Genomic DNA, 56,514 nt, shown 5'->3' on the forward strand with positions numbered 1-56,514 from the left:
CGTCCAACCCGCCCCCCCGGGTGGTCTCGCCCCCCCCCCGCGGCCCCCGCGCCCCCCCGCGGGGGGGGCGCGCGCGCGGGGGCGCCCCCCCCCGCCGGCACGGCCCCGCCGCTCTCACCTGCTCGTACCGCGCTCGGCCCGGATCAGGTCGGCACGCACCGTGTCGCCGAGCAGCCGGCCGAGCCCGTCGAGGTCGTCCCGGGTGTGGAAGTGGCCTCCCGGCCGCTCGTGCGCGGCGAACGCCCCGTCGGTGAGGTCCCGCCAGCCTGCCGTCCACTCCGCTCCCTCCGACTCCCCCGCACCGGCCAGGGCGGTGACGGGGCACCGCAGCCGGGGGCCGGGCACGTGCTCGTAGGTCTCCAGCACCTGGAGGTCCGCGCGGTAGCAGGCCAGCGCGGCGGCCAGCAGGTCCCGGTCGGCCCCGGTGCCGGCCGGCAGCGGGCCCCAGCGCCGTTCGATCTCGGCGTGCAGCCCGGGATCGTCCAGCAGGTGCAGCGGCGGGTCCGACACGGACAGCGGCGGCGGCGGACAGGAGGAGACGAACAGCCGGGCCGGCCCGGTGCCCAGCGCCCTGGCCACCTCGAACGCGACGAGCGCGCCGAGGCTGTGGCCGAACAGGGCGAACGGCGGGGTGAACCGCACCTTGGCGAGGACCTCCCGGACCAGCTCCGGCATCGCGGTGAACGCCCGTGCGCCGAGGTTGTGCGCCCGGCCCGGCGGCTGGACGGCCACCAGGCGCAGGCCGGGCGTGTACGCCGCCCAGCGCGCGTACTCCCCCGCCGCGCCGCCCGCGTGCGGGAAGCAGTACAGGGTGGCGACGGCGGTGGCCGGCGCGGGGCGTTCGATCACCCGGATCTCAGTCACCGCGCACCGCCGCGCCGCGCAGCTGCTCCTCGACCAGGGCGGTGAACTCCCGCACCGACGGCGCGTCGTACATCGCCCGCACCTCCAGCCGCACCGGCAGCAGCAGTTCGAGCCTTCCCACCAGCTCGTTCGCCACCAGCGAGTCCCCGCCGAGGTCGAAGAAACTGTCCTCCGGGTCGACCTCCGGCAGGCCGAGCATCTCGGTGAACAGCATCGACACCGTCCGCTCGGTGTTCGGCCCGGCCTCGGGAACGGACGGGGACGACTGACCGGTGGGCTCCGCCTCCAGCAGGTAGGGCTGCCGCTGGAACGGGTAGCCGGGCAGGGGCACCCGCCGCACCGGCCCCGTGCGGGCCGCGGCCCAGTCGACGGGCAGCCCGGCGAGCCACAGCTCACCGAGCGCCGCCAGCGGGTCGGTGACCGTCACGACGAGGTGGTCCGGCGTCCACCGCGGGTGCTCCCGCAGCCGTGCGGCCGCGCCCGGGACGCCGAGGTCCAGGAACACCCGGCCCGGGGTGTCCAGCGCGGACCCGATCGCGGCATCGTCCGTGTCCGGCCCCAGCGTGAGGTCCGGGTGGAGACCGAGGGCCTGCCAGTGCCGCACCGCCTCGGCGTCGGCCTGCCGCGGCACCAGCAGCGCCACGGCCCGCCCGTCCCTGGCGTGTTCACCGCCGACCAGGCGTTCCGGGGCGCCCCCGAGGAGCACCCGCAGGGCGTCCTGCCGGTCGCGCACCACGGCGAACCGGCGGTACCCGTGCAGCCGTCTGCCGACCTGCAAGGTCCAGGCCACGTCCCGCAGCTCGAGGTCCGGGCGGTCGGCCAGCCGGCCGGCGACCCGGGCCGTCAGCTCGTCCAGGGCGGCCGGGGTGTGCGCGGACAGCACCAGCACCTGGTGGTCCCCGGTCTTCGCGCGCGGCGGTGGTGCGGGCGGCTGCTCCAGCACGATGTGCGCGTTGTTGCCGCCGAGACCGCGGGCCGTGAGACCGGCCCGCCGCGGCTGCCCGGCGGGCGCCCACGGGGTGGGCTCGGTGGCCACGACGAACGGGCCCGCCGCGAAGTCGATGTCCGGATTGGGCACGGAGTAGTGCAGGCTGGGCGGGACCGTCCCGCGTTCCACGGCGAGCACCGTCTTGACGAACCCGGCGATACCGGCGGCGGCGTCGAGGTGCCCGATGTTGCCCTTCACCGAGCCGAGCAGGCACGGCTCCTCGCGGGGCTGCCCGTCGTCGAACGCCTGGTTCAGCCCGGCGACCTCGATCGGGTCCCCGACCCGGGTGCCGGTGCCGTGCGCCTCGACGTAGGTGACGGACGAGGGGGTGACGCCCGCGGCCCGCTGGGCCGCCCGGACCACCTCGACCTGACCCCGGACTCCCGGCGCGGTGAACCCCGCACGGTCCCTGCCGTCGTTGTTCACCGCGGAACCACGCAGCACGGCATGGATGTGGTCGCCGTCGGCGACGGCCTCGGCCAGCCGCTTCAGCACGGTGATGCCGCACCCCTGACCGCCGACCACCCCGTCCGCGGCGGTGTCGAACGGGCTGCAGACGCCGGACGGCGAGGTGATCCCGCCGACCCGGTAGTTGTCCAGCTCGGCCGGCAGCCGCACCGAACTGCCGCCCGCCAGCGCGAGATCGCACTCCCCGGCGAGCAGGGCGCGCGCGGCGAAGTGCACCGCGTACAGCGAAGTGGCGCATGCCGCCTGAACGTTGGCGGTCGGCCCGCGCAGCCCCAGCTTGTAGGCGATGCGACTGGCCAGGTAGTCGCCGGTGGTGCCCATCAGAATGTCCCAGGTGGTGATCGACCGGTCCTCCCGCTGTGCGGCCCGCAGGGTCTCCGTGTAGGAGGAGAGGCTGCACCCGGCGTAGACGCCGATCAGGCCCGGGAACCGGTCCGGGTCGTAGCCGGCGCCCTCGATCGCCTCGACCGCGCACTCCAGCAGGACCCGGTGCTGGGGATCGGTGAGCAGGGCCTCGCGCGGGGTGTAGCCGAAGTAGCCGGCGTCGAACCATTCCGGCTCCCGCAGCAGGCCACGTGCGGGCACGTACTCGCGCTTGCCTCCGCCGGGGCCGGGGATGCTCTTCGGGGGGAAGCGGCTGATGCTGTCCACGCCGGACACGAGGTTGTCCCAGAACCGGTCGACGTCGACCGCGTCCGGGAAGCGGCAGGCGAGCCCGATGACGGCGATGTCCGTGTCGCGGACCGCCTCCCGGGCCGTGTCGCGGTCCGAACTGCCATCGGTTGACGGGCCGTTGTCCCACCGATCGGTCGTACCGGCGGTGGCCGCACCGCCCTTCCCCGCACCGCCCTTCGCCGAGCTGCCCGCGGCCGATCCGCCCGCAGCCGATCCGTCGAGGAAGGCGGCGCACGACCGGATCGTGGAGTGGATGAACAGTTCGGGCAAGGTCGGCCGGACACCCGTGCGTTCCGCGATCTGCGCCCGCACCAGTTGCATGAGCATCGAGTACCCGCCGACCTCGAAGAAGTTGTCGAGCACACCGACCTCGTCGAGTTCGAGCACCTCGCACCAGATCTCGGCGAGTATCCGCTCGGTCCGGGTGACCGGCGGTTCGTGGATGCTCATCGCCCCACTCCCCGCCCGCGCCCGTTTTCATGATCAGTGAATATCGCCCAGCGCGAAGAAGTCATCACACCACCCGGTCCGATAAATCCCGTAAACCCTGGAAGCTTTCCCGACGCACTCCGTGGTGATCCACCATATCCGCAAGTCTAAGCACGCCGGCTCCGGCCGGAACAAGCTCCGTCACCGTTTGTCCGCCGTCCCATCACGCATTTGACAATGTCTCATGTGGCATCTCCGGAGCATGAACTCGACGGCGGACCGGAGCAACGGCGGGGCCCATTCGACCGGCCGCTCCGCATTCCCCGCCGGGCGGTGGGCGGCGGAGGACCGGGCACCACGTGAGACACGGTCCTCCGGACGCGTACCTCCCGAACGGAAGGAGCGGGCCGCGCGAAGGCCGGGTCGCACAGCACGGGGGGCGGTTCGTCGGCACTCCACCGAGCGGCGGTCCGGGCCAACGCATCGACGAGAGCCGAGGTTTGCGGGGGGCCGGGTGTTGGGTAGCCCGAGTGCCGGTGGCGCCGGACCGGCAGTCCGTTCGGCGAACCCCCGACCGGTGCCACGGACCGACAGCCGCCGTCGAGCATCGGCCACCCGCACCGACGGATCGTGGTCGGTGGAGCCGTCCGTGGGTTACGCTGCCGAGCGGCACCGGGACTTGGTTATCGGGAAACTTCGTGCATGACGAAGAAGGATGAGGGCCCATGAGTGCACAATCGACGGTTCTCGCCTGCCTGCCTTTCGCGGGCAGTGGCGCCGGTTTCTTCCGGGAATGGGAAAAGCTCGAAATACCGGGTGTCAGGCTGCTTCCGGTCCAGCTGCCGGGGCGCGAGGAACGATTCCTGGACGACCCGTTCGCCAAGGTCGCCGACGCCGTCGCCGAGCTGACACCGAGGATCCTGGCCGACGCCGGCGAGGGGGCGGAGCTCGCGCTGTTCGGCCACAGCCTCGGCGCGGTGCTCGCCTACGAGATCGCCGGGGAACTCGAGCGGATCGGTCACCCCGGGCTGCGCCACCTGTTCGTCAGTGGATCGCCGGGGCCGCAGGACGGGCGGGCCGAGCGGGCCACCGGCCTGGCCGACGAGGAGTTCATCGCCGGGGTGCAGCGCTTCGCCGGCTACCGGCACGCGGCCTTCGACGACCCCGAACTCGTCGAGGTCCTGCTCCCGATCCTCCGCGCCGACGTCGAGCTGCACGAGAACTACCGGCCCACCCGCACCGATCCGCTCTCCGTGCCGGTCACCGCCCTGCGCGGCGAGCAGGACGGACTCGTCTCCCGGGCGCAGGCGGAACAGTGGGCCGGGACCACGACCGGCCCGTTCTCCTACCGTGAACTCCCGGGCGGTCACATGTACTTGGTGGACGATCCGGAACGGCTGCTGCGCCTGACGGCCGCGAGCACGAGGTGAGGCTGACCGGCAGGACGGTGATCGTCACCGGCGCGGCCCGCGGCCTCGGCCGCGCCTGCGCGGTCAGGTTCGCCGAGGAGGGGGCCGACCTGTTGCTGCTGGACATCACCCGGGACCTCCCCGACGTGCCCTATCCGCTGGGATCGTCCGGCCAGTTGGAGCACACGGCCGCCCTGTGCGAGCGCGCGGGCGCCGCGACCGTGACGGCCGCCGTCGACGTACGGGACGCCCGGCAGTGCGCACTGGCGGTCGACCGGGCACTCGACCGGTTCGGCACCGTGGACGTACTGGTCAACAACGCCGGAATCGCCTCGCCGTCCGGGAAGATCGCCCACGACATCACCGAGCACGAGTGGTCGCTCATGCTCGACGTCGACCTCTCCGGCGCCTGGCGGATGATGAAGGCGGTCGCACCGGTGATGGTCGACCGCCGGGCCGGCAGCATCATCAACATCTCCTCGACCGCCGGCACGGTCGGGTACCGGCACTTCGCGAGCTACGTCGCGGCCAAGCACGGGCTGATCGGGCTGACCAGGGCCGCGGCCCTCGACTACGCCCCGATGCGGGTCCGGGTGAACGCGCTCTGCCCCGGGTCGGTCCGGGACGACCCGGTGCTGGAGGGCCGGATGCTCGCCGAGATCGCCCGTTCCCTGGAGGTCCCGGTCGCCGAGCACGAGCAGATCTTCGTCCGGGACCAGCCGATGAACGCGCTGATCGAGCCGTCCGACATCGCGGGCGCGGCCCTGTGGCTCGCCGCGGACGATTCCCGCCAGGTCACCGGCAGCGTGCTGACCGTCGACGGCGGCTTCACGTCCCGATGACCGCTGCCTTCCCCACGACCGCTGCCTTCCCGACGACCGCTGCTTCCCCGACGACCCCCGACTGCTCCCGACGACCCCCGACGACTCCCGGTGACCAGGAGGCCCCCGTGACGACATCGACGATCGACGAACCCGCCGCCGGGTGTCACAGCCTGGTGCTGCGGCTCCCCACCGACGCGGACCCGCAGCACCTGCTGTCCGGAGCGGTGCCCGGTCCGGTCCGGATCTGGCAGACCCCGGTACCCAGCGGCGCGGACGAGCCGACGGCGGAGCACCGCAGACGCGCCGAGTCCTCGCGGCCGATCCACCGGGAGGGCCCTCCACTGCGGGCGGTGGCCCTGCGGTACACCGACGGGACGGCCGACCTGGTCCTGGTGGCCGTCCGCGCGGTGGTCCCACCGGCCGCGCTCCGGCGGATCGCCCGGCGGGTGCTGGGCGGGGCCGCCGAGGAGGGCGGCGTCCTTCCCGGTGTGCCGCCCGCCGCCCCGCCCCGGCCCGGCGGCGCGGAACGGCCGGACCCCGCACAACGCCGCGGGCCCGAATGGGGCTCGGGCGAACCGGAGTTGCGAGGATTCGTCGGCAGCGCGCGGATCGATCTCGGCGGCCTCGGCGAACCGGCCGAACGGCTCCTCCTGCCCGCGATCGCCCTGGCCCTGAGCCGGTACGCCGGTGGGGACCGCACCGAGTTCGGCGTGCTGGACCTCGATGGCGGGCCCGGCAGCGGTGAAGTCGTCCGTGTGCACGCGCTGGAGGAGCACCCGGACTGCTCCGCCGCGGAGTTCCTCCGCCGGTTCGAGCAGGACCCGGCCGTCACGCCGACCGCACCGCAGGACCCGCCCGCGGTCGGGGTCGTTCTGGGCCCCGCCTTCGAAGAGGGCGACTACACCGCCGCCCTCGTCCCGCCCTTCCCCCTCACCGTCCAACTGGACCGGGGCGCCTCCCACGCGACCTGCCGGTTCGACCGGGGCAGCGTGGACGCCTCCGTCGCGCAGCAGTTCTGCGCACATGCGGCGCATCTGGCCCGCCAGTTGGCGCACGCGCCCGCAACGCTGCCGATCGCCGAACTGGAGCTGGTGCCGCCCACCGAACGCGACGCGATCCTGCGGGCGGGCGGAGCGGCCGACACGGTTCCCGTCCCGGGGCGGATCGACCGCGCCTTCGAGCAGGTGGCCACCGCCCGGCCGGACGCCGTGGCCCTGGTGGCCGACGGCGACCGGCTGACCTACCGGCAGCTGAACGACCGGGCGGACGCGGTGGCGGCCGGCCTGTCCGCACTGGACGTCGCGCCGGGCAGCCCGATCGGCGTCTGCCTGGAACGGGACGCCGATCTGGTCGTCACCCTGCTCGGCGTGCTCAAGGCGGGCTGTGCGTACGTGCCGATGGATCCGCGCTACCCGGCGCAGCGACTGCGCTTCACCACGCAGAACGCGGAGGTGCCCGTCGTGGTCACCGCCGCCGCGGACTTCCCGTCGGTTCCCGGGGTGCGGCTGCTGTCCCCGGCGGCGCTGACGGAGCTCGGGGCGGACCGGGCGACCACCGGCGGAAACCCTGCCGACCCGAGCGGCGATCGGGGTGACGGTCCCGCCTACGTGATCTACACCTCCGGCTCCACCGGCACGCCCAAGGGTGTGGTGGTGCCGCACCGCAACGTGCTGGCGCTGCTGCGTGCGACCGCCGAGGACTTCGCGCTCGGCCCGGACGACACCTGGACGCTGTTCCACTCCGGTGCCTTCGACTTCTCCGTCTGGGAGATCTGGGGTTGCCTGCTCACCGGCGGACGCCTCGTCGTGGTGCCCTACTGGACCACCCGCGACACCGAGGAGTTCTACGAGCTGCTGGCCGAGCAGGGCGTCACGGTGCTGAACCAGACACCGTCGGCGTTCGCGCAGCTCGTCCGCACCGATCAACGCCTCCGGCGGGAACTGGCCCTGCGGCTGGTCGTCTTCGGCGGCGAACCGCTCGACGTGCGCATGCTGGCGCCCTGGTTCGCCCGGCACCCGGCGTCCGACTGCCGGGTGGTCAACATGTTCGGCATCACCGAGACCACCGTGCACGTGACCGCCCAGACGGTGACCCCGCGGGAGGTCGCGGCGGGATCGCGGTCGGTCGGCCGTCCACTGCCGGGCTGGTCGGTGTCCGTCCGGGACGAGCGGGGACGGGTGCTGCCGCCCGGCGCCCCGGGTGAGATCTACGTCGGCGGCGCGGGTGTGGCCGACCGGTACCTCGGCCTGCCGGAGCTGACCGGGCAGCGGTTCGTCCTCGACGGGGCGACCGGTGAACGCGTCTACCGCAGCGGCGACAAGGGACGGCTGCGCCCGGACGGCCGCCTCGACCACCTCGGCCGGCTGGACAACCAGGTCAAGCTGCGCGGGCACCGCATCGAACTGGACGAGATCCGGACCGTGCTGCTGGGCGCTCCCCGGGTGACGGCGGCGGCCGTCGTGGTGGACCGGGACGATCCGGACGATCCGGCGAGCAGCCGGATCGACGCCTACGTGGTCCTGGACGCGGCGCCGGACCGGACCACTGCCCCGGGCCGGACCGCTGGTCCCGACCGGCCCGCTGACCCGGCGGAGGTCCTCGCGCACGCCAGGGCGAAACTTCCCGACTACATGATGCCCACCACGATCACGGTGGTCGCTGCGATCCCGCTCACGATCAACGGGAAGCCGGACGTCACCGGCCTGCCCGATCCGCGCCAGGGCTCCGCCGACACCCCGGCCGGCGCCCGAAGGCGCCCCGACACCCAGGGAGGACCGCCCGCCTCCGACCGGATCACCGACGACGTCCTGAGCATCTGGAGCAAGTTCCTGAACACCCCGGTGGGCCCGCAGGACAACTTCTTCACCCTGGGCGGGAACTCACTGCTGGTCGTCCGGGTCCTCGCCGAGATGCGGGAACGGGACCTGCCGAGGGTGTCACCGAAGCAGCTCTACGAGCACTCGACCGCGGCGGGCTTCGTCGCGTACGTCCGACAACTCGTCGAGGCCGGGCGGTGACCCCACCGGCCGCCCCGACCTGACCCGCAGCGCGGCGACCCGCACCGACATCGACCGACATGGACCGACCCCGCCGGTACCGCCCCGGAACCGGCGGGGTCAGTCGATCCGCGCCACCCGGGCCGCCGCCACGGCCACCAGCATGCCCAGGCCGACACAGGCCGCGCAGACGAGGAACATCGTCCGGTACCCGGCTGCCCCGGCGACCAGTCCGAGGGAGCCGCTGCCGGCCGCGAGGCCCACCGTGAAGCAGGCGCCGAAGGTCGACAGTGCCGTGGCGCGCCGGCGTTCGCTGACCGAGCGCACCACGAACAGGCCCAGCATCGGGTAGATCTGCCACATGCCCACCCCGATGAGCACGCCGCCGACCACGCCCAGGCCGAGGCCGTCCGCCGTCCCGAGGAGCGCGACCCCCAGGGCCTCGACGAGGAACAGGCCCGCGAGCTCCACCGGCCGGGTGGCCTCCCAGCGGATCCAGCTGCCCGCCACCCGCAGCAGTACCACGGTCAGGGAGTAGGCGGTGACCACGACCGCGCCCCCGGCGATGCCGAGGGCGTCGAACTTCGCGACCGCGAAGCTGGAGACCGCCGCGAAGCCGAACGCGGTGAAGACCAGCGCGACGCTGGGCAGCACGACGCCGAGCAGCGCGGCCCGGCCCTGCTCGGCACCGGCCCGTTCGGAGGTCGAGGAGAGTCTCACCTCGGGCACGTACAGCGCGATGGGGACGACGAGCAGGGCGACCAGTCCCGCGATCACGAAGGTGGTCGCCGTGCCCACCAGGTGCTCGATCAGGGATCCCAGCGGCGCGCCCAGCCCGATGGCCACGTAGTTCACCGTGCCGCCCAGACCCAGCGCCCAGCCCTGCCGGTCCTCGGCGACGAGCTGCACCGGCCATACCCCGACCGCGGCCAGCATCACACCCATGCCGACGCCCAGCAGCATGCGCAGGCCGATGAGTTCGGTGATCGAGCCGGCGAGCGGGTAGCAGACCGTGGCGAGCGCGGTCAGCACCGTTCCGCCGATCGTCAGGGCCCGGGTGCCGAGGCGGTTCATCAGCACGCCCGACACCGGGCGGGCGAGCAGCGCGGTCAGCGCGTAGCCGCTGATGACCGCGCCGACCTCGGCCGGGCCGCCGTGCAGCCGGCCGGTGACGTGGCCGGGCAGGATCGGGATGGTCAGGGCGAAGGGCAGATAGCCGATCCCGTTCGCCAGCGCTATCAGCAGCGCGTACCGGACGGCTCGCCTGTCGGTGGTCCCGGTCTCGGGTGCTAACTCGGTTCGCACGGATTCACTCCCTCGTGTCCGGGAATGAGCCTAGGCGGAAAAACGTGCACGGAGCTTGTGATCGCTCCAAGTGGTCCTCGGTCTCCACAACTTGGCCGGTCGTGGTCGAAGGACGGTCCCGGGCGGGGTGCGGGGCCGATGGCGCGGCGGCCCGGGCGGCGCTTCCGCGGGGCCGGGCCGAAGGGCCGAACTCCGCTGCGGCACCCGGGTGGTGGTGTCCGGCCACGGACCGGGACGGTCGTAGGCTGGACCGCAGTCGACCCCGAGGAGGACATCGGTGTTTCCGGAACAGCGGCCGCGACGGCTTCGGCGAACCCCCGCCCTGCGACGACTGGTCGCCGAGACCACTCTGGAGCCGCGCCACCTGGTGCTGCCCCTGTTCGTCAAGGAGGGCGCCACCGAACCGGTTCCGATCGGCTCGATGCCCGGTGTCGTCCAGCACACGCGCGATTCCCTGCGCAAGGCGGTGGTCGAGGCCGTGGAGGCCGGAGTCGGCGGAGTGATCCTCTTCGGGATCCCGCTCGAGTACGACGCGGACGGCTCGCGCGGCCTCGATCCGGACGGCGTGCTCAACGCGGCGCTGCGCGACGTCCGGTCCGAGGTGGGCGACGGGACGGTGATCATCGGCGACGTCTGCATCGACGAGTTCACCGAGCACGGCCACTGCGGGGTGCTCGACGAGCACGGCGCGGTGGACAACGACCGCACGCTGCGGATCTACGCCGAGATGGCCGTGGCGCAGGTCGAGGCCGGGGCGCACGTCGTCGCGCCGAGCGGCATGATGGACGGCCAGGTGGCCGCGATCCGGGCCGCGCTGGACCGGGCGGGCCGCGCCGAGGCGGCGGTGCTCGCCTACGCGGTGAAGTACGCGTCCGCCTTCTACGGGCCGTTCCGGGAGGCGGTCGACTCGCAGCTCGTCGGCGACCGCAGGACCTACCAGCAGGATCCGGCCAATGCGCGGGAGGGCCTGCGGGAGGCCCGGCTGGACCTGGCCGAGGGCGCCGACATGATCATGGTGAAGCCGGCCACGGCGTACCTGGACGTCCTCCGGGCAGTGAAGGACCTCTCCGACGTGCCGGTGGCCGCCTACCAGGTGTCCGGCGAGTACGCGATGCTCGAGGCGGCGGCGGCGAACGGCTGGATCGACCGGGAGCGCGCGGTACTGGAGTCGCTCACCGGGATCCGCCGCGCGGGCGCCGACATCGTGCTCACCTACTGGGCGACGGAGGCGGCCGGCTGGCTGGACCGGCGCTGAGCCGGCCCAGGAGCGGCACCGGCCCGGGAGCGGCACCGGACCTGGGCCCGACCGGCACCGAACGGGGACGCCGACACGGCCAATATCCGTAACGTTCATGACAATAATGACGTGGGATCGGGGTGCTCCGCGGGCATCATGACTCCGTGGGCGCTGATCTGTCGCTGCGACTGGTCCCCGACGGCCTGTGGGACCAGGTCGCGCCGTTGTTGCCGTCGTTCGCGACGCGTCGCCAGGGCGGTGGCACCGCGCCGCTGGACGAGCGGGCCGTGTTCGCCGCCGTGGTCTACGTCCTGACCAGCGGATGCCCGTGGCGGCAGCTGCCACCGACCTTCGGGGTCTCACCAGCCACCGCGCACCGGCGCTTCTCCGCCTGGACCAGGGCCGGGCTGTGGTGCCGCCTGCACCGGGCCGCTCCGGACAGGCCGGGTGCCTGTGGTGAACCGGACTGGACGTCGGCGATCGTCGACGCCGCCTCGGTACGGGTGCGCCGGGCCGGCACCGACCGGCCCGGACCGGGCCCGGCATGCGGTCGACCGTAGCGCACTGCCGTGCGCGCACGGATCCACGCCGGGACCCACGGACCGCTCCGCGTGCCCCGGCGTGGCCGATGCCGTCTCAGGACGACAGCGTGGTGCTCGCCAGTACCCTTCCCTCGGCGTCGTACGCGGCCAGCCGGACACCTCCGAGCGGGTAGCCGCCCGGACCGCTGGAGTCCTTGAGCGCGGGCCCCCAGTAGATGCCGCTGGCGAAACCCGGGTCGCCGGGGAGCGAGGCGACGGTCGCCCAGTGCCCCTGACCCTCCAGCTCGACCGCCATCGAGGCCACCCGCCCGGGCCCCCGGTACACGAGGTTGTACAGGCCCTCCCGGTAGTCCGGGCCCGTCCCGAGGTACTGCATGGTGATCTCGGTCGCGCTCCCCGCCCAGGAGAACCCGCCGCACTCCTGGCTGTTCTTGTAGGCGACGGGGTCGTGGATGCAGATCTCCTTGTCCTTCAGCTGCATCCACCAGTCCTCACGGCCCAGCGGCACCTGCTGGCCCGGCTCCACGACCACGGCCTCGGGCGCCGGCCCGGCCGGTGCCGGCAGGGGCTGCGCCGCCGGCGCCACGGCCCGGGCCCCGTCCCCCGCCGACAGGACCGCACCTGTACCGCCCACCACCAGCGCGGCCGCCACGGCGGACACACCCAGCGCCAAACGGCGGCCCCGCCGCTGCCGGCGCACGTGGACCTGCACGGCCGCGGCCGACCAGGCCCCCACGGTGAGCCCGTCGGCCTCCCCCCGGAGCGCGCCCCGCACCATGTCCTCGGTGTCCATCACCTGTTGCCTCCGCTCGTGCCCTCGCTCGTCGAACCGGTCCCCACCGCGTACGGGGCCAGCGCCGGATGCCCGCGCAGCTTCGCCAGGCCCCGGCTGGCCTGGCTCTTCACATTGCCCGCCGAGCAGCCGAGCACCTCGGCGACCTGCTGCTCGCTCATGTCCTCCCAGTAGCGCAGGACGACGACGGCCCGCTGGCGCGGCGGCAGTCCCGCCAGCGCCTGGAGCAGCACCGAGCGCTCCTCGACGTCACGGTGCCCGGCGCCCGCGCTGTGCGCCCGCTCGGGCAGGACGGGCACGAGCAGCTGCCTGACCCGGCGCCGCCGGTGGCGGGTCAGGTTGTTGTTCACCAGGGCCCGGTGCACATAGGCGTCCGGCTCGTCCAGCCGGCTGATCCGGGACCAGCTCCGGAACACCTTCGCCAGCGTCGCCTGCACCACGTCCTCGGCCTCGTGGTGGTCCCCCGTCAGCAGGTAGGCGGTACGCACCAGCCGCCGCCAACGCGTGGCGGCGAACCCCTCGAAGCCGAGCTCCCGCACACCGGAGCCCTCCCCGGCAGCCGCCCGGGAAGGCGGTCCGGCGATCGGTCCGGCGACCGACCGGGACCGGTCCTCCACCGGTACGGGTACTGCACTCGCGGTCATACCGCTCCTCTCCGCGATCCGCGCGACGGCCCCACCGGACCGCCGCTCCGCCCTACTCACCCCCGCACGGCCGCAAAGGTTGCACGTCGGCGCCGATCCGACCGCGATGCCGCCGGACGCCCGGTCGACGGCGGGCACGGCGGCACAGCGAGCAGCGAGCGGGCAGGGACCGGGCAGGGAGCGGCAGCCGCCCCGGCTCCGGTCGGAGCGCGTCGGAGCCGGGCGGGCGCGTCGGCGTCACGGTGCGGGGACGGCGAGGGCCAGCTTTCCCGTGACCCGGCCGTCGAGGAGGCGGCGGACGGCGGCGGCGGTCTCGGCCAGGGGGTGGACGCCGGCGAGGACGGGGGTGACGGCACCCGTCCCGATCAGGGCGGTCAGGTCGCGCAGGCCGTCCGCGTGTTCCGAGGCGATGAAGGTGCCCAGGTGCTGGCCGACGAACGGGGACAGCAGCTGCGCGCGCAGCTGACGGTCGGTACCGCCGAGCCAGCGGCCGTTCGTCTCGCCGCCGGTGATGACGAGCCTGCCCCGGGGCGTGAGGGCCCGGCGCAGATCGCGCAGGGTCCGGTTGCCCGCGATGTCCACGACGGCGTCGTAGCGCCGCGGGCCGGCCAGGAAGTCGTCACGGGTGTAGTCGAGCACGTGCTCGGCGCCCAGGGCCCGTACCGCGTCGAGCTTGGCGGTGCTCGCGACAGCCGTGACCCGGGCGCCGAGGGAGCGGGCGATCTGGACGGCGAAGGTCCCGACGCCGCCGGCCGCCCCGGTGATCAGGACCTCCTGGCCCGGCCGGACCTCCGCCCGGTCACGGACCGCCTGGAGCGCGGTGAGGGCGCTGACGGGGACCGTCGCCGCCTGCTCGAAGCCCAGTCCGCCCGGCTTGGGCGCGATCCGGTCGGGGCGGGTGACGGCGTACTCGGCGAAGGCCGCGACGGCCGTGCCGTAGACCTCGTCGCCGGGCGCGAACCCGGCCGCCTCACGGCCGACCTCCTCGACCACACCGGCGAGGGCGCGGCCGGGGTTGGGCAGCTTCGGCCCGCGCAGCCCGCTCACGGGCCGGACGGCGTACGGCAGCCCGGCCATCATGTGCCAGGTCCCCCGGTCCACGCTGGAGGCCAGCACCCGCACCAGCACCTCACCCGGTCCGACGACCGGCCGGGCGATCCGCGCCGTGCGGAACACGGCCTCGGGATCGGTGCCGTAGCCCTCCTGCACGACGGCCGTCATCGTCCCGGTCCCGTCGGTCGTCCTCATGGTCACCGCTCCCGCCTCCTCGCTTCGCCCACTTACGCTGTAAGCAGGCGACTTACGCCGTAAGTACAGCACTTACGGCGTAAGCTCGTCAACGCCGTCGACGGCACCAGGCGCATCACCAGAAAGTGACCACGGACAGTGACCCCGCACCCTCCCCCGTCCTCGCCGCAGCCACCGCGCCGGACGCTCACCCGTCATCGGGTGCTGCTGGCCGCCGTCGAACTCGCCGACACCCGCGGCCTGGAGACGCTCAGCATGCGCAGGCTCGGCGAGGCCCTCGGGGTCGAGGCGATGTCCCTGTACAACCACGTCGCCAACAAGGAGGCCCTGCTCGACGGCATGGTCGACCTGGTCTTCGCCGAGGTGGACCTGCCCGCCCCGGGTGACGACTGGCACCGGGCGATGCGGCAGCGGGCCCTCTCCATGCGCCTCGCGCTGTCCCGCCACCGCTGGGCGATCGGACTGATGGAGTCCCGCTCCACCCCGGGACCGGCCACGCTGCGCCACCACGACGCCGTCCTCGGCTGCCTGCGCCGGAGCGGTTTCTCCCTCCCGCTGACCGCCCACGCCGTCTCGGTCCTGGACAGCTACGTCTACGGATTCGCGCTGCAGGAGAAGACGCTGCCCTTCGACTCCCCCGAGGAGACCGCCGAACTCGCGCACAGCATCCTCGACGGCCTCGGCGACGACGAGTACCCGTACCTCACGGAGATAGCGACCGCCCATGTCATGCGGCCCGGTTACAGCTACGGCGACGAGTTCGAGTTCGGCCTCGACCTCGTCCTCGACGGCCTCCGCCGGGCGGCCGGCTGAGCCGGCGGGAACGGGGCCCCGCCACCACCGCGGCGCTTACCCGCGAGGGGACGCGGTGCACCGGAATAGGGGCAGCGGCCCCGTCGTTCCCAACAGTCGATCAGAGGCACGGCGGCCGCCCGCTGTCGGACCCGTGCCGCACACTGAGGCCGAACACCCGGCAGACCGAAGGACGATTCCCATGACCGACCGGCCCCTGACGCTGATGGCCGTGCACGCCCACCCCGACGACGAAGCCACCGGTACCGGCGGCGTGCTCGCCCGCTACGCGGCCGAGGGCATCCGGACGGTACTCGTCACCTGTACCGACGGCGCCTGCGGAGACGGCCCGGGAGGTGTCAAGCCCGGGGAGGCGGGCCACGACCCGGCCGCCGTCGCCGCGATGCGCCGTCAGGAGCTCGAGGCGAGCTGCGAGGTCCTCAAGGTCGACCACCTCGAAATGCTCGACTACGCGGACTCCGGGATGATGGGCTGGGCCGCCAACGACGCGCCCGGCTCGTTCTGGACGACGCCGGTGGACGAGGCCGCCGCCCGCCTCGCCGAGCTGATCCGGACGTACCGGCCCGACGTGGTCGTGACCTACGACGAGAACGGCTTCTACGGGCACCCCGACCACATCCAGGCCAACCGCATCACGTCGCGGGCGCTGGAGCTGGCCGGCGCGACGCCGAAGCTCTACTGGACGACGGCCCCGCGCTCGATGATGGCGCGCTTCGGCGAGGTCATGCGCGAGCTCGGCGGCGACTGGGAGGAGCCCGGCGCCGAGGAGCCGGAAATGCCCGAGATCGGCCTCCCCGACGAGGAGATCACCACCTGGGTGGACACCACCGGGTTCGGCGGCCAGAAGTTCGACGCGCTCGCCGCGCACGCCAGCCAGGGCGAGAACATCTTCTTCCTGAAGATGGGCAAGGAGAAGTTCACCGAGCTGATGGGCGTGGAGACCTTCGTCCGGGTCCAGGACACCACCGGCGCCGCCCTTCCCGAGGACGACCTCTTCGCCGGCCTGCGCTGAGCGGTCGGCCTCCCCGCCACTCAGGCGGTACGAGCGCGGCCGAGAGGCAGCGCCATGACCGGCTGGGTGGTGGGGCGGTCGGATCCTCCGGCCGGCTCCTCGGTGACACCGACGGCGCGGGCCCCGTCGAGGGGTGCGGTGAGGAGGAGCGCGCCGTCGCCGTCCGCCAGCAGGCCGGCCGGTGCGAAGGTCCCCTGACGGTCGAGCCAGAGTTCGTAGACGCGGCCCGGCGCCGGGGCGGGAAGCCCGGCGGCGAGGAAACCGGCCTGGTTGCGGCCGGCCGACCACACGACGGTGCCGGTCCCGTGGCCGCCGGGCCCGGCGGTGGTGCTCACCCGGGCGTCGGGCGCGGTCAGCAGTTCACCGAAGGCCGCCTGCCGGACGCGCAGTTGCTCCGCGGTGGCGCGCTCCCGCTGCACCTGGTCGTGCTGCTCCACGGCGAGGGCGCCGAGCGTGGTGGCCGCGGTGAGGGACGCGGCCAGGGCGAGGCGGGGCCACCGGCGCGAGGGGGTCCGACGGCTGGCCGGCCCCGGCGGGGCAGCGGCCCGCGGCGACGGCGGCACGGGAGGAGCGGGCGGCTCCTGGCGCTCGTACGGAAGGCGGGCCAGGACCCGGGCGCGCAGTTCGGGCGGGGGCGGGACGCTGCGGTCGGCACCGAGGAGGGCGAGCGCCTCACCGAAGCCCGCCGTCTCCTCCTCGCAGGCGGCACAGCCGGTCAGATGGGCCTCGAAGGCCGCTCGTTCGTCCGCGTCGTCGACGGCTCCCAGTGCGTAGGCGCCGGTGAGGAGGTGGAGGTTGTCGTCGGCGGGGCTGGTCATGATCCGACTCCCAGACAGTCGCGCAGCCGGATCAGGGCGTCCCGCATGCGGGTCTTCACGGTGCCCAACGGGGTGTGCAGCCGTTCCGCGACCTCCCGGTAGCTGAGGCCCCGGTAGTAGGCCAACAGGACGGACTCGCGCTGCAGGTCGGTCAGACCGCGCAGGCAGCGCCGCACCTGCTGGTGGTCGAGGTGGGTCTCGGCGCGCTCGGCCACGTCGTCGAAGGGTGTCTCCTGTGCGCCGGCGACCGCGGCACGGTCACGCTCGGCGGCCGCGCGGCAGTACCGGACCCGGTCCACGGCACGGCGGTGGGCGATGGTCATCACCCACGGCATCACGTCCCCCCGGGCGGGGTCGTAGTGGGCCGCGCCGCGCCACACCTGGAGCATCACGTCCTGCATCACTTCCTCCGACTGGGCCTCGTCGCGCAGGACCCGTCGCACCAGGCCGAAGACCGGCCCGGCGACCGCGTCGTACAGATCCGCGAACGCCTGGTGGTCGCCCTTCGAGACCCGCGCCATCACCGACCTGAGGTCGGGCGGCGGCTCCGGCCTGCCGTGCAGGAACACCACGGAACTCACTGCCGCCGCCTCCGGTGCCCGCAGCACCTGCGGACGGGCGGACGGACGTGCCGCGGGCACGCGCCGGCCGGACGGGCGGATGCGGCCCGCATGTCGGCCTCCCGGGTACTCGTGGGAACCGTGTCGGTTCCGGACTTCACCGGTGTCCCTCTTCCGGTGTCCTTCTTCGCTCGCACGTTATTCGCGTCCGGCGGCCCGGCGGATTGCCCTCAGCGGGATCCGGGCGACTCTGCCACTCGATCGGGTGAACCCGGACGGCTCACCCATCCGACCCGGCCGGTCCGCCGAATGCAGCACGTGACCAACGATGCGACCACTCCCCGTCACCGGCCCCGGAGGCCGGACGCAGCGCTGCCCGTCAGGATGGCGTGCGGGATCGCCGCCGTCTGCGCGGGCCTCGCCGCGGGCGAGGTCGCCGCGGCGTTCGTCCGCCCGCAGGCGGCCCCGGTGGTCGCGATCGGCTCGGCCGCGATCGACCTGGCGCCCACCGCGGTCAAGGAATGGGCGGTGCGCTCCTTCGGCACCTGGGACAAGACGGTCCTGATCGCCGGGATCCACACCACCATGGGCGTGACCGCCGCCGTCCTGGGACCGGCGGCCGCCGCGCGCCGTGCCACCGGGGTCCTGTTCTGCGCCGCGTTCGGCGGCCTCGGAGTGTGGGCGGCGCTGGCCCGTCCGGACGCCGGGCCCTGGGACGCCCTGCCCCCGTTCGCGGCGGCCCTGGTCTGTGCCGCCGTGCTGCCCCTCCTCACGGCACGGCGAACGGCCCCGTCGGGCGCGCGGCCCGCAGGGCCCGGCCCCCGACAGCACGCACCCGCCGCCGGCACCGCGGCGGCCACCGACGACCCGGCCGCGGCCGCCGACGGCCCGCCTCCCGTCCCCGCCGCTCGGCCCGGGCGTCGCGAGGCGCTGACCGCGGGCGCCGTCGTCGTCCTGTCCGCCGGCCTCGGCGCCGCCGGGCGCCGGCTGGCCGACCGGCGCAACGACGTCTCCGCCGTCCGCGCCTCGCTCACGCTCCCGCCGCCGGCCCGGCCGCTTCCGCCGCCACCACCCCGGGAAGGCCCGGCGATCCCCGGTCTCCCCCCGTTCCGGACCCCCGTCGACGACTTCTACCGGGTCGACACCGCGCTCACCCTGCCCCGCATCGACCCGCGCGACTGGACGCTGCGCGTCCACGGCATGGTCGACCACCCCGTGGAGCTGTCCTTCGCCGACCTGCTCGCCCAACCGCTGGAGGAACTGGACCACACCCTGTCCTGCGTCTCCGGCGAGGTCGGCGGGCCCTACGCGGGCACCACCCGCTGGCTGGGCGCACCACTGCCCGCGCTGCTGCGCCGCGCCGGGATCCGCGCGGGCGCCGACCAGTTGCTCGGCCGCTCCGAGGACGGGATGACGATCGGCACACCGCTGGAGTGCGTCCTCGACGGTCGTGCCGCGCTGCTCGCGGTGGCCATGGACGGTGCGCCGCTGCCCGTCGCACACGGCTTCCCCTGCCGCAGCGTGGTCCCCGGCCTCTACGGCTACACCTCCGCCACCAAATGGCTGGTCGACCTGGAGGTGACCACCTTCGCCGCGCGCGACCCCTACTGGGTGCGGCGCGGCTGGGACCGGACCGGCGAGGTGCGCACCGCCTCCCGGATCGACGTACCGGCCGCCTTCGCCCGCGTCCGGGCCGGGGAGGTCACCGTCGCGGGCACGGCCTGGGCCACCCACCGCGGCATCGCCGCCGTCGAGGTCCGCGTCGACGGCGGGCCCTGGCAGGAAGCCCGGCTCACGGCCGACACGGGCCCCGACGTGTGGCGCCAGTGGCACCACACCTGGACGGCGGCCGCTCCCGGCACCCACCGCCTGGAGGTCCGCGCCACCGACGGCACCGGGGCCGTGCAGGAGGAGACCCGCAGACCGCCCTTCCCCTCCGGGGCGACCGGCTGGCACAGCACCGTCGTCACGGTCCACTGAACCACTCCGACAACCCGTTCCGAAGCGCGGCGGACCCTCCGCCGCGTGCGACCAGACACCACCGTCCGAGAAGAGAAGAATCCCATGACCGCCATCCAGCACCGCACGCCTCTCGCCGCCCTGCTCGTCGCGGGCGTGCTCACCGCCTCCCTCACCGCCTGCGGCGGGGACGACGCGGGCAAGGCGTCGGACACCGCCGGCGGTGCGTCCGCCAAGGCCGCGGCCACCGCCCCGGCGAGCCCCGCGGCGGACCCCATGGCGGACCCCGCGGCCGACAAGGCGTCGGCCGGGCAGCCGTTCGGTGCCGCCTGCGCCGCCGTGCCCAAGGACGGCGCCGGTTCCTTCGCCGGCATGGCCGCCGACCCGGTCGCCACCGCGGCCTCCCACAACCCGCTGCTGTCCACCCTCGTCAGCGCCGTCATCAAGGCCGGACTCGTGGACACCCTCAACTCGGCGAAGGACATCACCGTCTTCGCCCCCACCGACGACGCCTTCGCCAAGCTGCCGAAGAAGGACCTCGACGCGGTCCTCGCCGACAAGGACAAGCTCACCCGGATCCTCACCTACCACGTCGTGCCCCAGCGCCTCTCCCCCAGCACGCTGACCGGCGCTCACAAGACCCTGGAGACGCACGAGGTCACCGCCACCGGCAGCGCTCCCGACTTCACGGTCAACGGCGCCGCCAAGGTCCTGTGCGGGAACGTGCAGACCGCCAACGCCACCGTCTACATCGTCGACACGGTGCTGATGCCCGCCTCCTGATCTCCCCCGTACCGCTGTCCCCGGTCCTCCCCGTGGCCGGGGACAGCACCATGTCCGCCCTCTCCCGCGCCTGCCCAGCGCCCCGACGGCTTTCCCGCGGCCGGGCCCGAGGCCCGCGCCCCGTCCGACGACCGGCACCGGGGCCGGCGCAGGCGCGCAGGCACAGGAAACGGAACCGGGCAATCCGCCCCGGCCGCCGCGGCGAATCAGGGGCAGGAAGGTTTCCCGGCCCCGGAAGTCCCCGCAGGCCGGCCCCCGCACCTCGAACCACGTCTCAGGAAGGAGGTGTACAACCATGCCCGCAACGCGAATCCGGCGCCCGCTGGCCGTCGCCATGGCCGGCGCCCTGCTGGCCGGCGGTGCCGCCCTGACCACCGCCACCTCGGCCTCCGCGGCCCCGGCGGTCGCCACGTCGACCGTCCAGACGCATCAGCACGGCCATGGCACGTGCACCTGGCACCCCGGCTGGTGGGAGAACAAGCTCGTCCCCGGGCACTGGTCGAAGGCCTGGCACTCCGGCTGGTGGCAGAACCAGTGGCAGCCCGGTTGGTGGGACGGCCACCACCAGTGGCACCACGGCTACTGGCACCAGGTCTGGCACGAGGCCGGCTGGAAGAACCTCTGGCAGCCCGCCCACTGGGAGAAGGTCTGGCACGACGGCTACTGGAACTGCCGGCACTGACACCCCGTCGCTGGCCGGGTCGGCAGTCCCGCCCCGGCCGGCCCGGCCCCACCGGCCCCCGATCGCGACGCCGCCTTCGGGGGCCGCGACCCGCACGACACCACCGCCGCCCGCCCCGACCGACGGACGGGACACGAAGGACCCGCCGACCATGAACACCGCGACCGAGACCCCGACGATCCGCCCGGACCGGACCCGCCGCCGCGCCCCGGACAGCGTCTGCCTGTCCTTCCCCAACGACGCCCGGTGCGCGGCACTGCTCCGCTCGACCACCCGCGCCTTCCTGCACCGCACCCACCCGGGCGACCGCGCCCTGCTCGCCGACGCGCTGCTCGTCGTCACCGAGCTCGCCGCGAACGTCGTCCAGCACACCGACGGCCCCGGGCGCCTCACCCTGACCTGCCACCGGCACGGCATCGGCATCGACGTCAGCGACACCAGCCGGACCGCGCCGACGGTCCTTCCGCTGTCCTCGGAGAACGTGCACGGCCGAGGACTCCTCCTGGTCGCCGCCCTCACCGACAGCCTCACCCTGACGCTCGACGCCGGCAGCGGCAAAACCGTCCACGCCCTCCTTCCCGACCGGTCCGCGGCGGCCGGACGGACAGCGGCCCCGCGCCCCTCGGCGCGGCCGTGCCGCACCTGGTGACGGCCCGCCCCGGCCGGGCCACCGGGAGGTCGCGGTACGAACGGACCTTCAGGACCGGGGGCGGTGGCGGGCGCCGTCGGAGCGCTCGTCATAATTGCTCCGCCCGCGATCCACGCCGGCCGTTCCGTCCCGACCGGGCCCGTGCCCGACGGGTCGGGCTCCCGCTTCCCACTCGGAGGACCGCACCGTGCGCCCCACTCGTGCCAAGGGCCTGCTCGCCGCAGGCATCGTCACCGTGCTCGGCGGCCTGCCCGCCGCCACCGCTTCCGCCGCCACCGCCGGTCCGGCCGGCGAGGCGCCCGGCGTACTGCGGGTCGACGGCTGGGACCCGGCGTGCTCGGACGCCGCGACGGGCACGGCCGCGAAGCCGTTCTGCTCCGTCACCGCGGCGGCCGCCGCGGCGCTTCCGGGGCAGACCGTCGAGGTCGCCCGGTCCTCGTTCGACTCCGGGACGGTGGTCACGAAGTCCGGCGAGCCCGGCCGGCCCATCACCATCAAGGGCGCGGCGGGCGGCACCGCCGCGACGGGCGGCGATGTGCGGCTGTCCGGCGTGCACGACGTCGTCGTCGAGTCGATGCACGCGCGGGAGATCCAGGTCACCGGTTCCGACCGGGTCACCGTGGTCCGCACCGATGCCTTTGGGATCAAGGTCACCGACTCCCCCGGGACGACCCTGACCAACAACACGGTCGCCGACGGCTGCACGGCCGGCATCGAGCTGGCCGGCGGCTCCTCCGGCTCCAACCTGTTCAACAACCTGGTGCGCAACCACTTCTCGCCCACCGCGCCGTACAACTGCCCGAACCCGGCGGGCGCGGAGATCGTGGTCTCCGCACTGTCGGCGAAGGACACCCGGGCCGGCTCCAACACCGTCGCGCCGTACTGGACGAGCTTCAGCAACGGCACTCCGTACCTCTGGGCCGGCACCGCGCACGCCACGCCCGAGTCCCTTGCCGCCGCGACGGACGGCCGGGCCGGTACCCGCGACCACGTACTGCCGCGCTGGCAGGACGGCAACGCCGCGAACAGCGAGGTCGTCGACTCCGCCGACGAGAACGCGCCGGGCTTCGTACCGGCCGCGCACCCGGCCGACGACCCGGACCGGCCGAACCTCGGCACCGGCCTGGGCTACCACGACCGCGGCGCGAGCGAGCGCCAGGAGCCGATCACCACCGCCCAGCTGACGGCCGACCACCAGCGGGCGCCCTACGGCACCGAGATCACGCTGACCGCGACCACCGGCATGGAGGCCTACCACTGGCCGACCTCGGTGATGAGCTACCGCTACGACTTCGGCGACGGCACCCCCGCGGTCACCTCCGGCTCCCGTTCCGTCAAGCACACCTACACCAGGGCGGGCACCTTCGAGGCCAACGTCACCGTGGACACCGGCGGCGGGCAGCCGTTCACCGGCCGGTACGGGGTGCAGGTGCAGAGCACCGTCCCCGGGCCGCTGACCGCCCGCGCCACCGTCCAGCAGGTCGTGCCGGACCAGTTCGACACCTCCGACGCCCCGCCGCTGGGCGTGCGCGTCGACCCCTCGTCGACCTCCTCGCCGTGGCAGGTCGCCAAGGTCGTACTGGACTACGGCGACGGCACCCCCGCCGTCACCCGGAACACCCTGGACCCGGTCGTCCACGGCTACGCCTCCCCGGGCGACTACACCGTCACCGTGACGGTCACCGACACCGCCGGCCGCACCAGCACCACCGCCCACCCCTTCCGGGCCGCGTACGCCCCGACCGGGTTCCTGCGCACCCAGCCGTACCGCCTCGCCGACACCCGGGAGGACGCGAACCTCGACCTCACGGGCGGCCGCGAGGTGCCCTTCACGCTGCCGACCGGTAGCGCGCCCGGGGCGAACGGCGTGCCGGGCAACGTCTCCACGGTCGTCCTGAACGTGACCGTCACCGAGGCCACCGAGGACACCCACCTCACCGTCTGGCCGACCGGCCAGACGCGCCCGACCACGTCGAACGTGAACGTCGCCGCCGGCCGCACCTCGTCCAACCTCGTCACCGTGCCGATCGGCGACGCCAAGCGGATCAGCACCGTGCTCAACGCCGGTCGCGCCGAGGTGATCGTCGACGTCGTCGGCTTCTACCGCCCCAACGGCGGCGACCTGTTCACCCCGCTGTCGCCGAACCGGCTGGTGGACACCCGCGACAGCGCCGCACTCGGCCCGGCCGAGACCCGCGCGGTGAAGGTCGCGGGCGTCGGCGGTGTCCCGGCCGACGCCACCTCCGTGGTGCTCAACCTCACCAGCACCGGGACCACCGTCGACACCCACCTCAAGGTGTACCCGGGCGGCGGGACCAAGCCCGTCAGCTCCAACCTGAACCCGGAGCCCGGCAAGGACAAGTCCAACCAGGTCGTCGTCCCGGTCGGTCCGGACGGCACCGTCGACGTGTACAACAACGCCGGTTCGACCCACGTCGTCCTCGACGTCTTCGGGTACTACGCCCCGAACGGCCGGGCCAGGTTCACGCCGACCGTGCCCGTGCGTCTGACCGACACCCGCGACACGCCGTTCGCCAAGCCCGGCCCGGACAGCACCACCGTCGTCGGCGGCATCCCGGCCGGCGCCCGGGCGGCCGTCCTGAACGTGACGTCCACCAACACCACCGAGGACAGCTACCTCACCGTGCACGCGCACGGCGCGCCGCGCCCCGGCACCAGCAACCTCAACCTGCTGGCCGGCCGGACCGTGCCCAACCACGTCACCACCCCGGTCGGCGCGGACGGCAAGGTCGACGTCTACAACCACGTCGGCAGCACGGACATCGTCGCCGACCTGTTCGGCTGGTTCACGGACGCCCGGCCCCAGGGCTGACGGCACACCTCCCGTTCGCGGCGGGGGCGGCCCTCCACCGGCCGCCCCCGCCCGCGCGGCCGGAGGCACGCACGGCTCAGGCTCCGCCCTCGCGACCGCTCGGCGGGGACTTCTCCCGGTCCGACGCGGCGACCTCGGCCTGCACACCCCGGCGGAGGCCGACGATCGCCACCAGCGCGGCCACCGCCATGATGGCCGACATCCAGTGGAAGACCGTCTGGGTGGCGTGGGCGAAGTCGTCCCGGAAGAACTGCGGGATGTCCGCCGCTCCACCGCTGCCACCGCTCTGCGTCTGGACCTGGGAGAGGTGGGCGGCCGTGGCTTCCGCCTGCTCCCGCGGCAACCCCTGGGCCACCAGGGAATCGGTCAGCCGGGTCCGCAGGTCGGTGACCAGGACGGTGCCCAGTACCGCCAGCCCCAGGGCGGCGGCGTAGTTGCGGACCGTCTGGGTGATCCCGGTCGCCTCGCCGTAGGACAGCCGCGAAGCCCGGTTGACCGCGTCCGTGCTGGCGGGCGAGAGCATGAAGCCCATGCCCGCGCCCGCCAGCACGACGTCCCACTGCTGCTCGCCGAAGCTCAGCGAGGTCACGTCGCCCGCCCACAGGTGGAAGCCGATCGCGGCCAGGACGCACCCGATCACCACCGGGCGTTTGGCGCCGCCCCGGTCGAGCATCCGGCCGCCGATCTGCGAGGCGATCACGAAGCCGATGAAGAACCAGAGCAGGAAGACGCCGGCCTCCGAGGCGGAGTCGCCCAGCGCGATCTGCGCGTACTCGCTGGAGAAGAAGAACACCGGGACGAAGACCAGCATCGAGATGCCGAGCACCAGGTTCTGCACCGAGAACGCGCGGATGCGGAAGATGTCCACCTGGATCAGCGGCGACGCGGTGCGCTTCTCGACGAGCACGAAGACGACCAGCAGCGCGACCCCGGCCGCGATGCAGATCCCGATCGCGGGGTCGGACCAGCCCCAGACCTGGGACTGCTGGAACCCGAAGACGCTGAGCGCGACACCGCCGGCGATCAGCGCCAGGCCCCGGTAGTCCATCGGCGCCGGACGGCTCTCCGTCACCGGCTTGGAGATCGCGACCAGCACCAGGGCGACGGCCGCCACCGGCAGGTTCACCCAGAAGATGGCACGCCAGGTCCACTCGGTCAGATAGCCGCCGAGGACCGGTCCGATCGCGGTCAGACCGCCCGCGATCCCGAAGAACAGGGCCAGCGCGCGCCCCCGCTCGCGCAGTTCGAAGTTCTGCACCACGATCGCCAGCGCCGCCGGGAACATGATCGCCCCGCCGAAGCCCTGGACGGCCCGGAAGGCGATCAGCCAGGCCTCGGCCAGGCTCCCGGTGGGCGTGAGGCCGCAGCAGGCCGAGGCACCCGCGAAGACCAGCACACCGAGCACCACCATCCTGCGGTGGCCGACGGTGTCCGCGAGCCGGCCGCCGAAGGCGAAGAACGCCGCCAGGGTGAGCAGATAGGCGTTGACCGCCCACTGCACGCCCGTACTGGTCAGCTTCAGCTCGTACTGGATGTTCGGCACGGCGATCGACACGATGGTCTGGTCGATGAAGGTCATCGCGACGGCGAAGATCATCGCCGCCAGCACCAGGTAGCGCGAGGATCCGCCGGCGGGAGCAGCGGCCATCACTGTGCCTCCGGGGTGCGTCCGCCCGTCGGGTGCCGACGGACCACCTGTGGGGCGGGCCGTTCGCAGTCGGACGGGCCCGGATTCCTGCCGTTGGTTCGGCGAGTCCCATGCTAACCACCGGCCCGGGGCGACGCCTGCCGGGCACCGGCACCCGCTCTCGCGCTCGGGGTTCCGCCCCGGCGGCCCCGGTACGGTCAGCGCTCCGGAAGCGCGCCCGTGACGCTCAGCCGGCGGTGGTCGCGCGGCGTCAGCCCGTACGCCTCGCGGAACGCCCGGCCGAACGCGGACGCGTTCGCGAAGCCCCACCGGGCGGCGAGGTCCCGCACCGACTGGTGGGCCAGCTCCGGCCGGGCGAGGTCGGCCCGGCAGCGTTCGAGGCGGCGACGGCGGATCAGTCTGCTGACGCTCTCCTCCTCGTCCTGGAAGAGCAGGTGCAGCGAACGCAGGGACATGTGGTGGCGTTCGGCGATCGTGCCGGGCGCGAGAGCGGGGTCGTCGAGGTTGTGCTCGATGAACGCCTTGACCCGCTCGAGCAGGGCCCGCGCCCGTGCCCCGGCGTCGACCTCCCGGGAGGCGTCGGCGTGCTCGGCCAGACACACGGCCGCGAGGTCCCGGGCGATCGCGCCCAGCCGCCCCAGTTCCTCCGGCCCGCACTCGGCGGCGTGCTCGCCCAGGGAGGTGAGGAAGCGGACCAGGATCGCCCCCGTCCCGCGCTGGGCGGGGATCCGCCGGGCGAGCAGACGGTCGGCCTTGTCGGGGTTGATCGGGAACTCCTTCCGGGGGATGTGCAGGACGAGGCAGCGGCTGGTCCCGTGCTCGTCGCGCGTCCCGGCCTCGAACGGCCGCGAGGTGTCCCAGAGCACCAGGTCGCCACCGGCCGGCCCGGAGTCGGTGCCGCGCTGGGAGATCCACATCGGGTTCTCCCCGGAGACCAGGGCCAGCTGGTACTGCTCGGGATCGCTGCGCCGGGTCAGGGCCGCCGGCCGGCTCGAACGCAGCGCCGGGTGGGTGTGGATCGACACGTCGACCGGGCCGAGGCCCAGGAAGGCCGCCTCCGCCTCGAAGTCGCCGGCCTGCGGGCTGCTGACCGTCACCGGGACCACGCCGCGGGAGACCGTGTCGGTGAACCACTCGAACCGCTCCGCCGCCGGCATCCCCGCGTTGGACATCGTCGACCACACCGGCTGACCCCCCGTCACTCCCGGCCCCACGGCGGCCGCGCCCTCGGCCAGTGTAGTTTCCGCACGTCACCGGCCTGTTCGCGACCCGTCGTCCGGCTGCGGCGCCCGGGAGCGCCGGGTGCCGACGCCCCGTTGGGGATCGTCGCGCCCACCGCCGCGGCGATGCGCTCCTCGGCCGTCACCCGTGCCGGGACGGCAGGTTCTGCCGCGCTCACGACCCCTCCCCCGTCGAACCGTCGAACCGTCGAACCGTCGAACCGATGCACTGATGCACTGATGCACTGATCAAATTGATGTGCGAATGTCACGCTACCTTCCGCACAATGGTCCGGTGAAAGACATTTCCGCCGCGCCCGGACCCGTCGTCCTCGGTGTGGACGACCTGCGGCCACTCCCCCAAGCGACCCGGATCGCCCGCACCAGCCGGGAGGGCGTCCGGCTCCTGGAGGAGCATCGCGACCGCTACGTGGACGAGCTCTGGCTCGACCACGATCTCGGCGGCGACGACACCGTCATGCCGGTGGTGACCCTGCTGGAGCAGGCCGCCTTCGACGGGCGACCGTTCCGGATCGGCGAGGTGCTCGTCCACAGCGCCAACCCCGTCGGCGCCGCGGCCGTGGTCCGGTCGCTCACGCGCTGGGGCTACCGCGTCCGCCGGGCGTCGGCCGAGGGCCGGTCCGGCGGGGCCTGACGGTCCGTACGCCGCGGTGTCAGCAGCTCGCGGCGGGCTCCCGGTCCTCCACGACCACGGGCCGCACCTTGGCCAGCATCAGCTCGAGGAAGCGGTCGGGGCGACGGAAGGAGGCGAAGTGCGCGGCGTCCTCGATCAGGGCGAACTCCTTGTGCGGAGCCCGCACGTCGTCGAAGAAGCGCTTGGCACGGTCGGCGGGGGTGAGCACGTCCCGGTCCCCCTGGAAGACGAAGAACGGGAGGTCGAAGGCGGTGCCGTCGGCCCAGTCGTCGAAGCCCGCGGTGGCGGGCAGGATCCGCGCGGAGAGCTTCATGCCCCTGCCCAGGTCGCCGAGGTCGCCGAGTGAGTGCAGCGGGGAGAACCAGAGCGACTTCATGACCACGGACTTCATGGTGGCGAGGGTCAGCGGGTCGCTGCTCGCGGCGATCTTCGCGTAGGCCCCGTACTGTTCGGCCGTCCACGTCCGGGTGTCGGTGCCGAGCGCCTCGATCACGGCGAGTTCCTTGTGCTTGCCGGCACCGCGCAGCCGGGCGAGCAGTGCGCGGTGGGTGGTGTCGTCGCGCCCGGCGTCGTGGATGTTCTGGTCGGTGCCGACGTAGGCGGAGTAGAGCTCGGGGTGCCGACGGGCCAGGCGCAGCCCGAAGACACTGCCGAAGGAGTTGCCGAGCAGGACGACGCGGTCGACCCCGAGCTCGGCCCGGAGGTGACGGGTGACCTCGACGGCGTCCTGGAACATCCGGTCGAAGCCGATCTCGCCCTGGCCCGCGGCGCCGGAGCGGCCGAGGGTCTTGCCGGTGCCGCGCATGTCCCAGCGGACGACGGTGAAGTGCTTCTCCCAGGCGCGGGTGCGCGGGCCGTGGATCGCGTTGGAGGCGCCCGGGCCGCCGTGGATCTCCAGCACGACCGGGTTGCCCCGGTCCTCGCCGCGGACCGAGATCCACTGCTCGATCCCGCCGATCCGGACGAAGCCCTGCTCGTCGATGCCGCGGGGGCTGTCGATCCGCATCAGGCGGGCGCCGGCGGCCTGCTTGAGCCGACGGTGACCGAGGGCGCCCGCGACGGGCGTGGCGAGGGCGGCGGCGGAGGCGAGGAGAACGGTGGCGAGCATGAGCGACCCCTTGAACTGTGTATCGAGTAAGCAATTGAGTTTATGTTATACACAGTTCTGAAAGAGCGTCAACGCCGACGTCGACGCAACGTCGAAGGCACCGGATCCGGCGAGGAGCAAGCACACATGGCGGCGAGCAGGGAGAAGAAGCGCGACCCCCGGGCGAGCCTGGCGCTGCTCTGGGGGGAACAGGGTCAGCCCCGGCGCGGCCCGAAGCCCTCACTGACCGCGGAGCGCATCGTCGTCGACGCGATCCGGATCGCCGACACCGAGGGCCTGGACACCGTCTCGATGCAGCGCGTCGCGGCCGAGCTGGGCGTCACCACCATGGCCCTGTACCGGTACTTCCCCGGCAAGGCCGAACTGGTCGACCTGATGGTCGACTCCGCCCTGGGCACGCCTCCCGCGAGCGTCCGCGACCCGGCCGGCTGGCGCGAGCAGCTGACCGAGTGGGCCCGCCAGTGCTGGGCGCTGTACCGCCGGCATCCGTGGATCCTCACCGCCACCGCCGTGCGGCGCCAGCTGATGGGCCCCAACCAGCTCGCCTGGCTCGACGCCGCCCTGGCCGCCCTCGCCCCGACCGGACTGACCCCGGCCCAGCAGCACGACACCTTCCTCCTGGTGATCGGCCACATCCGCAGTCTCGCCCAGCAGCTCGTGCACGCGGACGAGGAGGGCGAGGCGGAGTGGAACCGGCTCGCCGCCGAGGTGCTGGAGCGCCACGGACACCGGTTCCCGGCCCTCGCCGCGGCCATCGACGCCGGTGCGTTCCACCCCCAGGGCGACGACCCGCTCGACTTCGGACTGGAACGCATCCTGGACGGCGTCGCGCGCCTGATCGAACGGTCCTGAGTGTCCGCCGGGCCTGAGTGTCCGCCGGTTCCGAGCGTCCGCCGGGCCGCCGGACCCGCCGGGCTTCACCCCGCGCCCCGATCGGCCGATGCAGTACCCGGGGCACACCGCCGAACGGGTGCGGTGCGGTCCCGGGGACGAGGAGGAACGCGTGGCGGAGCAGAGGTTCGTGGTCGGGACGGCCCCCGGAGCGGTGCCGGGAGCCGGGCACGCCTGGCAGATGATGCGCAGCCCGGTCCGGTTCATGACCTCGCTGGCCGCCCACGGCGACCTGGTGCGGATCAGGATCGGCCCGTCCACGGCGTACGTGCCGTGCCATCCGGAACTGCTGCGCCGGGTGCTGACCGGCGACCAGGTCTACGACAAGGGCGGGGTCTTCTACGACCGGGCCCGCGACGTCGCCGGCAACGGCCTGGTCACCTGCCCGTACCGGGACCACCGCCGGCAGCGGCGGCTGATGCAGAGCGCCTTCACCCGCCCGCAGCTGCGGCACTACGCCGGGGCGATGCACGCCGAGATCGAGGCCACCACGGCACGCTGGCAGGACGGCCAGGTGATCGAGGCGTTCCCCGAGCTGTACGGGCTGGCGCTGCGGGTGGTGGCCCGCACGCTCTGGTCGACCGCGCTCGACGAGGAACTGACCCGGGGCGTGGAGCGGGCCTTCGACACGGTGCTGAACGGGCTGTTCCGGCAGATGTTCCTGCCCAGGTCGCTGCGCCGTCTGCCGACGCCGGCCAACCGGCGCTACCGGGCGGCGCTGCGGCAGCTGCACGAGGTCACCCAGCGGCTGATCGCCGGGTACGAGGGAGCCCCCGGGTCGACGGCCGGGGCGACCCCGGACCTGCTCGGCGCGTTGCTCGCGGCCCGGGACGAGGACGGCGGCCGGCTGAGCGACGCCGAGGTGCACGACCAGGTGATCACCGTGATGGCGGCGGGCACCGAGACGGTGGCCGCGACGCTGGTGTGGGCCTTCCACCGGCTGTCCCGGCACCCCGAGGTCGCCGAGGAGCTGTACCGGGAGATCGACACCGTCCTCGGCGGACGCCCGGTGGGCTGGGAGGACCTCCCCGCCCTCCCCCTGACCGGCCGGGTGGTCACCGAGACCCTCCGGCTCCACCCGCCCGGCTGGCTCTTCACGCGTCTGACCACCACCGGCACCGAGCTGGCCGGCGTCCCGCTGCCGGTCGGCTCCACCCTCGTCTTCAGTCCCGCCGCCGTCGCCCGCGATCCGGAGGCGTTCCCGCGGCCGGACGAGTTCCGCCCCGACCGCTGGCTGCCCGAGGAGGAGTCGCCGCTCGCCCGCCAGGCGTTCACCGCGTTCGGCGCCGGGGCCCGCAAGTGCCTGGGCGACCTGTACGCGCGGACCGAGGCGGCCCTCGTCCTCGCCACCGTGCTCTCCCGCTGGCGGCTGGACCCGGAGCCGGACGCCGATGTCCGCGCCGTCCCGCTCGCCACCGTCTACCGGCCGCGGCGGCTGCGCCTGCGGCTGTCGGAGCGGGAGCCGGTGCCGAGCCCGCGCGCGGACCGCACGGGTGTGCCGACCTGACGGGCAGGGGTGCGACGGCGCCCCCGGTCCGCGGCGCCCGGGCGGGCGGTCAGGCGGCGGACGGGTGGTTCGCCCGGTGGCGGCGGACGGCGTCGCGGTTGGCACAGCGCTGCGAGCAGTAGCGGCGCCGGCCGGTGCGGGTGGTGTCGGCGAAGATCGTGTCGCACTCCGCGACGGCGCACCGGCCGAGCCGGTGCATGCCCCGGCCCACCAGGTGCAGCGCGGTGCCGACGCCGATCAGTGAGAACAGCAGGGCACCGAGCGGCAGGTCGTCGTCCCGGTAGTGCAGGTGCCAGCCGTCGCCGGTGTGGTCGGTGAGCCGGGGGTGGGCCGTTCCGGCGGCGAGCATCAGGTTCAGTCCGGCGGCCCGCTCGCGCTCGTCGGTGGCGTCGACGACGGCCTCCCAGGCGTCCAGCACCGCGTGCACGTGTGTCAGGTCGTCGGCCGCGAACGGTCCCTCGACCACCAGTCCGGCCGCACGGCAGCGGTCCACCAGTTCGTCGACGGTCCTCGGCCGCTCGTTCGCCAACTCGGCGGCCAGGTTGACGGCGTCCTCGCCGTAAGGGTTGAGGTGCATAAGACCATTACAGCAGTCTGATCGGCATGAGTCATCACACCGACGTCCGGGGCGGGCCGTCCCCGCTGCCGTACCGCTGGACGGTCCTCGGGGTCGCCACCTTCACCCAGGCCGCCTGCTGCTTCTTCGTCCAGGGAATCGGGGCGATGGCGGTACCCCTGCAGAATGCGCTCGACCTCAGTACGACGCGGCTGGGGCTACTGCTCTCGGCCTCCCAACTGGTACCACTGATCGGCCTGTTGGTGGCGGGCGAGCTGCTGGACCGGTACGGCGAACGGTGGGTGGTCGGCATCGGTGCCGGGGTCGTCGCCGTCGGCCTGCTGGCGGGGAGCCTGGCCCAGGGGTACGCGTCACTGCTCGTGGTGCTGCTGGTCGTCGGAGCGGGGTACAGCACGATCCAGCCCGGCGGCAGCAAGTCGGTGGCGGCCTGGTTCGAGCCCTCGCGGCTCGGGTTCGCGATGGGTGTGCGGCAGGCCGGGCTGCCGCTGGGCGGGGCGGTCGCGGTGGCCGTGCTGCCGCTGGTCGCCGCCGCGGCCGGGTGGCGGGTCGCCGTGCTGGTGGGCGGGCTGGTCGCACTGGCGGGAGCGGTGGCGTTCACCGTGCTCTACCGCCGCCCGCCCGGGACGGTCGCGGAGCGCCCGGCGAAGCCGGTGCCGGCCGCACCGGCGACGGCGACGGCACCGCTCGGCGACCGGCTGCGGCTGTTGCGCCAGCCCGCGACGACGAAGGCGCTGCTGTCGGGTACGGCCATGGTCTCGGTGCACAGCGGCATCGGCGTGCTCGGCGCGCTGTACCTGCACGACGTGACCGACCTCGGGGCCGGTGCGGCGGGTGCCGTCCTGGTGGCGGCGCAGATGGCGGGCACGGTCGGGCGGATCGGGCTCGCGGCGTGGAGCGACCGCAGTCGCGCGGGCCGCTACCGGCCGGTCCTGGCGAGCATGCTCGCGGCGGCGGCCGCGCTGGTGGCCCTGGCGACCCCGCTCGGCGGGCATCCGCTCGCGGCCGCCGTGCTCTTCGCCTGGCTGGGCTTCTTCGGGATCGGCTGGTACGGCCCCTGGGTCGCGCACCTGGCCGAGGCCGCCCCGCCCGGCCGGACCGGCTTCGCGCTCGGGCTCGTGATGGCCGTCAACCAGGTGGCCGTGATCCTCGCCCCGCCCGCCCTCGGCCTGCTGCGGGACACCACCGGCGGCTACAGCGCCGCCTGGATCGCGCTGGCGGCGACGGCGACCGGGACGGCGGCGGTCACGGCCCGACGGGGACGCGGGCCCGGCGCCGCCGCATCCACTGCGCCACCCCGGGGCACCGAGGCCGCCCGCACCGATGCCGCTCCGGCGCCCGGTGCGAGCCTCGCGGGCGGGACAGCGTCCCGGCCGACGGCCTGAGGCAGCGGACCGCGCCGGCCGACCGGGCCGGCCCCCGACCTCTCCTCGGCCCGGCCCCGACCTCTCCCCGGCGCGGCGGCGGACGGACCGAGGAGGGGTCGGGAGCCGGGGGCGGGTCAGTACCGCAGGTCGGCGGCGATCCGGCCGGCGTCCGAGAGGGTGCCGTCGGGGACGAAGGAGACCTGGGCGCCGGTGTCCAGGGCGCGCTCGATCACCTCGTCGACGATGTCCTCGCGCGCGCCCGGCTGGTCGGCCTCGGCGGGCACCAGGTGGTCGCCCTCGTCGCGGACGGTGAGCCGGAAGTTCTCCTCCACCACCAGCTGGGCGACCCGCCCCTCGGCGACGCTCTGCCAGACCTCGTCCAGCCCGGCCGCGAAGGCCTGGCGGCCGCGGGCCTTGTCGAGGCGGGCGAGGGCGTCGGAGACCCCGGCGTCCGCGTGCGCGCGGACCGCGGGCTCGACCACCTTGCGGACCGTCTCGGCGTCCGCCTGGGCGAGGCCGCCGTGCGGGATCTGCGCGGTCGCGCCGCGGACGATCGGCCCGGCGCCGTCCAGCAGGGCGAGGGCCGCCGCCTCTCCGACCACGTACAGCGGGCGCGGGTCGGCGGCCAGCACCTTGCCGAGCTCGGTCTCCGCCTGCCGCAGGAAGATCTTGGTCTCCTCGTCCTGGAAGGTGCTGGGCTTGTCGCCGATCCGCTCCTGCCGCTCCGGGTCGGGGTTCTCGTACTGGCGCACCAGCGGGAAGCCGTGCCGGGTGTCCTCCGCCACCCGCTCGCTGTTGCCGCCCCACAGCAGCACCCGGTCCGCGGCGAGCGCGAGCACCCAGTGCGGCCGCTCGGCCGCCTGGGCGGCCACCAGGTTGCGGGTCAGGAAGGTGTCGGACAGCACCACCCGGGCGGGCGCGGTCCGGCCCAGCGACCAGACGTGGTGCTCGCCCGGCGCGACCAGGATCGCCAGGCCCTCCTCGGCGTGCACCAGGTCGACCTCGGCGAGCGCCCGGTCGAGCTGCTCCAGGACATCGATCCGGACGGCGCGGGAAACCTCCGGATCCTCCTCGATCCGCTTCCTCGCCGCGGCCGCGAGGGTGCGCAGCCGGACCGGGTCCTGCGCGTTGTCGGGCTCCCGGCGGTGCGTGGGCATCAGGACCGACACGGCCGGGTACGGCCTCGGGCGGCGCAGCTCGGCGAGGACGGCGGGGGTGAGAGCGGGGTACATGGGGGCCCTTTCCGAAGGCGGTCAGGCCTTCTGCGGGTGGACGCACACATCATGGATTTTGTCCCAATCATCACCAATTTACCCATTGGCGGGATGCGTTGTGGGACCTCGCGCGTCCGTGCCGCCGCGGGCCGTCCTCCGCCAGGTGGCCGGCCCGGGAAGATCCGTGGACGGACCGACGGACGGTCACGTACGGTGGCGCCACGCCGCGAGACGAACGGAAGGAGGCGAGTGCCGTGCAGTCCATACCTTTCCAGCGCTCCCTCTCCCGCTGTCCCGGCGTACTTCGTCAGTCCTGACCGGGAGCGCTCACACAGCCTGCATCCCGGAGGAATCCATGACCGGTACGGTCATCCGCACGCTTTCCGCGAGCGACACCCACCTGTTCGACGCACACCCCGACCCCTTGGGCGCCCGCGAGGGCCACCGACGCACCACGTTCCGCCCCGACTGGAAGCGCGTCGCCCTGCGCGGCGGCGAGGTCGTCGCCCGCGGCGCCTGGTGGGGCGGCCCGGAGGACGCGGAGCCCGTCAACATCAACTGGTTCGACGTCGCCGAGGGCCACGAGGAGGCCGGGGCCGAACTCCTGCGCTCCGCCCCCTGGCAGGTCGAACTCGAGATCAACCTGCCCGGCGACTGGCGGGAGCGGGCCGAGCCGCGCTCCGCCGCCGAGGCACGCTTCAGCGCCGCCCGGGCCGCCGGGTACGAACTCCTGGTCGAGCGCTTCCTCTACCGCTGGACCCCGGAGTGCGGCCTGCCCGAGCGCCCGGGACGCCTGCGCTTCGAGGCCGAACCCGACGACGGTGTCTTCTTCGAGGCCCTGCGCAGCATCCACTCCGCCACCCTGGACGCGCACGCGCTGCAGGCGATCGCGGAGGGCGGCCTCGACCGGGCCGCCCAGGAGGAGCTGGACTTCTTCCACTGGTGCCCCTCCCCGCGGGAGTGGTGGCAGACGGCGCGCACCCCCGACGGCGAACTCGCCGGCATCCACGTCCCCGCCCACAACCCCTCCGGCCCGACCATCGGCTTCATCGGCGTCCTCCCCGGGCACCGGGGCCGCGGCTACGCCTACGACCTGCTCGCCGAGTGCACCCGCACCCTGGTCGAGCACGGCGCCGAATCCATCACCGGAGCCACCGACCGCACCAACCACCCCATGGCCGCGAACTTCACCAGGGCCGGCTTCCCCGTCGTCAGCGAACGCGTCAACTTCCGTCCGCCGGGCCGAACGGCCTGACGCCCGGCAGCACGCGGCGTGCGGTCCGGGAGCCGGTTCCGGCCCGGACCGCACGCCTGGGCACCGGAGTGCCGAGGTACTGAGGCGCCGAGGCGCCGCCGGAGCGGATCAGGCGGATCCGGATCGGGGGCCGCACCCGGCGGTGGCGGTCACAGTTCGGTGACCGCCGGTCGGATCCGTTCCGGCGGTACGGCCTGAGCGGGATCCTGGGGTGCATGCGGGAGACCAGGTGGGTGGCGCAGATCGTGGACGGTGACCTCGTCCGGGCCGGCGGGGCCCGGACGGGGCCGCGGGAACACCACTCACAGCACGCTGGCCCGCAGAGAACAGGATCATGATGCCGCTGATCGAACCCGCTCCTCCCGGCAAGGGGGCCCCTGTCGGGCTCGCGGTCGCCGCGACGCTGCTCACGCTGATCGGCCTCTACGTGTGGCCGTGGTGGCCCTCCGGCTTCTCGGACCCGACCTTCCTGGAGTTCCGCCGGGAGTTCACGGACGGCCCCCCGGCCGTGACCTGGTGGGACACCGTGTACTTCAGCTGGTTCCAGTACGGGTACCTGGTGCAGACCGTGTCCGTGCTGGTACTGCCGTTCACCGTGGCGCGGGACGACCGCCTGCACTGGTTGTCACTGGCGGCCGTGCTCACCTGCGGCTGGCAGCTGGCCGGTGTGCTCGGCAGCACCGTCTTCCACACCACGCCCGCGCCCTTCCTGGGCCCGCTCGCCGGAATCCTCGCCCTGATCGGCTGGCTGCTCGGCCGCCGGAAGGCGCCCCGCGTCGGGTAGCCCGGCAGAGCACGGGCGGGGTTCAGCGGCCGGTGGTGCCGGCGGCGGCCCGGGCGGCCTCGGCGAGCAGGGTGATCTCGGCCGCGACGGCCGCCGGGTCGGCGGGGACGGTCGTCCCGGCGACGGTGTCCAGGCCGGGGTGGGATCCGACGCGCACGGCCCGTTCGGCGTTGCGCAGCAGGTCGAAGTCGTTGATGTCGTTGCCGAAGGCGGTGTACTCGGTGATCCCCATCGACGTCAGGGCCTCCCACTTCGTCGTCGAGCCCGGCGCGAAGTCGATGATGGCCTCGTCGAGGTGGTGGTTGACGGTCAGTCCCAGACGGCGACCGGCGTCGGCGAGGGCCGCCAGGTCGGAGGCGCCGACCACGAGGAACTTCACCACCTCGGGGAGCTCGTCGAGGTCGACCCGCCGGGCCAGCCGCCCCTGGTCGACCCGACCGCGGATCGGGTGGTCCTCGGGCCCGGTGTAGGCGTAGTCCCACGGACCGTCCGCGAGGTAGCTCGCCCCGTAGTGGCCGACCGCCTCCATCAGCGCGCCGAACGCGCCGGCCTCGAAGGCGGCCCGCGCCCGGACCCGGCCGCCGACCGAGACCAGACTGCCGTTCCCGCCGATCAGGGTGGCGGCCGGGAAGGCGCCGTCGAGCACGGGAAGGACGTCACGGACGGGCCGTGCGGAGGCGAACACCAGCCGGTGACCGGCGCGTTCGCAGGCGTCGATCGCCGTGAGGATCCGCTGATCGATCGTCCGGCCGTCGAAGCAGAGCGTGCCGTCGATGTCGAAGACCACCGTACGGGCGTGAAGATTGATCATGATCGGATCATATCCGGATGAACCAGATGGACCCGACGAACCGGGCGGCCCGGTACCGCCGGAGCTCAGGCGAAGCGAAGGCGAAGCTCAGGCGAGGTCGAGGAGTTGCTCGTAGAAGCCGCCGAAACCGCGCCGCTCGTCGACGAGGTGGACCTCCAGGATCCAGTGGCAGCGCCAGCCGGCCCGGTCGGTGCGGCGCAGCGGGTGCTCGTTGTCCGGGGTGATGTAGGACTCGGCCTTGGCGCCGTCGACGCTCTCGTGCGGGAACTCCCCTACCAGGTGGCCCGCGTGCCAGCCGCCCAGGGCCCAGCCCCGTTCGGCCGCGAGCCGCTCGACGTGCGCGTGCAGTTGACGGCCCGTGACGTCGGGGTCGGCGTGGAAGGCCGCGCGGCCGCCGTCGAACACCGCGGCCAGGTCGTCCCGCAGGCGGTGCTTGTGCGGGTCCTCGCCGAGGACGAAGGTGCGGCCGAAGTCCGCCTCGTACTCCTCGAAGATCGGGCCGAAGTCGGCGAACGCGATGTCGTCCTCGCCGATGAGCCGGTCCGGCGGGTTCTCCTGGTAGGGGAACAGCGTGTGCGGGCCGGAGCGGACGATGCGCTTGTGCCAGTGCTTGGTGGTGCCGAACATGTCGTTGGCGAGGTCGCGGACCAGGTCGCTGACCTCGCGTTCGCCGCGGCCGGGGGCCACCAGGCGGCGCGCCTCGACCTCGGCGAAGAGGCGTTCGGCCTTGGCCTGCGCCTGGACGAGTCCCAGGGCGCGCAGCTGCTCGTCCATCCGGTCGGGTTCTCCCACGGTGCCGTTCCTGTTCCTGAGATCGGGTGTCACGGGGTCGGGTTCGGGGTCCGGGTCGCGCTCACGGGGTCGCGCTCACGGGGTCGCGCGCACGAGGACGAGCGACCCTTCGTAGGCGGCCCGGGTGCGCAGGTGGCCGAAGCGGCGTTCCCACTCGCCGGACTCGAGATCCCGGCGGAGCCCGCGGTCGAAGCGTTCGCGCACGCCGTCGTCGACGAAGCTCCAGGCCGAGCAGGCCTGCCGGGCGGCGGGGTCGAGCAGCATCTCCGGGCGGCCGTAGTACGCCTCGTTGAAGCCGTCGGTGCAGTCGAGCGGGATCGGGACCGGACGGACGGTGACGCTGCCGCCCAGGGCGGCGGCCAGTGCGTCGATCGGGGGGTAGCGGCGGGCCTCGGTGTCCAGCACCTCGGGCGCGTACTCGTGGAGCCAGAAGTCGCGCACCAGTCGCGGGTCGCAGGTCAGCACGACGACCGGGCCCCGGGTGACGCGCCGCATCTCGCGCAGGCCCGCCGCGACGTCCTCCCACTGATGGACGCTGAACAGCGTCATCGCGGCGTCGAACACCCCGTCCTCGAACGGCAGGTCCCCGGCGACGGCGTCGACGGCCGGGGCGAGGTGGGCGGGGCGGCCGGCCCGCATGGACGCCGACGGCTCGACCGGTGTCACGACCCGGGCGGCACTCTCGTAGGAACCGGTACCGGCGCCGACGTTGAGCACGGTCAGCGCGCCGCCGAGGGCCTCGGCGATGACCTGCGCCACCCGGCTGTCGGGCCGGCGGTAGGAGGAGTAGCCGGACCCGATGGCGCCGTAGTCGACGTCTCCGGCGCTGCCGTCCCGGGTGCGTGCGTTCATGACTCCAGGCCTCCTTCGGTCCCGACCGGGTGCCGCGAGGGCCCGGGGCCGTTCTCCCCGGCTCCGCCAGCCCCGTGGGAGAATCTTGCATCCGCGAGGGCCGATAAGTAAAACACCTGGCAGATGCTTGTCATTTCTTCCAAATGACCAGCAGATGCGATGCCGGTGAATCGTGTTCCCCTCCGAATCGACCGGGGCGGACCCCGCCGCCGGTGGCGGCGGGAGGGAGGCTCTAGGATCGAGGCCCCGCCTGCACGACCCGGAGGTCGCGAACCCATGTCCGGAACGGCAACCCAGCGTCTCTTCTCCTACGGCACGCTGCAGTTGGAGCAGGTGCAGCTCAGCAGCTTCGGCCGGCTGCTGGAGGGACGGGCCGACGCCCTGCCCGGTTTCCGGCTGACCACGATCGAGATCACCGACCCCGCGGTGATCGCCGCCAGCGGCACCGACCGGCACCCCCTGGTACTCCCGTCGACGGAGGCGGGGGACGCGGTCGGGGGCACGGTCTTCGCGATCACCGACGAGGAGCTCGCCGCCGCGGACGAGTACGAGGTCGACGACTACGCCCGCCACGAGGTGCTGCTCGCCTCCGGTACCACGGCCTGGGTGTACCTCTCCGCCGGGTACGCCCCCGCCACGTACGACCCCGCCGGGAGCTGACCCCGGCGGGCGCTCACCCCGGCGGGAACCGACGCGCCGCAGCGCGCAGCGCGACCCCGGCTCAGGCCCGGTCCGGCACCGGCGCCCCGGCCGGCCCCCGTGGCGCGTCGGGGTACGGCTCCGCGCCGCCGAGCGGGAGAACGGTGTCGGCGTGCGCGGAGACCAGCGGAAGGTCGTGGCTGACCAGGACGATCGCCAGACCCCGCTCGTCCCGCAGCCCGCGCAGCAGCGCCATGATCCCCTCGGCCGTACCGGCGTCGAGGGCCGAGGTGATCTCGTCGCAGAGCAGGACGTCCGGTTCGGCGGCCAGGGCGCGCGCGACGGAGACCCGCTGGCGCTGCCCGCCGGACAGTTCGTGCGGACGACGGTGCGCGTGGTCGGGGGTGAGGCCGACCGCGGTCAGCAGCTCCGCGACGCGCTCCTCGCACCGGTCCGCGGCCGTGGCGAAGTGGAGCTTCAGCGGCCGGGCGAGCGTGGCGCCGACGGTGCGGGCGGGATTGAGGGCACCGAGGGGGTTCTGCGGCACCAGTTGCACGCGCCGTCGCTGCTCGCGGCTGCGACGCCGGTAGGTGGGGGCGAGCGCTTCGCCGCCGAGCAGCACCCCACCGGCCTCGGGGCGGTGCAGACCGGCGAGGCAGCGCAGCAGGGTGGTCTTGCCGCAGCCGGACGGGCCGGTGACCCCGGTCAGGGTACCGGGGGCCAGCCCGAGGTCGAGGGCGGTGAGGACCTCCCGGGCGGCGCGGCCGGTCCCCACCCGGGCGGTGAGCGCGGCCACCTCCAGCACCGGCCCGGTGACACGCTTCACCACGGGTCCGGCGGCCGCCGCCGGGGCCGCCCTCCGTGCGGCGGGCACCGGGAGGTGCGGGGGCCGCAGGGCGAGGACCTCGTCGGCGCAGCGCGCCACGAAGTCGGGGTCGTGGCTGGTGAGCACGACGGCGAGACGGTCGCGGTCGGCGAGGTCGCGCAGCAGGTCGGCGATGTCGTCGCGCAGGTCGGCGTCGAGGCCGGCGGTGGGTTCGTCGAGGAGCAGGATCGCGGGCCTTCGGGCCAGGGCCCGGGCGAGGGCGACCCGCCGCTGCTGGCCGCCGGAGAGCAAACCGGGGCGGCGGTTCTCGAGCCCTTCGCCGACCGGCAGGCGGACCGCCCGGAGCAGTTCCGGCACGGAGGCGGCGCGGCGGTCGGCGGCGGTCTCGGTGATGATCCGTCCGACCCGCATCCGGGGGTCGAGGCCGGAGCCGGGGTCCTGGCCGACCAGGGCGAGCCGGTGGCGGCGCAGTCGGCGCAGTTCCGCCGGGGGGAGGGCGAGGATGTCGTGGCCGAGGACGGTGAGGTCCCCCGCGGCGACCCGCGCGTCCGGGGGCAGGGCGCCGACGAGGGCGTGCAGCAGGGTGGTCTTGCCCGCGCCGGAGGGGCCGGTGACGGCGGTGACCCGGCCCGGGACGAGGGCGAGGGTGGCGTCGGTGAGCAGCGCGGTGCCGTGCAGCGTGACGGTCAGTCCGGTGGCGCGGGCGGCGGTGGTGGCGCTCACAGCGGGGTCTCCGGGGTGGGGCGGGCGGGGGCGAGGGCCTCGGCGGCGAGGTTGACGCTGACGGCGAGCAGGCCGATGGCGAGGCAGGGTGCGCCGACGGCCCAGACGTTGAGGGTGAGTCCGGCGGCGTTCTCGCGGATCATCAGTGCCCAGTCGGCTTCCGGCGGCTGGGGTCCGAGCTGGAGGAAGGCGGCGACGGAGACGATGTAGACGCCTTCGACGAAGCGCAGGCCGAACAGTGCCAGCACGGTGGAGCGCAGGTTGGGCAGGACCTCGCGGACGGTCAGGTGCCAGAGGTTCTCGCCGCCCGCCGCCGCGGCCTCGACGTAACCGGCGGTGGCGAGGGGCGCCGCGGCGGCGGCGACGATCCGGACGGCGTAGGGGATGCCGAGCACGGTCGCCGCGGTCGCGACGGCGAGGCGTCCGCCGCCGGGCCAGGCCAGCGCGACGAGCATGATGGCGAGGACGGAGGGCAGCAGGATCGTCAGGTCGGCGGCGCGTTCGATCCACCGGCCCAGGGCGGGGCGCAGCACCGCGACGATGCCCAGGGCGGTGGCGACGGCCGTCACGACGAGCGCGACGGCCAGGGCGGTGGCGATCAGGGGTGCGCCGCCGGTGAGGAGGCGGCTGAGGACGTCCCGGCCCAGCTGGTCGCCGCCGAGCGGGGCGTCGCCGCCGGGCGGGGCGTAGGGGAAGGCGACCGGGGTGTCGATCGGGTACGGGGCGAGGAGCGGCCCGGCGAGGGCGAGGGCGACGAGCAGGAGTGCGGGCACGGCGCGCAGGAGGACCCGGCGGCCGCGCGCTCGGGCCGGGGCGGGGGCGCCGGTCGGACCGGGGCGGACGGAGGTCATCGGTGCTGCTCCCCGAGGGCGGTGGTGCGGACGAGGTCGGCGAGCAGCAGGAGGAGGCTGATGGTGGCGCCGGCCGCGGCGACGACCCCGGCGACGAGCGGGGTGTCGCGGTCGGTGATCGCCCCGGCCAGGACGGCTCCGATGCCCGGGTAGTTGAAGAGGGTCTCGACGACGACGGTGCCGCCCAGCAGCATGCCGGTGGAGGTGGCGATGCCGACGGCGACGGCCGGCAGGGCTCCGGGGAGCATGTGGTGGACCAGGATCCGCCGGCGGGGCAGACCGTCCAGGACCGCGGCCCGCACGTGCGGCAGCGCGGCCTGGTCGGCGAGCGCGCCGCGCACGATCCGGGTGTTCCAGCCGATCTGGGGCAGGGTCAGGGAGAGCAGCGGCAGCACGATCATCGTCCAGGACTCGGGTCTGCCGTCGGGTCCGGTGAGGGTGACGGCCGGGAGCCAGCCGGTCCACTGGGACAGCAGGAGCAGCAGGCCGACGGAGACGACGAACTCCGGCAGGGCGAAGGCCGCGGTGGACAGGGTGTCGACGGCCCGGTCGGTGCGTCCGCCCGGGCGGAGCGCGGCCCAGCCGCCGAGGGCGAGGGCGCCCGCGGTGCTGAGGGCGAGGGCGAGCACGCCGAGCAGGAGGGTGTTGGGGAAGGGGCCGGCCAGGACGTCGGTGACGTGCTGGCCGTGGGCGGTGGTGCCGAGGTCTCCGGTGGGCAGGCCGGTCATCCAGTCCCGGAACCGCTCCGCCACCGGCCGGTCCAGTCCCATGGCGGTGCGGCGGGCGGTGAGGTCGGCGGCGGTGACGCCCCGGTCGGCGGTGGCACCGGCGGCGTCGCCCGGCAGGATCTCGACGGCGGCGAAGACGGCGGCGAGCAGGACGAGGAGCATCAGCAGCCGCCGGGCGGCCTGCCGGGCGACCCGGCCCGCGCCGGGGAGGACGCGGGCCGGGACGCTGCGCGGCGGGTGGACGCCGGCCGGGCGGAGCGCTGTCAACGCGCCAGCCAGGTCTTCTCGAGCTGGACGCGCCCGTACCCGGGGAGGCGGGGCAGGTCGCGAACGGCCGCGCCGGCGAGGTCGATGCCGTCGGCCATGCCCCACAGCAGGTAGCCGGAGCCGGCGAACTCGATCTCCTGGAGGCGGTGCAGCAGCTTGCCGCGCTCGGTGGCGTCGACGGTTCCCATCGCCCGGCGGTAGGTCTCGTCGAAGGAGGGCTCGTTCCAGCCGCTCTCGTTCTGGCCGGCGTCCGAGAGCATCGTCTTGGAGGCGAAGAACACGACGGAGTCGTTGGTGCCCCAGTACGTGGTGTAGAGCGGCGCCTTGAGCCAGGTGGCGTCCCAGAAGATCTTGGAGTCCTGCTTCACCACGTTGATCTTCACCCCGGCCTCGCGGGCCTGGGTGGCGAACAGGGTCGCGGACTCGGCGAGTCCGGCGATGTCCTCGGTGGTGATCAGGTCGTAGGTCTTCGCGGTGTCGAACCCGGCGTCGGCGAGCAGTTGCTTGGCCCTGGCGAGGTCGCGGGTGCGCTGCGGCAGGTCCTTGGCGAGGGCCGGGTCGCCGGTGCCGAGGATGTCGTTGCCGACGGTGCCGTAGCCGGAGAGCACCTGCTTGACCATGGCGTCGCGGTCGACGGCGAGCTTGAGGGCCTCGCGCACGCGGGGATCGGCGAACGGGCCGTCGGCGGTGCGCATCACGATCGGCATCGCCATGTCGTTGGGGCGGCGGACGATCTGCACGTCCTTGCGGGCCTCGGCCGTGCGGGCGGCGACGGCGCCGACGTTGGAGGCGACGTCGATCTGTCCGGCGAGCAGGGCGTTGGCCATCGCCTGGGGGCTCTCGAAGAGCCGGACCTCGACGGCGTCCAGGAGGGCCTTGCCGCCGTACCAGTTGTCGTTGCGCACCAGGCGGGCGTTGCCGTCGCGGTACCAGTCGAGCTTGAACGGGCCGGTGCCGGGGGCGTCGGCGATCGCGTCGTCCTTGGTGTCCTTCTTCAGGACGAAGGTGGTCAGCCGGGTGAGCAGCGGCAGCTCGGCGTTGGGGTAGTCGGAGACCAGGACGACGGTCTTCGCGTCCTCGGCGGTGATGTTCTCCGGCTGGATGCCGGGCAGGCGGCTCTTGCCCGAGGGGGTGTTGCGCAGGCGCTTGAGCGACCAGACGACGTCCTCGGCGGTGACCGGGGTGCCGTCGTGGAAGGTCGCGCCGTCGGCGAGGGTGAAGCGCCAGGTCCGCAGGTCGTCGGAGGGCTTCCAGGACGCGGCCAGGCGCGGGGCGGTGTTGGTCGACACCCCGGGTGCGGCGAGGGTGTCGAAGACCAGGCTGAGAATGAGGTAGTCGCTCTCGTTGGCCTGGGTGCCGTGGGGGTCGCGGGTGACGGCGGAGGCCTTGCCGAGCGCGCCGATCTTCAGCGTGCCGCCCGGGCGGGGCTGCTGGGAGCCGGCGCCGGAGGGCGCGGCGTCCGTGGATCCGCTCTTTCCGCTGCTGCAGGCAGCGAGCGCACCGGCCGCCCCCGCACCGGCACCGGCCCACAGCAGCTGTCGTCTGGTGATGCCCACGTTCGTTCCTCGTTTCCGGTCGTGCTCAACTTGCTTAGGCTTACCTAACCTAAGTTCAGGACGGCGTGCAAGCCGCCCGACGGAGCGCACCACCCCCCGCACCGCGCCCCCCGTGGTCATCAACAGGCCTTCTGAGCAGGCCAGTTGGGCACGTGCGCCGGCCGCTCCGGGGCCGAAAACTGAGTCTACGTAAATGTAGACAAGAAGCCGGGTAAGGCTTGCCTTACCTCGAAGTCGTTGTTACGTTTCCTGTCGTCCGGCCGTTCCAGCCGCCCCCGGACCCACCCCCTCACGTCATGTGCAGCTCCCGCCGCCGCCCCACGCCGGCGCGGTGATGCCACATGCCCGCGCCACTTCTCTCTCCCGTCCCCGGAAGGTCCGCCGTGCCCACCTGCCCTGCCCCGGTACGCCGTCTCGACCCCGTCACCGCCGCGGAACTCACCTCCGCCGCCGCGAAGCTGCTGGCCCGCCACGGCTCCGCCACCAGCCCCGCCCTGCTCGCCGACCTGCCCGCCGAGTGCGCCCGGCTGAGCGCGCCGCTGCGCCACCTGCTGCGTCCGGTCGACACCGCCGACGGCCTGTTCGTCCTGCGCGGCCTGGACCTCGACGACACCGAACTCGGACCGACCCCGGGACACTGGTCCACCGTCGCCGACGCCGGCGCCCGCTGGGACGTCGCCCTGCTGCTCGTCTCCACCCTGATGGGCACCCCCATCGCCTGGGACGGCCAGCAGGAAGGGCGGTTCGTGCACAACATCGTGCCCTCGCCGGGACACGAGAGCGAGCAGACCGGCGCGTCCAGCTCCGTGCTGCTCACCCCGCACACCGAGGACGCCTTCCACCCCGGCCGCGCCCACCTGCTGCTGCTGTGCTGCATGCGCAACCACGACGGCATCGCCACCACCGCCGCGAGCGTGCGCCTGACCGGGCTCGACCCGGCCGACCTGGACCTGCTGAAGCGGCCCGTCGCGCCGATCCTGCCCGACGACGCCTACGAGCAGGCCCAGCGGTTCGGCGGCCGCCCCGCCCCGGTGCCCACCCTCTTCGACAGCCCCGAGGGCCTGACCATGCGCTACGACCCCGCCTACACCCCGCTGGAGGAGACCGACCCGGTGTGGCAGGAGGCCTACGAGCGCCTCGGCCGGGAGCTGGCCCGGGTCTCGGTCGCGGTCAGCCTGGAGCCCGGCGACATCCTGGTCGTCGACAACGACACCGTCGTCCACGGCAGGGTCCCCTTCCGGGCCCGCTACGACGGTACCGACCGCTGGCTCAAGCGTGCCTCGGTCCGGGTCGAGGACCGCCCCACCCGCCCGCTCGCCGAGCACGACGAACACGGCTACGGCCAGGCCGCCCTCACCGCCTGGGCCTCCTGAACCGCCGACGCGACGCCACCGCCCCTCCGCCCTCCGCCCTCCGCCCTCCGCCCTCCGCCCTCCGCCCTCCGAAAGGCCACACCCATGGACCGGGACGACACCACCCTGCGCGTACTGTCCACCAGTGACCTCGCCGGCCTGGACATCACCCTCGCCGACGTCGTCGACACCGTCGAACAGGCCTACCGCACCCTCGCCGCCGGGCAGTCCGACAACCCCCGCAAACTGACCGTCAAACCCGCCGACGGCCACTCCGTCTCCTACGCCATGCTCGGACGCGACGGCGTCCGCAACGTGGTCGCGGTCAAGACCTCGTACAAGCACGGTCTGCACGAGAGCCGCGAGAACCAGCACTACTACACGACGCTGACCATCTACGACGACGTCACCGGCCTGCCGGTCGCCATGATGGACTGCTCGCGGATCGGCTCCCTGCGCACCCCGGCCGTCTCGGCCCTGCTGGCCCGCGAGTGCGCCGCGCCCGGCGCCTCCACCGCGCTGGTGATCGGCACCGGCACCCAGGGCCGGCTGGCGCTGCCGTTCCTGCTCACCACCCTCCCCGGGCTGGAGCGCCTGCTGCTGTCCGGCACCCACCCCGACGGCATCGCCGCCGTCCGCGCCGAACTCGACCGGCATTTCCCCGGCCGCGAGATCGAGCTGGTCACCGACCTCGCGGCGGCCGCCCGCGACGCCGACCTCGTCGTCGCCACCGCCGGTGGCCACACCACCGCCGCCGTCGAGGCCGAGCAGCTCAAGCCCGGCGCGACGGCGATCCTGGTCGGCCACGGTCTCGCCCCCTCCACCCTGCACCGAGCGGACCGGGTGATCGCCACCAGCGAGGCCCAGATGCGCGTCACCGGCACCGACATGGCCGACGCCGACGGGAAGTTCCCGGCCGTCGACCTGGAACTCCCCGCCGCGATCTCCGGGGCCGCCACCGCCCGCACCGCGCCCGACCAGCGGATCTTCGCCTACAACAGCGGACTCGTCGTCACCGACATCGCGCTGGGCCACCGCTTCGCCCAGCTCGCCACCGCCCAGGGGCTCGGGACCGAGGTGGCCCTGTGGCGCTGACCCTGCCCGCCCGCCCCGACCCGCTCACCCTGCCCGCCCACCCCGACCCGCTGGCCGACGGCCTGCACGCGAGCGGCCTGCTCCACGAACTCGCCCACGGCCTCGACAGCCCGTTCCACTACCTGCTGCCCGAACGCTTCGACGCCAACCTCGCCGCGTTCCGCGCCGCCCTGGCCGACACCGGTGTGGACGGCCACGTGTACTACGCGAAGAAGGCCAACAAGGCCTCCGTGTTCGTCGAACGCTGCGCCGAGGCCGGCGCCGGCGTGGACGTCGCCTCCCTCGGTGAACTGCGCGACGCCCTCGGCCACGGCGTGCGCGGCGAGGACCTCGTCGTGACCGGCCCCGCCAAGTCCGGGCACCTGCTGCGCGTCGCCGTCCGGCAGGGATCGCTGATCGCCGTCGACGCCCCCGACGAACTCCGGCGGCTGCTCGACCTCGGCGCCGGCCGCCCGGCCCGGGTCCTGCTGCGCCGCCACCCGCCGAACCAGCCCCGCAGCCGCTTCGGCCTCGACGACGCGCAGCTCGGCCGGGCGCTGCGGGACTGCGCCGACGCGGGCGACCTGGTCAGGATGGAGGGCTTCAGCTTCCACCTGTCCGGCTACGACACCCGGCCGCGCACCGACCTCGCCGGGGAGCTGGTCGAACTGTGCCTGAAGGCCCGGACCCTGGGCCTGCCGGCGGACCGGATCAGCATCGGCGGCGGCTTCGCCGTCGACTACGTCGACGCCGCCGCCTGGGAGAGCTTCCTCGCCGAGCAGCGCCCCGGGCACTACCACGCCGACAAGGCCTTCGGCACCGGCGACTTCTACCCCTACCACTCCCCCGTCGCCGGCGCCGACGCGCTGCGCGCCGTGCTCGCCGGGAGCCCCGGCGGCACCGGGCCCGCCCTCGCCGAACGGCTGCGGCAGGCCGGGGTGACGCTGCTGCTGGAACCCGGCCGCGCCCTGCTCGACCGGGCCGGCTCCTCGGTCTTCCGGGTCCAGGGCGTCAAGGACCGCGCCGGGTACGGCATCGTCACCGTCGACGGCACCAGCCTCAGCCTGTCCGAGCAGTGGTTCAACAGCGAGTACCTGCCCGAACCGCGGTTGCTGCCCGCCCCCGGCGCCGGGACGGCGGGCTCGCCGTACCCGGCCTGCGTCGGCGGGGCCAGCTGCCTCGACTCCGACCTGCTGACCTGGCGCAAGGTCCCGTTCCCGGCCCGGCCCCGGGTCGGCGACCTGCTCGTCTACCCCAACACCGCGGGCTACCAGATGGACTCCAACGAGTCCCCGTTCCACGAACTGCCGCTGCCGCCGAAGGTCGTCGTCGACCGCCCCGGAGACGGCTCCCGGTACCGCTGGCGCCTCGACCGCTGAGACCGCCTCGCCCCGCCCTCTCCGGGCACCCGCACCACCCGTACTGTCCGCACCGCCCCACGGAGCCACGCCATGACCGACGCCCTGCACCGCCCCCCGGTGGTCAGCCGGATCTCCGACCTCATCGGCCGCACCCCGCTGTTCGAGCTCGCCCGGGCCGACAACGGCGCCCGCCTGCTGCTCAAACTGGAGATGTTCAACCCCACCGGTAGCGCCAAGATCCGGATGGCCCGTCAGATGGTCCTCGACGCCGAGGAACGCGGCGAGCTGCGCGAGGGCGGCCACATCGTCGAGTCCACCTCCGGCAACACCGGTCTCGGGCTCGCCGTCGTCGCCGCCGAACGCGGCTACCGCTTCACCGCCGTCGTCGACAACCACGCCGCCGTCGACAAGCTGCGCGGCATGAAGGCCATGGGCACCGAGCTGGTGTACGTCGACGCCGACACCGACGGCGAGGAGCTCCACACCGCCGCACGCGAGGAGCTCGCCGAGGAGATGGCCCGCGGCAAGGACAACACCTTCTTCACCGAGCAGCACAACAACCCGAGCAACGCGGTCGGCTACTACGACGTCGGCCGCGAGATCGCCCAGGCCCTCGACCACCGGGTCGACGTGCTGATCGGCGCGGTCGGCACCGGCGGCGGCCTCTGCGGCACCGCCAGGGAGCTGCGCCGGAGCGTCCCGGACGTCACCGTCGTCGGCGTCGAACCCAAGGGCTCCATCGCCTTCGGTCCGCCCGCCCACGACTACTACCAGTCCGGCACCGGCACCCCCGAGGGCGCCAGTATCGGACTGCTCGTCGACTACGACCTCATCGACGAGGGCGTCAAGGTCGGCGACATCGAGGCCTTCGCCACCGCCCGGGTCGTCGCCCGCCGCACCGGGCTGCTCATCGGCGGCTCCGCCGGCGGCGTCGTCCACGAAGCCCTGCACCGACTGGGCCGGCAGGCGCCCGACACCGTGGTGGTCGCCTTCGTCAACGACGGCGGCGAGAAGTACATGGACACCGTCTTCAACGACGACTGGATGACCGCCCGCGACCTGCACGACCCGGCCGCCGAAGCCGCGATCGACGAGACGCTGACCAAACTCCGCAGGAACTGAGACCGACCGTGAAGCAGACAGCAGTACTCGCCCGCGACAGCCGCGCACTCGCCGCGCTCGCCGTCCCGCTCGCCCTCACCCAGCTCGCCCAGGTGGCCCTGACCACCACCGACACCGTCATGATGGGCGTGCTCGGCACCGAGGCCCTGGCGGCCGGTGGCCTCGCCCTGGTCGTCTTCAACCAACTGCGGACCATGGGCGTCGGCCTGGTCACCTCCGTCGGCAACCAGGTCGCGGCCGCCGCCGCGCGGGCCGAACGCGGCGAACGCACCGAACACGGCGACCTCGCCGACGTCTCCGCCGAGGCGGACGACGGCCACGAGGTCCGCGCCCTGGTCCGGGCCGCGATGGCCGTGGCGACACTCGCCGGGATCGCCGGCGCCGTCCTCATGGTCCTCGTCGGCCAGGCCGCCACCTGGCTGGGCCAGGACGCGGCCGTCGCCGAGCGCGCCCAGAGCATGCTCGCCGCACTGGCCCCGGGCCTGCTGCCCTGCCTCTGGTTCCAGGCCGTCCGCCAGTTCACCGTCGGCATGCGCCGCCCGCAGGCCCTGCTGCGCATCACCGTCGCCGCGGTCGCCGTCAACGCCGGACTCAACTGGGTCTTCATCCACGGGACCTGGGGACTGCCCGAACTCGGCCTCACCGGGATCGGCGTCGCCACCAGCAGCGTCCACTTGCTGTCCTTCCTCGCTCTCCGGTCCTCCGCACGGCGCGACCCCGGACTCGCGCCGCTGCTCACCCTGGACTTCTGGCGCGCCGACGCCGCCACCGTGCGCCGCCTGCTCCGCCTCGGCACCCCGATCGCCGCCACCTACGGCTCGGAGGCCGGCTTCTTCTCCGTCACGGCGCTGCTCGCCGGCAGCTTCGGCGCCGCCGCGCTCGCCGCCCACACCGCCGTCAACCAGCTGATCTACATCGTCTTCCAGGTCGCCGTCGGCCTCTCCCACGCCGCGTCCATCAACGTCAGCCGGGAACTCGCGCTCGGCGACCGCGCCGCCGCCCGCCGGATCAAGAACACCGCGCTGGCCTGCGGAGCCGCCGTCAGCACCCTCGTCGGCGTCGTCTACCTCACCGCCCCCCGGCTCGTCCTGCGGCCCTTCTTCGACCCCGGAACCGCCGCCGACCAGCAGGGCCTGCGGATCGCGACCGGACTCCTGGCCGTCGTCGCCGTGCTGCAGTTCTTCGACTGCGCCCAGAACATCGGCGTCGGACTTCTGCGCGGGCTCGACGACACCGGCAGCGGCTTCCGGATCACCCTGATCGGCTACTGGGCCGTCGGCCTGCCCGCCGCCTGGCTGCTCGCCTACCCGCTCGGGGGCGAGACCCGCGGACTCTGGCTCGGGCTGTTGGTCGGCCTCGCCACCACCGCCGTCCTGCTGCTGCGCCGCTACACCCGCGCCCTCGACGCCGGGGCCGCCGTCGCCACCGCAGCCACGCCCGCACCCGCACCTTCGCCTTCACCCGCACCTTCGCCTTCACCCGCACCTGCTCCTTCGCCCGCACCCGCGGAGCCGGAGCGGACAACCCCGGTCCCGTAGCCGACGACGGCCCGGCCGCCCCCGGTGCGGGGCGGCCGGGCCGTCGGAGCGCCGGACCTACTGCGGGGTGACGTAGGCGCCGGAGATGCCGCCGTCCACGAGGAAGGTGTTGGCGGTCATGAAGGAGGAGTCGTCGGAGGCCAGGAAGGCCACCGCGGCGGCGATCTCCTCGGGCTCGGCGAAGCGGCCGAGCGGGATGTGCACCAGACGGCGGGCGGCGCGCTCCGGGTCCTTGGCGAACAGCTCCTGCAGCAGCGGGGTGTTCACCGGGCCGGGGCACAGCGCGTTGACCCGGATCCCCTCGCGGGCGAACTGCACGCCCAGCTCGCGGGACATCGCCAGCACCCCGCCCTTGGAGGCGCTGTAGGAGATCTGCGAGGTGGCCGCGCCCATCACCGCGACGAAGGAGGCGGTGTTGATGATCGAGCCCTTGCCCTGCCGCTGCATGTGCGGGATCGCGTACTTGCAGCACAGGTAGACGCTGGTGAGGTTGACCTCCTGGACCCGCTTCCAGGCGTCCAGGCCGGTGGTCAGGATGGAATCGTCGTCCGGCGGGGAGATGCCCGCGTTGTTGAAGGCGATGTCGAGCCGGCCGTACTCGTCCACGGCCCGCTGGAAGAGGTCGCGGACGGCGTCCTCGTCGGTGACGTCGACCTGGACGAACAGACCGCCGACCTCGTTGGCCGCCTTGGCGCCGGTCTCCGGGTCGAGGTCCGCGCAGACCACCTTGGCCCCCTCGGCGGCGAGGCGGCGGGCGGTCGCGAGGCCGATGCCGCTGCCGGCGCCGGTGATGACGGCCACCCGGCCGTCGAGTCGCTGGGTCATGCTGATCACTCCTCCGTGGAGATGAAGACGTTCTTGGTCTGGGTGAAGGCGTCGAGGGCGTCCGGGCCGAGCTCGCGGCCGAGCCCGGACTGCTTGAAACCGCCGAACGGCGTGGTGTAGCGCACCGAGGAGTGCGAGTTGACGGAGAGGTTGCCCGCCTCGACGCCGCGCGCGACCCGCAGCGCGCGTCCGACGTCCCTGGTCCAGACGGAGCCGGACAGCCCGTACTCGGTGGCGTTGGCGATGCGCAGGGCGTCCTGCTCGTCGCGGAAGGGCACCACCGCGACCACCGGGCCGAAGATCTCCTCGGTGAAGGCGCGGTCGTCGTGCCGCACCGGGGCGAGGACGGTCGGCGGGTACCAGAAGCCGGGCCCGTCGGGGGCGGTGCCGCGGAACGCCACGGCCGCGTCGTCCGGCACGTAGGAGGCGACCCGCGCCCGGTGGGCGGCGGAGATCAGCGGGCCCATCTCGGTCTTCTCGTCGGCCGGGTCACCGACCCGCACACCGCGGACGGCCGGTTCCAGCAGCGCCATGAAGTCCTCGAACACGGAGGCCTCGACCAGGATCCTGGACCGGGCGCAGCAGTCCTGGCCGGCGTTGTCGAAGACGGCGTAGGGCGCGGTCGCGGCGGCCTTGGCGAGGTCGGCGTCGGCGAACACGATGTTGGCGCTCTTGCCGCCGAGTTCGAGGGTGACCGGCTTCACCTGGGCGGCGCAGCCCGCCATGATCTCCTTGCCGACCCGGGTCGAGCCGGTGAACACGACCTTGCGCACGTCCGGGTGGGTGACGAAGCGCTGTCCGACGACCGGGCCCCGGCCGGGCAGGACCTGCAGCACGCCGTCCGGGATTCCGGCCGCGAGGGCGAGTTCGCCGAGGCGCAGCGCGGTGAGCGGCGTGAGCTCGGCGGGTTTGAGGACGACGGTGTTGCCGGCGGCGAGGGCCGGGGCCAGGGCCCAGGCGGCGATCGGCATCGGGAAGTTCCACGGCACGATGACGCCGACCACGCCGATCGGTTCCTGGAAGGTGAGGTCGACGCCGCCGGCGACGGGGATCTGCCGGCCGAACAGCCGTTCCGGGGCGGCGGCGTAGTAGTCGATGACGTCGCGGGCGTTGCCGGCCTCCCAGCGCGCGTTGCCGATGGTGTGCCCGGCGTTGGCGACCTCCAGGGCGGCGAGGTGTTCGCGGTCGGCGTCGACGGCGGCGGCGAAGGCGCGCAGCAGCCGGGCCCGGTCGGCGGGGGCCACCCGGCGCCAGGTGTCGAAGGCGACCCGGGCGCGGGCCACGGCGGCGTCGGTCTCGGCGAGGCCGGCCAGTTCGACGGTGGTGATCACCTCCTCGGTGGCGGGGTTGACGACCTCGAAGAGGTCCGGTTCGGTCATGGGTTCGTCTCCCGGTGGCTGGCGGTGGTGAGGGCCTGGGCGGTCAGGGCTCGGAACAGGCGCGGGTCGTCGGGGTCGGTCTCCGGGTGCCACTGGACGCCGAGCGCGAAGCGGTGGCCGTCGAGTTCGAGTGCCTCGACGGTGCCGTCGGCGCCGTGGGCGGTGGGCCGCAGGCCGGTTCCCAGCCGGTCGACGGCCTGGTGGTGGTAGCAGGAGACCTCGGCGTCCGGCCCCAGGACGGTGGCGAGCCGGCTGCCGTCGGCCACCTCGACCCGGTGCCGGACGAACTGCGCGGGGACCTTCTGGTGGCTCCCGTCGGGCAGGTGCTGGCGCAGGGTGCCGCCGAGTTCGACGTTGAGCAGCTGCATGCCGCGGCAGACGCCGAGCAGCGGGAGGCCGCGGTCCAGCGCGGAGCGCAGCAGGGTGCTCTCCCAGTCGTCGCGGGCGTGGTGGGGCGGGCCGGTGCGCGGGTCGGCCACGGCTCCGTACCTGGCCGGGTCGAGGTCCGGTCCGCCGGCGAGGACGAGGCCGTCCAGGGCGTCGAGGAGGTGTCCGGCCCCGCCGGGCTGGGGCGGCAGCAGGACCGGGGTGCCGCCCGCGCGGACGACGGCGTCGACGTAGGTCTGGGGCACCAGGGCGGCGCGCTGGTGCCAGACGGACCAGGCCGCGTCGTCCTGGTAGGTGGTGATGCCGATCAGTGGCCGGCGCGGGTCGGCGCCGGTCACAGCCGCTCGAATCCGCGGCGCCGCTCCCAGTCGGTCACCGCGCCTTCGTAGGCGGCGAGTTCGGTGCGTCCGGCGTGGGTGTAGTGCCGGACGACGTCCTTGCCGAAGGCTTCGGTGGCGACGGCGCTGCGCTCGAAGGCGTCGACCGCGTCCCGCAGGTTGGCGGGCACCCTGGGGGCGTCGGAGGCGTAGGCGTTGCCGGTGAACTCCGGTTCGAGTTCGAGCTGCCGGTCGATGCCGTGCAGTCCGGCCGCGATCAGTGCGGCGACCGCGAGGTAGGGGTTGACGTCGCCGCCGGGGACGCGGTTCTCGAACCGCAGCGACGGCCCGTGGCCCACCACCCGCAGGGCGCAGGTGCGGTTGTCGCGGCCCCAGGCGACGGCGGTGGGTGCGAAGCTGCCGGGCACGTAGCGCTTGTAGGAGTTGACGGTGGGGGCGAGCAGCAGGGCGAAGTCGGCGAGGCAGGCGAGCTGCCCGGCGAGGAAGTGCTCCATCGTCCGGGAGAAGCCGTGCGGCCGGTCACCGGCGAACACGGGTGCGCCCCGCTCGTCGCGCAGACTGAGGTGGATGTGGCAGGAGTTGCCCTCGCGTTCGTCGTACTTCGCCATGAAGGTGAGGCTGCAGCCCTCCTGGGCGGCGATCTCCTTGGCTCCGGTCTTGTAGACGGCGTGGTTGTCGCAGGTGGTGAGGGCGTCGGCGTACTTGAAGGCGATCTCGTGCTGGCCGAGGTTGCACTCGCCCTTGGCCGACTCGACGGACAGGCCCGCGCCGGCCATCTCGTTGCGGATCCGGCGCAGCAGGGGTTCGATCCGGCCGGTGCCGAGCACGGAGTAGTCCACGTTGTACTGGTTGGCCGGGGTGAGCCGGGCGTAGTCCTTGTCCCAGGCCTGTTCGTAGCTGTCCCGGAAGACGATGAACTCAAGCTCGGTGGCGGCCTGGGCGTGCCAGCCGTGGCCGGCCAGGCGGTCGAGCTGGCGTTGCAGGATCTGCCGCGGGGAGACGGCGACCGGGGTGCCGTCGTGGTGGAGGACGTCGCACTGGACCATGACGGTGGCGGGGTGCCAGGGCACGGTCCGCAGGGTGGCGAGGTCGGGGCGCAGTGTCAGGTCGCCGTAGCCGTTCTCCCAGGAGGAGATCTCGTAGCCGTCGACGGTGTTCATGTCGATGTCGACGGCGAGCAGGTAGCCGCAGCCCTCGGCGGCGCCTGGCACCACGTCGGCGAGGAAGTGCTCGGCGGCCAGGCGCTTGCCCTGGAGCCGGCCCTGCATGTCGGTCATGGCGAGCACGACGGTGTCGACGGACCCGTCGGCGACGCGGGTGCGCAGCTCGTCGAGGGTGAGCCGGGGGCTGGTCATCGGACCTCCAGTTCGGTGTCGTGCGCGTCGGGTCCGGTCGGCAGGGCGTGGACGTGGGGTCCGGTGAACCAGTGCCGGGCCGAGGCCAGCCACCACACCCCGGCGAAGCCGACCACGACGGCCACGGCGACGGGGGTGTAGTTGAAGCTCTCGGCGGTGATCGGGGAGGCGGTGGGGAGCATGAACAGCACGGTGATCACCGCCGTCCAGCCGACCGCGAGGATGCCGATCGGCCGGCTCCACCGTCCCAGGTTCCAGGGGCCGGGGGTGAAGTCCTCGCCCTGGCGCAGCCTCAGGTACACCGGAATGACGTAGGAGATGTACAGGCCGATGACGGAGATGGAGGTCACGGCGGTGTAGGCGGTGGTGTTCCAGAGCGCGGGCAGGCCGAGCAGCAGGGCGCCGCCGGTCGCCAGCCAGACCGCGTTGGTCGGGGTCTGGGTGCGCGGGTCGATGCGGTGCCACAGCCGGGAGCCGGGCAGCGCGCCGTCCCGGGAGAAGGCGTAGATCATGCGGGAGTTGGCGGTGACGGAGGCCATTCCGCAGAAGAACTGGGCGCCGATCACGACCAGCAGCAGGAACTGGGCGCCGCCGGAGCCGATCGCGTCGATGAAGATCTGGGCGGGCGGGACGCCGGTGTCGCTGTCGAGCGCGCCGTCGTAGTCGCGGATCGCGAAGGTGATGCCGAGCAGCAGGACCCAGCCCGCCGCCAGGGAGACGGTGATGGCGTTGACGATGCCGCGGGGACCGGAGCGGGCGGCGTCGCGGGTCTCCTCGGTCATGTGCGCGGAGGCGTCGTACCCGGTGAGGGTGTACTGCGCCATCAGCAGGCCGATCATCGCCACGTAGAACTGGTTCCGGAAGCCGGTGCCGTTGACGAACTCGGTGAGGACGAAGGACGCCGGGGCGTGCTGGTCGGGGAGTACCGCGAGGGCGCCGACGATGACCGCGACGCCCACCAGGTGCCACCACACGGACACGCTG

General features: G+C 73.8%; 49 protein-coding genes (1 of these 49 only partly in view). 24 read left to right on the forward strand and 25 right to left on the reverse strand.

Annotation, left to right across the window (positions count from 1 at the left end; all coding sequences use genetic code 11):
• Window positions 1–114: 114 nt before the first annotated feature.
• On the reverse strand, window positions 115–864 hold the full coding sequence (locus tag ACIPYS_RS34710) for a thioesterase II family protein (RefSeq protein ID WP_400753766.1): 750 nt from the start codon (window positions 862–864) through the stop codon (window positions 115–117).
• Complete coding sequence (locus ACIPYS_RS34715) at window positions 857–3,445, reverse strand: beta-ketoacyl synthase N-terminal-like domain-containing protein (protein WP_400753769.1); 2,589 nt, start codon at window positions 3,443–3,445, stop codon at window positions 857–859. The genes ACIPYS_RS34710 and ACIPYS_RS34715 overlap by 8 nt, the downstream gene beginning before the upstream one ends.
• Before the next feature lie 704 nt (window positions 3,446–4,149).
• Between ACIPYS_RS34715 and ACIPYS_RS34720 the strand changes: the two genes are divergently transcribed.
• The 3 genes from ACIPYS_RS34720 to ACIPYS_RS34730 all read left to right on the forward strand — a co-directional run bounded on the left by ACIPYS_RS34720 (window position 4,150) and on the right by ACIPYS_RS34730 (window position 8,674).
• Window positions 4,150–4,854, forward strand: coding sequence for a thioesterase II family protein (locus ACIPYS_RS34720; protein ID WP_400753771.1), 705 nt, complete (start codon window positions 4,150–4,152; stop codon window positions 4,852–4,854).
• On the forward strand, window positions 4,851–5,675 hold the full coding sequence (locus ACIPYS_RS34725) for an SDR family oxidoreductase (protein WP_400753774.1): 825 nt from the start codon (window positions 4,851–4,853) through the stop codon (window positions 5,673–5,675). Before ACIPYS_RS34720 ends, ACIPYS_RS34725 begins: the two co-directional genes overlap by 4 nt.
• 107 nt (window positions 5,676–5,782) lie before the next feature.
• The gene (locus ACIPYS_RS34730; RefSeq protein ID WP_400753777.1) at window positions 5,783–8,674 is read left to right on the forward strand and encodes a non-ribosomal peptide synthetase; all 2,892 of its coding nucleotides are present in this window, start codon (window positions 5,783–5,785) and stop codon (window positions 8,672–8,674) included.
• 99 nt (window positions 8,675–8,773) lie between these two features.
• Here ACIPYS_RS34730 and ACIPYS_RS34735 read toward each other — a convergent pair whose 3' ends face one another.
• Entirely contained in the window at window positions 8,774–9,958 is a 1,185-nt protein-coding gene (locus ACIPYS_RS34735) for an MFS transporter (protein WP_400753780.1), read from the reverse strand.
• 277 nt (window positions 9,959–10,235) lie between these two features.
• Here ACIPYS_RS34735 and hemB point away from each other — a divergent pair, with 277 nt between their 5' ends.
• Together hemB and ACIPYS_RS34745 are read left to right on the forward strand one after the other, a co-directional pair.
• Window positions 10,236–11,213: a porphobilinogen synthase gene (gene hemB, locus ACIPYS_RS34740; RefSeq protein ID WP_400753783.1), complete on the forward strand. Its 978-nt coding sequence runs from the start codon at window positions 10,236–10,238 to the stop codon at window positions 11,211–11,213.
• Window positions 11,214–11,359: 146 nt separating this feature from the next.
• Window positions 11,360–11,755, forward strand: a complete 396-nt coding sequence (locus ACIPYS_RS34745) for a transposase (RefSeq protein ID WP_159425203.1) — start codon at window positions 11,360–11,362, stop codon at window positions 11,753–11,755.
• 76 nt (window positions 11,756–11,831) lie between these two features.
• Here ACIPYS_RS34745 and ACIPYS_RS34750 read toward each other — a convergent pair whose 3' ends face one another.
• The 3 genes from ACIPYS_RS34750 to ACIPYS_RS34760 form a co-directional block, all read right to left on the reverse strand.
• On the reverse strand, window positions 11,832–12,530 hold the full coding sequence (locus ACIPYS_RS34750; RefSeq protein ID WP_400753786.1) for a hypothetical protein: 699 nt from the start codon (window positions 12,528–12,530) through the stop codon (window positions 11,832–11,834).
• Window positions 12,530–13,174, reverse strand: coding sequence for a SigE family RNA polymerase sigma factor (locus ACIPYS_RS34755; RefSeq protein ID WP_400753789.1), 645 nt, complete (start codon window positions 13,172–13,174; stop codon window positions 12,530–12,532). The genes ACIPYS_RS34750 and ACIPYS_RS34755 overlap by 1 nt, the downstream gene beginning before the upstream one ends.
• 237 nt (window positions 13,175–13,411) lie before the next feature.
• The gene (locus tag ACIPYS_RS34760; protein WP_400753913.1) at window positions 13,412–14,422 is read right to left on the reverse strand and encodes an NAD(P)-dependent alcohol dehydrogenase; all 1,011 of its coding nucleotides are present in this window, start codon (window positions 14,420–14,422) and stop codon (window positions 13,412–13,414) included.
• Between the two features lie 138 nt (window positions 14,423–14,560).
• Here ACIPYS_RS34760 and ACIPYS_RS34765 point away from each other — a divergent pair, with 138 nt between their 5' ends.
• Window positions 14,561–15,235: a TetR/AcrR family transcriptional regulator gene (locus ACIPYS_RS34765; RefSeq protein WP_093864132.1), complete on the forward strand. Its 675-nt coding sequence runs from the start codon at window positions 14,561–14,563 to the stop codon at window positions 15,233–15,235.
• A gap of 181 nt (window positions 15,236–15,416) precedes the next feature.
• A complete protein-coding gene (locus ACIPYS_RS34770; RefSeq protein ID WP_093864131.1) occupies window positions 15,417–16,247 on the forward strand; it encodes a PIG-L family deacetylase in 831 nt (276 codons plus the stop codon).
• Between the two features lie 20 nt (window positions 16,248–16,267).
• Here ACIPYS_RS34770 and ACIPYS_RS34775 read toward each other — a convergent pair whose 3' ends face one another.
• Together ACIPYS_RS34775 and sigK are read right to left on the reverse strand one after the other, a co-directional pair.
• A complete protein-coding gene (locus tag ACIPYS_RS34775; RefSeq protein ID WP_400753794.1) occupies window positions 16,268–17,065 on the reverse strand; it encodes an anti-sigma factor domain-containing protein in 798 nt (265 codons plus the stop codon).
• Window positions 17,062–17,646: an ECF RNA polymerase sigma factor SigK gene (sigK, locus tag ACIPYS_RS34780; protein WP_400753797.1), complete on the reverse strand. Its 585-nt coding sequence runs from the start codon at window positions 17,644–17,646 to the stop codon at window positions 17,062–17,064. Before sigK ends, ACIPYS_RS34775 begins: the two co-directional genes overlap by 4 nt.
• 297 nt (window positions 17,647–17,943) lie before the next feature.
• Between sigK and ACIPYS_RS34785 the strand changes: the two genes are divergently transcribed.
• The 5 genes from ACIPYS_RS34785 (at window position 17,944) to ACIPYS_RS34805 (ending at window position 24,531) form a co-directional block, all read left to right on the forward strand.
• A complete protein-coding gene (locus tag ACIPYS_RS34785) occupies window positions 17,944–19,605 on the forward strand; it encodes a molybdopterin-dependent oxidoreductase (protein ID WP_400753799.1) in 1,662 nt (553 codons plus the stop codon).
• An 84-nt stretch (window positions 19,606–19,689) separates the two neighbouring features.
• Window positions 19,690–20,367 carry a fasciclin domain-containing protein gene (locus ACIPYS_RS34790; protein ID WP_400753802.1) on the forward strand — a complete coding sequence of 226 codons (678 nt, stop codon included), beginning with the start codon at window positions 19,690–19,692 and terminating at the stop codon, window positions 20,365–20,367.
• A 295-nt stretch (window positions 20,368–20,662) separates the two neighbouring features.
• Entirely contained in the window at window positions 20,663–21,049 is a 387-nt protein-coding gene (locus ACIPYS_RS34795) for a hypothetical protein (RefSeq protein ID WP_159425202.1), read from the forward strand.
• Window positions 21,050–21,200: 151 nt separating this feature from the next.
• On the forward strand, window positions 21,201–21,698 hold the full coding sequence (locus ACIPYS_RS34800; protein ID WP_400753806.1) for an ATP-binding protein: 498 nt from the start codon (window positions 21,201–21,203) through the stop codon (window positions 21,696–21,698).
• Between the two features lie 187 nt (window positions 21,699–21,885).
• A complete protein-coding gene (locus ACIPYS_RS34805; protein ID WP_400753809.1) occupies window positions 21,886–24,531 on the forward strand; it encodes a PKD domain-containing protein in 2,646 nt (881 codons plus the stop codon).
• Between the two features lie 76 nt (window positions 24,532–24,607).
• Here ACIPYS_RS34805 and ACIPYS_RS34810 read toward each other — a convergent pair whose 3' ends face one another.
• Window positions 24,608–26,179: an MFS transporter gene (locus ACIPYS_RS34810; protein WP_093864125.1), complete on the reverse strand. Its 1,572-nt coding sequence runs from the start codon at window positions 26,177–26,179 to the stop codon at window positions 24,608–24,610.
• A gap of 197 nt (window positions 26,180–26,376) precedes the next feature.
• On the reverse strand, window positions 26,377–27,351 hold the full coding sequence (locus ACIPYS_RS34815) for a helix-turn-helix domain-containing protein (protein ID WP_400753813.1): 975 nt from the start codon (window positions 27,349–27,351) through the stop codon (window positions 26,377–26,379).
• A gap of 343 nt (window positions 27,352–27,694) precedes the next feature.
• Between ACIPYS_RS34815 and ACIPYS_RS34820 the strand changes: the two genes are divergently transcribed.
• Complete coding sequence (locus ACIPYS_RS34820; RefSeq protein WP_231978113.1) at window positions 27,695–28,054, forward strand: cyclic-phosphate processing receiver domain-containing protein; 360 nt, start codon at window positions 27,695–27,697, stop codon at window positions 28,052–28,054.
• Between the two features lie 19 nt (window positions 28,055–28,073).
• Here the strand turns inward: ACIPYS_RS34820 and ACIPYS_RS34825 are convergent, their stop codons facing one another.
• The gene (locus ACIPYS_RS34825; RefSeq protein WP_400753817.1) at window positions 28,074–29,162 is read right to left on the reverse strand and encodes an alpha/beta fold hydrolase; all 1,089 of its coding nucleotides are present in this window, start codon (window positions 29,160–29,162) and stop codon (window positions 28,074–28,076) included.
• Between the two features lie 126 nt (window positions 29,163–29,288).
• Here ACIPYS_RS34825 and ACIPYS_RS34830 point away from each other — a divergent pair, with 126 nt between their 5' ends.
• The gene (locus ACIPYS_RS34830) at window positions 29,289–30,014 is read left to right on the forward strand and encodes a TetR/AcrR family transcriptional regulator (RefSeq protein ID WP_400753820.1); all 726 of its coding nucleotides are present in this window, start codon (window positions 29,289–29,291) and stop codon (window positions 30,012–30,014) included.
• Window positions 30,015–30,165: 151 nt separating this feature from the next.
• On the forward strand, window positions 30,166–31,560 hold the full coding sequence (gene ptlI, locus ACIPYS_RS34835) for a pentalenene oxygenase (protein ID WP_400753823.1): 1,395 nt from the start codon (window positions 30,166–30,168) through the stop codon (window positions 31,558–31,560).
• A gap of 49 nt (window positions 31,561–31,609) precedes the next feature.
• Here ptlI and ACIPYS_RS34840 read toward each other — a convergent pair whose 3' ends face one another.
• The gene (locus ACIPYS_RS34840) at window positions 31,610–32,137 is read right to left on the reverse strand and encodes a CGNR zinc finger domain-containing protein (RefSeq protein ID WP_400753826.1); all 528 of its coding nucleotides are present in this window, start codon (window positions 32,135–32,137) and stop codon (window positions 31,610–31,612) included.
• Between the two features lie 26 nt (window positions 32,138–32,163).
• On the opposite strand from ACIPYS_RS34840, the gene ACIPYS_RS34845 reads away from it, so the two are divergent.
• Entirely contained in the window at window positions 32,164–33,519 is a 1,356-nt protein-coding gene (locus ACIPYS_RS34845; RefSeq protein ID WP_400753828.1) for an MFS transporter, read from the forward strand.
• Between the two features lie 116 nt (window positions 33,520–33,635).
• On the opposite strand, the gene ACIPYS_RS34850 is transcribed toward ACIPYS_RS34845, so the two are convergent.
• Complete coding sequence (locus ACIPYS_RS34850; RefSeq protein ID WP_400753831.1) at window positions 33,636–34,733, reverse strand: chemotaxis protein; 1,098 nt, start codon at window positions 34,731–34,733, stop codon at window positions 33,636–33,638.
• Window positions 34,734–35,070: 337 nt separating this feature from the next.
• On the opposite strand from ACIPYS_RS34850, the gene ACIPYS_RS34855 reads away from it, so the two are divergent.
• Together ACIPYS_RS34855 and ACIPYS_RS34860 are read left to right on the forward strand one after the other, a co-directional pair.
• On the forward strand, window positions 35,071–35,970 hold the full coding sequence (locus tag ACIPYS_RS34855; protein ID WP_400753833.1) for a GNAT family N-acetyltransferase: 900 nt from the start codon (window positions 35,071–35,073) through the stop codon (window positions 35,968–35,970).
• Window positions 35,971–36,304: 334 nt separating this feature from the next.
• The gene (locus ACIPYS_RS34860) at window positions 36,305–36,754 is read left to right on the forward strand and encodes a hypothetical protein (protein ID WP_159425200.1); all 450 of its coding nucleotides are present in this window, start codon (window positions 36,305–36,307) and stop codon (window positions 36,752–36,754) included.
• A gap of 22 nt (window positions 36,755–36,776) precedes the next feature.
• On the opposite strand, the gene ACIPYS_RS34865 is transcribed toward ACIPYS_RS34860, so the two are convergent.
• The 3 genes from ACIPYS_RS34865 to ACIPYS_RS34875 all read right to left on the reverse strand — a co-directional run bounded on the left by ACIPYS_RS34865 (window position 36,777) and on the right by ACIPYS_RS34875 (window position 39,209).
• Window positions 36,777–37,565 (reverse strand): HAD family hydrolase, encoded by a 789-nt coding sequence (locus ACIPYS_RS34865; RefSeq protein ID WP_400753837.1) that lies wholly within the window; start codon window positions 37,563–37,565, stop codon window positions 36,777–36,779.
• An 87-nt stretch (window positions 37,566–37,652) separates the two neighbouring features.
• Entirely contained in the window at window positions 37,653–38,339 is a 687-nt protein-coding gene (locus ACIPYS_RS34870; RefSeq protein WP_400753916.1) for a M24 family metallopeptidase, read from the reverse strand.
• A gap of 93 nt (window positions 38,340–38,432) precedes the next feature.
• On the reverse strand, window positions 38,433–39,209 hold the full coding sequence (locus ACIPYS_RS34875) for a class I SAM-dependent methyltransferase (protein WP_400753840.1): 777 nt from the start codon (window positions 39,207–39,209) through the stop codon (window positions 38,433–38,435).
• Between the two features lie 276 nt (window positions 39,210–39,485).
• Here ACIPYS_RS34875 and ACIPYS_RS34880 point away from each other — a divergent pair, with 276 nt between their 5' ends.
• Complete coding sequence (locus ACIPYS_RS34880; protein ID WP_093864110.1) at window positions 39,486–39,869, forward strand: gamma-glutamylcyclotransferase family protein; 384 nt, start codon at window positions 39,486–39,488, stop codon at window positions 39,867–39,869.
• Window positions 39,870–39,930: 61 nt separating this feature from the next.
• On the opposite strand, the gene ACIPYS_RS34885 is transcribed toward ACIPYS_RS34880, so the two are convergent.
• Genes ACIPYS_RS34885 through ACIPYS_RS34900 form a run of 4 tightly spaced genes read right to left on the reverse strand, consistent with a single transcriptional unit; the run spans window position 39,931 to window position 44,799 of the window.
• Window positions 39,931–41,397 carry an ABC transporter ATP-binding protein gene (locus tag ACIPYS_RS34885; protein WP_400753844.1) on the reverse strand — a complete coding sequence of 489 codons (1,467 nt, stop codon included), beginning with the start codon at window positions 41,395–41,397 and terminating at the stop codon, window positions 39,931–39,933.
• The gene (locus ACIPYS_RS34890) at window positions 41,394–42,248 is read right to left on the reverse strand and encodes an ABC transporter permease (protein WP_400753847.1); all 855 of its coding nucleotides are present in this window, start codon (window positions 42,246–42,248) and stop codon (window positions 41,394–41,396) included. The genes ACIPYS_RS34885 and ACIPYS_RS34890 overlap by 4 nt, the downstream gene beginning before the upstream one ends.
• Entirely contained in the window at window positions 42,245–43,243 is a 999-nt protein-coding gene (locus ACIPYS_RS34895; protein WP_400753850.1) for an ABC transporter permease, read from the reverse strand. Before ACIPYS_RS34895 ends, ACIPYS_RS34890 begins: the two co-directional genes overlap by 4 nt.
• Window positions 43,240–44,799, reverse strand: coding sequence for an ABC transporter substrate-binding protein (locus ACIPYS_RS34900; RefSeq protein WP_093864107.1), 1,560 nt, complete (start codon window positions 44,797–44,799; stop codon window positions 43,240–43,242). The genes ACIPYS_RS34895 and ACIPYS_RS34900 overlap by 4 nt, the downstream gene beginning before the upstream one ends.
• Before the next feature lie 383 nt (window positions 44,800–45,182).
• On the opposite strand from ACIPYS_RS34900, the gene ACIPYS_RS34905 reads away from it, so the two are divergent.
• The 5 genes from ACIPYS_RS34905 to ACIPYS_RS34925 all read left to right on the forward strand — a co-directional run bounded on the left by ACIPYS_RS34905 (window position 45,183) and on the right by ACIPYS_RS34925 (window position 51,246).
• Window positions 45,183–46,172, forward strand: a complete 990-nt coding sequence (locus ACIPYS_RS34905) for a TauD/TfdA family dioxygenase (protein WP_093864106.1) — start codon at window positions 45,183–45,185, stop codon at window positions 46,170–46,172.
• An 84-nt stretch (window positions 46,173–46,256) separates the two neighbouring features.
• Window positions 46,257–47,246, forward strand: coding sequence for an ornithine cyclodeaminase (locus tag ACIPYS_RS34910; protein WP_093864105.1), 990 nt, complete (start codon window positions 46,257–46,259; stop codon window positions 47,244–47,246).
• Window positions 47,237–48,604 carry a Y4yA family PLP-dependent enzyme gene (locus ACIPYS_RS34915; RefSeq protein WP_400753856.1) on the forward strand — a complete coding sequence of 456 codons (1,368 nt, stop codon included), beginning with the start codon at window positions 47,237–47,239 and terminating at the stop codon, window positions 48,602–48,604. Before ACIPYS_RS34910 ends, ACIPYS_RS34915 begins: the two co-directional genes overlap by 10 nt.
• A 72-nt stretch (window positions 48,605–48,676) precedes the next feature.
• On the forward strand, window positions 48,677–49,708 hold the full coding sequence (locus tag ACIPYS_RS34920) for a cysteine synthase family protein (protein WP_400753859.1): 1,032 nt from the start codon (window positions 48,677–48,679) through the stop codon (window positions 49,706–49,708).
• A gap of 8 nt (window positions 49,709–49,716) precedes the next feature.
• Window positions 49,717–51,246 (forward strand): MATE family efflux transporter, encoded by a 1,530-nt coding sequence (locus tag ACIPYS_RS34925; RefSeq protein WP_400753861.1) that lies wholly within the window; start codon window positions 49,717–49,719, stop codon window positions 51,244–51,246.
• Between the two features lie 57 nt (window positions 51,247–51,303).
• On the opposite strand, the gene ACIPYS_RS34930 is transcribed toward ACIPYS_RS34925, so the two are convergent.
• The 5 genes in view from ACIPYS_RS34930 to ACIPYS_RS34950 are tightly spaced (at most 5 nt apart) and all read right to left on the reverse strand, a layout consistent with a single transcriptional unit that may run on beyond the window.
• On the reverse strand, window positions 51,304–52,071 hold the full coding sequence (locus ACIPYS_RS34930) for a 3-oxoacyl-ACP reductase (RefSeq protein ID WP_093864101.1): 768 nt from the start codon (window positions 52,069–52,071) through the stop codon (window positions 51,304–51,306).
• Window positions 52,072–52,076: 5 nt separating this feature from the next.
• The gene (locus ACIPYS_RS34935; protein ID WP_400753864.1) at window positions 52,077–53,450 is read right to left on the reverse strand and encodes an aldehyde dehydrogenase family protein; all 1,374 of its coding nucleotides are present in this window, start codon (window positions 53,448–53,450) and stop codon (window positions 52,077–52,079) included.
• Entirely contained in the window at window positions 53,447–54,175 is a 729-nt protein-coding gene (locus ACIPYS_RS34940) for a gamma-glutamyl-gamma-aminobutyrate hydrolase family protein (protein ID WP_400753867.1), read from the reverse strand. Before ACIPYS_RS34940 ends, ACIPYS_RS34935 begins: the two co-directional genes overlap by 4 nt.
• A complete protein-coding gene (locus tag ACIPYS_RS34945) occupies window positions 54,172–55,530 on the reverse strand; it encodes a glutamine synthetase family protein (protein ID WP_400753870.1) in 1,359 nt (452 codons plus the stop codon). Before ACIPYS_RS34945 ends, ACIPYS_RS34940 begins: the two co-directional genes overlap by 4 nt.
• Window positions 55,527–56,514: the 3' portion of an amino acid permease gene (locus tag ACIPYS_RS34950; RefSeq protein WP_400753873.1), read on the reverse strand. 608 nt of this gene lie beyond the right edge of the window; only the last 988 of its 1,596 coding nucleotides appear in the window; its start codon lies off the right edge, out of view; it ends in the stop codon at window positions 55,527–55,529. Before ACIPYS_RS34950 ends, ACIPYS_RS34945 begins: the two co-directional genes overlap by 4 nt.

Source organism: Kitasatospora sp. NPDC089913, from assembly GCF_044748625.1.
GTDB lineage: Bacteria > Actinomycetota > Actinomycetes > Streptomycetales > Streptomycetaceae > Kitasatospora.

Excerpts from the sequence above, each read along its gene's own strand:
- ACIPYS_RS34830 (WP_400753820.1), top strand. The coding sequence starts at position 29,289 with ATGGCGGCGAGCAGGGAGAAGAAGCGCGACCCCCGGGCGAGCCTGGCG.
- ACIPYS_RS34775 (WP_400753794.1), bottom strand. The coding sequence starts at position 17,065 with ATGACCAGCCCCGCCGACGACAACCTCCACCTCCTCACCGGCGCCTAC.
- ACIPYS_RS34935 (WP_400753864.1), bottom strand. The coding sequence starts at position 53,450 with ATGACCGAACCGGACCTCTTCGAGGTCGTCAACCCCGCCACCGAGGAG.
- ACIPYS_RS34920 (WP_400753859.1), top strand. The coding sequence starts at position 48,677 with ATGACCGACGCCCTGCACCGCCCCCCGGTGGTCAGCCGGATCTCCGAC.
- ACIPYS_RS34810 (WP_093864125.1), bottom strand. The coding sequence starts at position 26,179 with ATGGCCGCTGCTCCCGCCGGCGGATCCTCGCGCTACCTGGTGCTGGCG.
- ACIPYS_RS34800 (WP_400753806.1), top strand. The coding sequence starts at position 21,201 with ATGAACACCGCGACCGAGACCCCGACGATCCGCCCGGACCGGACCCGC.
- ACIPYS_RS34840 (WP_400753826.1), bottom strand. The coding sequence starts at position 32,137 with ATGCACCTCAACCCTTACGGCGAGGACGCCGTCAACCTGGCCGCCGAG.
- ACIPYS_RS34790 (WP_400753802.1), top strand. The coding sequence starts at position 19,690 with ATGACCGCCATCCAGCACCGCACGCCTCTCGCCGCCCTGCTCGTCGCG.
- ACIPYS_RS34850 (WP_400753831.1), bottom strand. The coding sequence starts at position 34,733 with ATGTACCCCGCTCTCACCCCCGCCGTCCTCGCCGAGCTGCGCCGCCCG.
- ACIPYS_RS34825 (WP_400753817.1), bottom strand. The coding sequence starts at position 29,162 with ATGCTCGCCACCGTTCTCCTCGCCTCCGCCGCCGCCCTCGCCACGCCC.
- ACIPYS_RS34795 (WP_159425202.1), top strand. The coding sequence starts at position 20,663 with ATGCCCGCAACGCGAATCCGGCGCCCGCTGGCCGTCGCCATGGCCGGC.
- ACIPYS_RS34770 (WP_093864131.1), top strand. The coding sequence starts at position 15,417 with ATGACCGACCGGCCCCTGACGCTGATGGCCGTGCACGCCCACCCCGAC.
- ACIPYS_RS34815 (WP_400753813.1), bottom strand. The coding sequence starts at position 27,351 with ATGTCCAACGCGGGGATGCCGGCGGCGGAGCGGTTCGAGTGGTTCACC.
- ACIPYS_RS34860 (WP_159425200.1), top strand. The coding sequence starts at position 36,305 with ATGATGCCGCTGATCGAACCCGCTCCTCCCGGCAAGGGGGCCCCTGTC.
- ACIPYS_RS34945 (WP_400753870.1), bottom strand. The coding sequence starts at position 55,530 with ATGACCAGCCCCCGGCTCACCCTCGACGAGCTGCGCACCCGCGTCGCC.
- ACIPYS_RS34855 (WP_400753833.1), top strand. The coding sequence starts at position 35,071 with ATGACCGGTACGGTCATCCGCACGCTTTCCGCGAGCGACACCCACCTG.
- ACIPYS_RS34880 (WP_093864110.1), top strand. The coding sequence starts at position 39,486 with ATGTCCGGAACGGCAACCCAGCGTCTCTTCTCCTACGGCACGCTGCAG.
- ACIPYS_RS34865 (WP_400753837.1), bottom strand. The coding sequence starts at position 37,565 with ATGATCAATCTTCACGCCCGTACGGTGGTCTTCGACATCGACGGCACG.
- ACIPYS_RS34720 (WP_400753771.1), top strand. The coding sequence starts at position 4,150 with ATGAGTGCACAATCGACGGTTCTCGCCTGCCTGCCTTTCGCGGGCAGT.
- ACIPYS_RS34890 (WP_400753847.1), bottom strand. The coding sequence starts at position 42,248 with ATGACCTCCGTCCGCCCCGGTCCGACCGGCGCCCCCGCCCCGGCCCGA.
- ACIPYS_RS34870 (WP_400753916.1), bottom strand. The coding sequence starts at position 38,339 with ATGGACGAGCAGCTGCGCGCCCTGGGACTCGTCCAGGCGCAGGCCAAG.
- ACIPYS_RS34760 (WP_400753913.1), bottom strand. The coding sequence starts at position 14,422 with ATGAGGACGACCGACGGGACCGGGACGATGACGGCCGTCGTGCAGGAG.
- ACIPYS_RS34930 (WP_093864101.1), bottom strand. The coding sequence starts at position 52,071 with ATGACCCAGCGACTCGACGGCCGGGTGGCCGTCATCACCGGCGCCGGC.
- ACIPYS_RS34715 (WP_400753769.1), bottom strand. The coding sequence starts at position 3,445 with ATGAGCATCCACGAACCGCCGGTCACCCGGACCGAGCGGATACTCGCC.
- ACIPYS_RS34875 (WP_400753840.1), bottom strand. The coding sequence starts at position 39,209 with ATGAACGCACGCACCCGGGACGGCAGCGCCGGAGACGTCGACTACGGC.
- ACIPYS_RS34845 (WP_400753828.1), top strand. The coding sequence starts at position 32,164 with ATGAGTCATCACACCGACGTCCGGGGCGGGCCGTCCCCGCTGCCGTAC.
- ACIPYS_RS34755 (WP_400753789.1), bottom strand. The coding sequence starts at position 13,174 with ATGACCGCGAGTGCAGTACCCGTACCGGTGGAGGACCGGTCCCGGTCG.
- ACIPYS_RS34750 (WP_400753786.1), bottom strand. The coding sequence starts at position 12,530 with ATGGACACCGAGGACATGGTGCGGGGCGCGCTCCGGGGGGAGGCCGAC.
- ACIPYS_RS34910 (WP_093864105.1), top strand. The coding sequence starts at position 46,257 with ATGGACCGGGACGACACCACCCTGCGCGTACTGTCCACCAGTGACCTC.